51 protein-coding genes, 2 tRNA genes and 1 CRISPR repeat array (1 of these 54 running past the window's edge) are annotated in these 57,671 nt (G+C 43.2%); of the genes, 22 read left to right on the top strand and 31 right to left on the bottom strand.

The features are described from left to right. From LRM42_RS01805 to LRM42_RS01750, 12 genes are all read left to right on the top strand, one after another. Window positions 1-559, top strand: the end of a protein-coding gene (locus tag LRM42_RS01805) for a hypothetical protein (protein ID WP_243816527.1). It extends 1,127 nt beyond the left edge of the window; only the last 559 of its 1,686 coding nucleotides appear in the window; its start codon lies beyond the left edge, outside the window; the stop codon is at window positions 557-559. Between the two features lie 8 nt (window positions 560-567). After that, window positions 568-993: a ribonuclease H family protein gene (locus tag LRM42_RS01800; protein ID WP_129743803.1), complete on the top strand. Its 426-nt coding sequence runs from the start codon at window positions 568-570 to the stop codon at window positions 991-993. 39 nt (window positions 994-1,032) lie between these two features. Then, window positions 1,033-2,010 carry a Kiwa anti-phage protein KwaB-like domain-containing protein gene (locus LRM42_RS01795; RefSeq protein WP_243816526.1) on the top strand — a complete coding sequence of 326 codons (978 nt, stop codon included), beginning with the start codon at window positions 1,033-1,035 and terminating at the stop codon, window positions 2,008-2,010. A gap of 1 nt (window position 2,011) precedes the next feature. Then, window positions 2,012-3,286 (top strand): ATP-dependent DNA helicase, encoded by a 1,275-nt coding sequence (locus tag LRM42_RS01790; RefSeq protein ID WP_243816525.1) that lies wholly within the window; start codon window positions 2,012-2,014, stop codon window positions 3,284-3,286. A gap of 432 nt (window positions 3,287-3,718) precedes the next feature. Further along, on the top strand, window positions 3,719-4,087 hold the full coding sequence (locus LRM42_RS01785; protein WP_052198792.1) for a division/cell wall cluster transcriptional repressor MraZ: 369 nt from the start codon (window positions 3,719-3,721) through the stop codon (window positions 4,085-4,087). Between the two features lie 292 nt (window positions 4,088-4,379). After that, a complete protein-coding gene (gene rsmH / locus LRM42_RS01780; RefSeq protein WP_243816524.1) occupies window positions 4,380-5,300 on the top strand; it encodes a 16S rRNA (cytosine(1402)-N(4))-methyltransferase RsmH in 921 nt (306 codons plus the stop codon). A gap of 198 nt (window positions 5,301-5,498) precedes the next feature. Next, window positions 5,499-5,840 carry a hypothetical protein gene (locus tag LRM42_RS01775; RefSeq protein WP_146422573.1) on the top strand — a complete coding sequence of 114 codons (342 nt, stop codon included), beginning with the start codon at window positions 5,499-5,501 and terminating at the stop codon, window positions 5,838-5,840. 21 nt (window positions 5,841-5,861) lie between these two features. After that, window positions 5,862-7,607, top strand: coding sequence for a peptidoglycan D,D-transpeptidase FtsI family protein (locus LRM42_RS01770; RefSeq protein WP_243816523.1), 1,746 nt, complete (start codon window positions 5,862-5,864; stop codon window positions 7,605-7,607). A gap of 2 nt (window positions 7,608-7,609) precedes the next feature. Then, window positions 7,610-8,647 (top strand): phospho-N-acetylmuramoyl-pentapeptide-transferase, encoded by a 1,038-nt coding sequence (locus LRM42_RS01765; protein ID WP_243816522.1) that lies wholly within the window; start codon window positions 7,610-7,612, stop codon window positions 8,645-8,647. Next, a complete protein-coding gene (locus tag LRM42_RS01760; RefSeq protein ID WP_243816521.1) occupies window positions 8,640-9,932 on the top strand; it encodes an FtsW/RodA/SpoVE family cell cycle protein in 1,293 nt (430 codons plus the stop codon). Before LRM42_RS01765 ends, LRM42_RS01760 begins: the two co-directional genes overlap by 8 nt. Continuing rightward, on the top strand, window positions 9,865-11,028 hold the full coding sequence (locus LRM42_RS01755; RefSeq protein WP_243816520.1) for a UDP-N-acetylglucosamine--N-acetylmuramyl-(pentapeptide) pyrophosphoryl-undecaprenol N-acetylglucosamine transferase: 1,164 nt from the start codon (window positions 9,865-9,867) through the stop codon (window positions 11,026-11,028). Before LRM42_RS01760 ends, LRM42_RS01755 begins: the two co-directional genes overlap by 68 nt. Then, window positions 11,025-11,939 (top strand): cell division protein FtsQ/DivIB, encoded by a 915-nt coding sequence (locus LRM42_RS01750; protein ID WP_243816519.1) that lies wholly within the window; start codon window positions 11,025-11,027, stop codon window positions 11,937-11,939. The genes LRM42_RS01755 and LRM42_RS01750 overlap by 4 nt, the downstream gene beginning before the upstream one ends. 764 nt (window positions 11,940-12,703) lie before the next feature. On the opposite strand, the gene LRM42_RS01745 is transcribed toward LRM42_RS01750, so the two are convergent. Further along, window positions 12,704-13,213: a DUF2726 domain-containing protein gene (locus LRM42_RS01745; protein WP_243816518.1), complete on the bottom strand. Its 510-nt coding sequence runs from the start codon at window positions 13,211-13,213 to the stop codon at window positions 12,704-12,706. Window positions 13,214-13,311: 98 nt separating this feature from the next. Here LRM42_RS01745 and LRM42_RS01740 point away from each other — a divergent pair, with 98 nt between their 5' ends. After that, on the top strand, window positions 13,312-13,869 hold the full coding sequence (locus LRM42_RS01740) for a DUF6609 family protein (protein ID WP_243816517.1): 558 nt from the start codon (window positions 13,312-13,314) through the stop codon (window positions 13,867-13,869). A gap of 309 nt (window positions 13,870-14,178) precedes the next feature. After that, window positions 14,179-15,139: direct repeats of the CRISPR family, unit length 36 nt; unit sequence GTTTCAGTACTATTCAATATAACACTACTGTAAAAC. Between the two features lie 49 nt (window positions 15,140-15,188). Here LRM42_RS01740 and csn2 read toward each other — a convergent pair. From csn2 to LRM42_RS01715, 5 genes are all read right to left on the bottom strand, one after another. Then, complete coding sequence (gene csn2, locus LRM42_RS01735; RefSeq protein ID WP_243816516.1) at window positions 15,189-15,881, bottom strand: type II-A CRISPR-associated protein Csn2; 693 nt, start codon at window positions 15,879-15,881, stop codon at window positions 15,189-15,191. Further along, window positions 15,878-16,183 (bottom strand): CRISPR-associated endonuclease Cas2, encoded by a 306-nt coding sequence (gene cas2 / locus LRM42_RS01730; protein WP_243816515.1) that lies wholly within the window; start codon window positions 16,181-16,183, stop codon window positions 15,878-15,880. Before cas2 ends, csn2 begins: the two co-directional genes overlap by 4 nt. A gap of 17 nt (window positions 16,184-16,200) precedes the next feature. Next, entirely contained in the window at window positions 16,201-17,076 is an 876-nt protein-coding gene (gene cas1, locus LRM42_RS01725) for a type II CRISPR-associated endonuclease Cas1 (RefSeq protein WP_243816514.1), read from the bottom strand. A 3-nt stretch (window positions 17,077-17,079) separates the two neighbouring features. Continuing rightward, complete coding sequence (cas9, locus tag LRM42_RS01720; protein ID WP_243816513.1) at window positions 17,080-21,105, bottom strand: type II CRISPR RNA-guided endonuclease Cas9; 4,026 nt, start codon at window positions 21,103-21,105, stop codon at window positions 17,080-17,082. Between the two features lie 136 nt (window positions 21,106-21,241). After that, window positions 21,242-21,556 carry a hypothetical protein gene (locus tag LRM42_RS01715; RefSeq protein WP_243816512.1) on the bottom strand — a complete coding sequence of 105 codons (315 nt, stop codon included), beginning with the start codon at window positions 21,554-21,556 and terminating at the stop codon, window positions 21,242-21,244. 70 nt (window positions 21,557-21,626) lie between these two features. Between LRM42_RS01715 and LRM42_RS03960 the strand changes: the two genes are divergently transcribed. Continuing rightward, window positions 21,627-22,190: a CAP domain-containing protein gene (locus LRM42_RS03960; protein ID WP_243816511.1), complete on the top strand. Its 564-nt coding sequence runs from the start codon at window positions 21,627-21,629 to the stop codon at window positions 22,188-22,190. Here LRM42_RS03960 and LRM42_RS01705 read toward each other — a convergent pair. The 3 genes from LRM42_RS01705 to LRM42_RS01700 are packed head-to-tail and all read right to left on the bottom strand — an operon-like array spanning window position 22,187 to window position 23,206. Continuing rightward, window positions 22,187-22,678, bottom strand: coding sequence for a hypothetical protein (locus LRM42_RS01705; RefSeq protein WP_243816510.1), 492 nt, complete (start codon window positions 22,676-22,678; stop codon window positions 22,187-22,189). The genes LRM42_RS03960 and LRM42_RS01705 overlap by 4 nt on opposite strands. Further along, window positions 22,671-22,850 (bottom strand): DUF3761 domain-containing protein, encoded by a 180-nt coding sequence (locus tag LRM42_RS03995; RefSeq protein WP_488192302.1) that lies wholly within the window; start codon window positions 22,848-22,850, stop codon window positions 22,671-22,673. Before LRM42_RS03995 ends, LRM42_RS01705 begins: the two co-directional genes overlap by 8 nt. A gap of 47 nt (window positions 22,851-22,897) precedes the next feature. Then, window positions 22,898-23,206 (bottom strand): hypothetical protein, encoded by a 309-nt coding sequence (locus LRM42_RS01700; protein WP_243816509.1) that lies wholly within the window; start codon window positions 23,204-23,206, stop codon window positions 22,898-22,900. 502 nt (window positions 23,207-23,708) lie between these two features. Here LRM42_RS01700 and speD point away from each other — a divergent pair. From speD to LRM42_RS01685, 3 genes are read left to right on the top strand one after another with little or no spacing between them, the layout of a single operon-like run. Continuing rightward, window positions 23,709-24,053, top strand: a complete 345-nt coding sequence (gene speD, locus LRM42_RS01695; RefSeq protein WP_243816508.1) for an adenosylmethionine decarboxylase — start codon at window positions 23,709-23,711, stop codon at window positions 24,051-24,053. Window position 24,054: 1 nt separating this feature from the next. Further along, the gene (locus tag LRM42_RS01690) at window positions 24,055-24,741 is read left to right on the top strand and encodes a hypothetical protein (protein ID WP_243816507.1); all 687 of its coding nucleotides are present in this window, start codon (window positions 24,055-24,057) and stop codon (window positions 24,739-24,741) included. 11 nt (window positions 24,742-24,752) lie between these two features. Further along, entirely contained in the window at window positions 24,753-26,279 is a 1,527-nt protein-coding gene (locus LRM42_RS01685) for a polyamine aminopropyltransferase (protein ID WP_243816506.1), read from the top strand. Between the two features lie 3 nt (window positions 26,280-26,282). On the opposite strand, the gene LRM42_RS01680 is transcribed toward LRM42_RS01685, so the two are convergent. From LRM42_RS01680 to LRM42_RS01645, 8 genes are all read right to left on the bottom strand, one after another. Beyond that, window positions 26,283-28,931: a type IV secretory system conjugative DNA transfer family protein gene (locus tag LRM42_RS01680; RefSeq protein ID WP_243816505.1), complete on the bottom strand. Its 2,649-nt coding sequence runs from the start codon at window positions 28,929-28,931 to the stop codon at window positions 26,283-26,285. A gap of 44 nt (window positions 28,932-28,975) precedes the next feature. Further along, window positions 28,976-30,028 carry a sigma factor-like helix-turn-helix DNA-binding protein gene (locus tag LRM42_RS01675; protein ID WP_243816504.1) on the bottom strand — a complete coding sequence of 351 codons (1,053 nt, stop codon included), beginning with the start codon at window positions 30,026-30,028 and terminating at the stop codon, window positions 28,976-28,978. Between the two features lie 200 nt (window positions 30,029-30,228). After that, complete coding sequence (topA, locus tag LRM42_RS01670) at window positions 30,229-32,574, bottom strand: type I DNA topoisomerase (RefSeq protein ID WP_243816503.1); 2,346 nt, start codon at window positions 32,572-32,574, stop codon at window positions 30,229-30,231. A gap of 51 nt (window positions 32,575-32,625) precedes the next feature. After that, entirely contained in the window at window positions 32,626-33,309 is a 684-nt protein-coding gene (locus tag LRM42_RS01665) for a CDP-alcohol phosphatidyltransferase family protein (RefSeq protein ID WP_243816502.1), read from the bottom strand. Between the two features lie 38 nt (window positions 33,310-33,347). Next, a complete protein-coding gene (gene dprA / locus LRM42_RS01660; RefSeq protein ID WP_243816501.1) occupies window positions 33,348-34,217 on the bottom strand; it encodes a DNA-processing protein DprA in 870 nt (289 codons plus the stop codon). Window positions 34,218-34,593: 376 nt separating this feature from the next. Further along, window positions 34,594-35,007, bottom strand: coding sequence for a Fur family transcriptional regulator (locus LRM42_RS01655; protein ID WP_243816500.1), 414 nt, complete (start codon window positions 35,005-35,007; stop codon window positions 34,594-34,596). A gap of 47 nt (window positions 35,008-35,054) precedes the next feature. Next, entirely contained in the window at window positions 35,055-35,789 is a 735-nt protein-coding gene (locus LRM42_RS01650) for a TIGR03943 family putative permease subunit (RefSeq protein WP_243816499.1), read from the bottom strand. After that, the gene (locus LRM42_RS01645) at window positions 35,779-36,822 is read right to left on the bottom strand and encodes a permease (RefSeq protein WP_243816498.1); all 1,044 of its coding nucleotides are present in this window, start codon (window positions 36,820-36,822) and stop codon (window positions 35,779-35,781) included. The genes LRM42_RS01650 and LRM42_RS01645 overlap by 11 nt, the downstream gene beginning before the upstream one ends. Window positions 36,823-36,863: 41 nt before the next feature. On the opposite strand from LRM42_RS01645, the gene LRM42_RS01640 reads away from it, so the two are divergent. Next, a complete protein-coding gene (locus tag LRM42_RS01640; protein WP_243816497.1) occupies window positions 36,864-37,985 on the top strand; it encodes a DUF475 domain-containing protein in 1,122 nt (373 codons plus the stop codon). A gap of 8 nt (window positions 37,986-37,993) precedes the next feature. On the opposite strand, the gene pth is transcribed toward LRM42_RS01640, so the two are convergent. Beyond that, window positions 37,994-38,554, bottom strand: coding sequence for an aminoacyl-tRNA hydrolase (gene pth, locus LRM42_RS01635; RefSeq protein WP_243812473.1), 561 nt, complete (start codon window positions 38,552-38,554; stop codon window positions 37,994-37,996). 43 nt (window positions 38,555-38,597) lie between these two features. Between pth and LRM42_RS01630 the strand changes: the two genes are divergently transcribed. Beyond that, window positions 38,598-39,566: a GTP-binding protein gene (locus LRM42_RS01630; protein WP_243816496.1), complete on the top strand. Its 969-nt coding sequence runs from the start codon at window positions 38,598-38,600 to the stop codon at window positions 39,564-39,566. Between the two features lie 196 nt (window positions 39,567-39,762). On the opposite strand, the gene LRM42_RS01625 is transcribed toward LRM42_RS01630, so the two are convergent. From LRM42_RS01625 to LRM42_RS01600, 6 genes are all read right to left on the bottom strand, one after another. Next, entirely contained in the window at window positions 39,763-40,005 is a 243-nt protein-coding gene (locus tag LRM42_RS01625; RefSeq protein WP_243816495.1) for a hypothetical protein, read from the bottom strand. 151 nt (window positions 40,006-40,156) lie between these two features. After that, window positions 40,157-41,590, bottom strand: a complete 1,434-nt coding sequence (gene der, locus LRM42_RS01620) for a ribosome biogenesis GTPase Der (protein ID WP_243816494.1) — start codon at window positions 41,588-41,590, stop codon at window positions 40,157-40,159. A 2-nt stretch (window positions 41,591-41,592) separates the two neighbouring features. Next, window positions 41,593-42,117, bottom strand: a complete 525-nt coding sequence (locus LRM42_RS01615) for a hypothetical protein (RefSeq protein ID WP_243816493.1) — start codon at window positions 42,115-42,117, stop codon at window positions 41,593-41,595. 83 nt (window positions 42,118-42,200) lie between these two features. After that, window positions 42,201-42,908, bottom strand: coding sequence for a pseudouridine synthase (locus LRM42_RS01610; protein WP_243816492.1), 708 nt, complete (start codon window positions 42,906-42,908; stop codon window positions 42,201-42,203). After that, window positions 42,905-43,930, bottom strand: coding sequence for a response regulator transcription factor (locus LRM42_RS01605; protein WP_243816491.1), 1,026 nt, complete (start codon window positions 43,928-43,930; stop codon window positions 42,905-42,907). The genes LRM42_RS01610 and LRM42_RS01605 overlap by 4 nt, the downstream gene beginning before the upstream one ends. A 52-nt stretch (window positions 43,931-43,982) precedes the next feature. Next, entirely contained in the window at window positions 43,983-45,965 is a 1,983-nt protein-coding gene (locus LRM42_RS01600) for an ATP-binding protein (protein ID WP_243816490.1), read from the bottom strand. 117 nt (window positions 45,966-46,082) lie between these two features. Here LRM42_RS01600 and LRM42_RS01595 point away from each other — a divergent pair. Beyond that, window positions 46,083-46,157 (top strand) — tRNA-Glu (locus LRM42_RS01595). A gap of 114 nt (window positions 46,158-46,271) precedes the next feature. Here the strand turns inward: LRM42_RS01595 and LRM42_RS01590 are convergent. The 6 genes from LRM42_RS01590 to LRM42_RS01565 all read right to left on the bottom strand — a co-directional run bounded on the left by LRM42_RS01590 (window position 46,272) and on the right by LRM42_RS01565 (window position 54,083). Next, window positions 46,272-48,416 (bottom strand): AAA family ATPase, encoded by a 2,145-nt coding sequence (locus LRM42_RS01590; protein ID WP_243816489.1) that lies wholly within the window; start codon window positions 48,414-48,416, stop codon window positions 46,272-46,274. A 115-nt stretch (window positions 48,417-48,531) separates the two neighbouring features. Next, entirely contained in the window at window positions 48,532-48,915 is a 384-nt protein-coding gene (locus tag LRM42_RS01585; protein ID WP_243816488.1) for a response regulator transcription factor, read from the bottom strand. An 8-nt stretch (window positions 48,916-48,923) separates the two neighbouring features. Then, on the bottom strand, window positions 48,924-50,450 hold the full coding sequence (locus LRM42_RS01580; RefSeq protein ID WP_243816487.1) for a sensor histidine kinase: 1,527 nt from the start codon (window positions 50,448-50,450) through the stop codon (window positions 48,924-48,926). Beyond that, window positions 50,441-51,547 carry a DUF3048 domain-containing protein gene (locus LRM42_RS01575; protein ID WP_243816486.1) on the bottom strand — a complete coding sequence of 369 codons (1,107 nt, stop codon included), beginning with the start codon at window positions 51,545-51,547 and terminating at the stop codon, window positions 50,441-50,443. Before LRM42_RS01575 ends, LRM42_RS01580 begins: the two co-directional genes overlap by 10 nt. A 38-nt stretch (window positions 51,548-51,585) precedes the next feature. Next, window positions 51,586-53,031, bottom strand: a complete 1,446-nt coding sequence (gene gltX, locus LRM42_RS01570; protein ID WP_243816485.1) for a glutamate--tRNA ligase — start codon at window positions 53,029-53,031, stop codon at window positions 51,586-51,588. A gap of 29 nt (window positions 53,032-53,060) precedes the next feature. Further along, window positions 53,061-54,083 (bottom strand): DUF4367 domain-containing protein, encoded by a 1,023-nt coding sequence (locus LRM42_RS01565; RefSeq protein WP_243816484.1) that lies wholly within the window; start codon window positions 54,081-54,083, stop codon window positions 53,061-53,063. Window positions 54,084-54,172: 89 nt separating this feature from the next. Here LRM42_RS01565 and LRM42_RS01560 point away from each other — a divergent pair, with 89 nt between their 5' ends. Next, window positions 54,173-55,669: a PEGA domain-containing protein gene (locus LRM42_RS01560; protein WP_243816483.1), complete on the top strand. Its 1,497-nt coding sequence runs from the start codon at window positions 54,173-54,175 to the stop codon at window positions 55,667-55,669. 8 nt (window positions 55,670-55,677) lie between these two features. Here LRM42_RS01560 and LRM42_RS01555 read toward each other — a convergent pair whose 3' ends face one another. Then, window positions 55,678-57,096: a sortase gene (locus LRM42_RS01555; RefSeq protein WP_243816482.1), complete on the bottom strand. Its 1,419-nt coding sequence runs from the start codon at window positions 57,094-57,096 to the stop codon at window positions 55,678-55,680. Between the two features lie 91 nt (window positions 57,097-57,187). Here LRM42_RS01555 and LRM42_RS01550 point away from each other — a divergent pair. Then, window positions 57,188-57,274: transfer RNA gene (locus LRM42_RS01550), tRNA-Leu, on the top strand. Window positions 57,275-57,671: the final 397 nt, after the last annotated feature.

Below are 57,671 nucleotides of genomic sequence, written 5' to 3'. Positions count from 1 at the left end.
CTATGCTGATGCTGTGATTAAGGCTGTTAATGGCGGTAAGATTACTCCATATCCAGCCCCAGGGCGAAAAAGCGAATGTTTTGTCATTAAGGGTTCTTCGGATTTTCAGGAGAAGATTCGCCAGAAAATTATCGATAAAATACCAGACGTTGATATGGAAATGTTCAGTTTTAAGGATAGTAGTAGCGGATTTACAGATGCGAAGATTACGGGATTCTATGCAACTGACGATGGAAGAATCCCGTATGCGCCGTTTGAGATGCAGTTTTCTACGCCAGATGCTCGTCTGGTGGCTCGTACTGATAAAAAGGCGGCACACTTTTTCTTTAAGCTGCAGAAAATTTACGGCGATTTGGTCAATATGAGTGATGAAACAGCAGAGAAGGTAATTGATATTTGGCAGCGTAAGCAAGACTTCTTTACAAACTGTGCTGATGAAGAGAAGGAATCTCATTTAACAAAACAAAGTCGTGAGCGCGTGAGTGAATTTTATAAAGTCTATAATAAGATGAACAGTGTGTCTCGCAAGATAGCCAGGCGAGCTATAGTTAGTGTATAATTACATTAATGACAACTTACTATACTGACGGCTCTGCTTCGCCGAATCCCGGTCCAGGTGGGTTTGCGGTTATTCGTGATCTTCAGCCTTATATTTTGGGGTCAGAAGATGGTGATACCACTAATATTCGCATGGAAGGTAAAGCCTTAATTGCGGCATTGAAAGATGCTAATGGTGCGCCGTGTGTGATTTATTCTGATAGTGAATTTTGGATTAACGTGGTCACCAAGTGGGCGCCGGGCTGGGAAAAGCGCGGCTGGACGAAGAAGAGTGGCGAGATTAAAAATCTGGATATTGTGCGTGAACTGTACGAATTATATTCAAACTCTCAGGCGGATTTGCGTTGGGTGCGCGGTCATGAGGGCGACGAAGGGAATGAACTAGCGGACGAATGGGCTAATCGAGCGCGTGAAGGCGAGAGATTAGCTAAATAACTGCTAGCGACATCTGATAAAAATTGCTATACTAGAAAAATGGAAGAAGTGAGGGAAACGACTGATATTTTTTTGTGGGCAAATCAAAATGACGCAAAAAAGAATGATTTACAGATAGAGCTGTTCTTATTTAGCAAAAATTACACGCCGTATTTTATGCCAATAAAAGGCGATGTTGAGCAGCAACTCAGACCGTTGTTCTTGTTTGATTATATCAATCAAGTCAATTTGGGTGCGGGCACTGGATTGAGCGTTCGTGATTATGAATTGAGCGAATCGGAAGATAATGTTTTATTGAGGACTGACCTGGAGAAGGTTGGGCGAGCTGAAACGTTGATTCATCTAATCGAGCACGAGCGTCATGACATCGTGGAGTTTTCGGAAACTGAGCACGAATTCAAGCGCATGAAGGGAATTGTGGCGCGATTTACCGATCCGAACAACTCTGACGCGACATTCTACACGGTTAAGCTAATCCAGCAAGGTCAGACACTGAAGAGCGCGTTGGCTTGGGAATTTTCTGACGGCAAATTTGGTTCGTTTAATGCAGAGATTGGTTTTAAGGTTCCGGATGATAATCAAGTTTTGATTGTCGGTAAAGATATTTTTGCGTTTAATCCTGGAAAATTTGAGCGAATGTTTGGCTATGAATATAAAAAGCAGGTGATTGCCGATAAAAAAGTAGCGGAAATTGAGAAGGAATATAAGCTGAGTTTTCCTGAGGGAATGGATCTTAATACGTTGGTGAAGGAGCGCAAAAAGACGATTAATAAATTGCAGAAATTGGAAATCGGCGCGGTTAAACAGGAAGATGTTTTGGACTATGCTGATGAGATGCAATTGGAGTTGATGAGCGACGATAACGGCGCGATTATTATCATGGACGGCAATGATTTGGATATGTTCGTAAATCTCATCAATGAGGATTATATCGAAAGTAAAATCACGGGCAAGCGTTACGAAATTAAGTCGAAGAAGCTGCTCGGCGAGCCAGAAGGCGAACCGCCACGGGGCTAAAATGGATCAAGAATTAGCGCTGGCTATTCTGCTGAGCGGTCGGTCGGCGTTGCTGACTGGTGCGGCTGGAACGGGCAAAACTTACCTGTTGAATACTTTTATTGCGCAGGCGCGAAAACGGGGTAAAAAGGTGTCAGTAACAGCGACAACTGGTCTGGCGGCAACGCACCTTGGGGGCAATACGATTCACAGCTGGAGTGGTATTGGTGTGAGTGATCATTTGCCGAACAATTTTTTTGAACGATTGTCAAAAACGCGGCGTGATGTGATTTCTAAAACTGACGTGTTGATCATTGACGAGATTTCAATGCTTCACGATTTTCGGCTGGATATGATTGATAAAGTTTTACGAACCGTCAGGGAAAATGATCGGCCGTTTGGTGGCATTCAGTTGGTGATGAGTGGCGATTTTTTCCAATTGCCGCCAGTGAACCGTCCGAACGAGCAGGGCGGCGGTTTTGTGGTTTATTCTGATGCTTGGCAAGGACTTCGGCCGGCAGTTTTATATTTGGAGCGACAATATCGTCAGAATGATGAGCAGCTTTTGGAGATTCTGACCGCTCTAAGAACTGGCGATGTTAGGAGACGTCACGTCGAGGCGCTGTTGGCGCGTACGGAAATTGAGCCGCCAGATGGTGATATCACAGAGCTGCACACCGTAAATGTTGATGTTGATGATATCAATGTTCAAAAATTGGCGGAATTGCCGGGGGAAGAACGTTCGTATCAACAGACGACGACGGGCTCGAAGATTTATGTAGAGAATCTGCAAAGGTCGGTTCTGGCGCCAGAAAATTTGGTGATTAAGCTGGGCGCGTTGGTGATGGCGGTCAAAAATTCGCCGCAAAAATTATATGCCAATGGAAGTGTCGGCACGGTAGTTGATTTCGAGCCGTTGACGGAATATCCGGTTGTTGAGTTTCGAGATGGTCGTCGGGTGACGATGGTACCGGATATTTGGGAATTGCGAGACGGAGAGCGTAAACGAGCGAGCATTTCTCAGGTTCCACTGCGTTTGGCGTGGGCTATAACGGTTCACAAAAGTCAGGGAATGACGCTGGATGCGGCTAAGATTGATCTGAGAAAGGCGTTTGTCGAGGGTATGGGCTATGTCGCCTTGAGTCGTGTGCGAGATTTGGACAATTTGTATCTATATGGAATTAACTGTAGGGCGCTGGAAGTTTCTCCTGACGCGCTGGCAATTGACGAGGTCTTGAGGCAGGCGAGCAGGGAGTCTGTTGAGAGATATAGAGGTACAGCCTTTAGATCTCATTAGTAGTTTATTGAAGAGGGCGCCGGAGCTTATCGCTATTGATTTATTGAGTATTATTTACTATACTGACGCTAAGAACCACCGGAACTAAATCGCCTTACTTGAGCGGTTCGCCGGTGTTCTTTTTATTGTTAAAAGCGTATACTAGGCTGCCTTTCAACTGTAGGCTGGTCTGAAATAACCTTAAGTGCTAATCCATTGTCTAAAACCACTAATAGCGTAGGTTTACATCAACCCAACACTAGGCTTTTCCACAAAAATGTGGAAAAGTTTTTATTTGACGTAAAAATGGGTAAAAAGTTATAAAAAGGGCTTGCAAGTGGGTAGGTGTGGGTAGTATAGTGGAGTCAGTGGAACGAAAGTTGATGGAAAATCACCAACAAAAACAAACATCCACTGTAAAAAACAACTAATCTACCACGAAGGAAGGACGACGTGCAGACAGATTACTTTGAGCGTAAGTTGGACGACAAGCGACGCTTGACGATTCCGGCTGAACTCAGGGCAGAATTTGCATCAGGCGTCGTGCTAACTCGCGGGTTTGGTAAATATCTCCACTTGTATCCACAGCAGATCTGGGATCGGGAAGTGGAAAGCGCTCTAACGGGAAGTATTCTGGATGAGCGAGTTGCCGACCTGAACGTTAAATTCCGACGAGGTAAAACCGCATCGGCGCTCGACCAAAAACAAGGACGAGTGACGATTGAGCAGCATTTGCTCGACTACGCTGGAATTGACAGAGAAGTCGTTGCTGTGCGAGCGGGGGAATATTTTCGGCTAATAGCGGCCGAGAATGCGGAATAGTAGATTAGCTAAGCACCTTAACAATTAAAACCTCTCGAGATCAACTATCTGGGTATTTGAAAATGGCATGTGGCAATTTGCTCCACATTAAAAACGGCAACGTACCTTCCTCAAACACCTCCCAAAAAAACTCCACCTCACACATAAGTCTCTTTGGAAAACATGGTTGTTACTGACAATCAACAAATTTCCACTCTAAGACAACAAAAACAAACAAAACACAAATACAAAAAAAGCCAGAATTAAATATCCAGTTAGGTGATCTCGAGCATTATTTCTGTATAATGGAATAATGATGAGTATTAAAGAACATCCACCACAGTCGGAAGAACTCCAAGCGAGCGAACCGATTCATGTTCCCGTACTTTTGGAGATAACCCTTAGCAAGCTGCAGCCAGTCGAAGGCGAGTCATATCTCGACTTGACGGCTGGCTATGGCGGCCATGCCAGGGCATTCTTAAATAGGACGGATAACTACTTAAGCTCAGTGTTGGTCGATCGTGATGAAAACGCGATTAAAACATTGGGCGATTTGGCTGAGAAAGGCGTAACTTTAATTCACAAAGATTTTGTGAGTGCAGCGCAAGATTTGGTCAAGCAGGGGCGTAAATTTGACGTGATTTTGGCTGATTTGGGGGTGTCGTCACCGCAGCTTGACAGAGCAGAGAGAGGTTTTTCGTTCAGATTTGACGGTCCGCTGGATATGCGGATGGACAATCGGACGGAAATTACAGCGGCAGATATTGTCAATTCGTATTCGGTTGATGATTTGACGCAGCTGATTATTCGTTACGGCGAGGAAAATCCCGGACGAGCAAGGCGAATTGCGCAGGCAATTGTAAGAGCTCGACCAATTCAGGGAACGACTGAGCTGGCTGATCTGATCAAGCAAACCGTTGGTCGCGGTAGCATGAAGCATCATCCTGCGACTCGTACCTTTCAGGCGCTGCGCATTGAAGTCAATCGCGAACTTAAGCTGATTGAAGAACTATTGCCACTTTTGCCACGCTTACTTAATAGGGGCGGGCGAGTAGGAATAATTAGTTTTCATAGCTTGGAAGATAGATTGATCAAGCGTTACTTTTCGGAGCAAGCAACGGCTGGATATGAGGCCGAGCTGATTGTTCCAGAGAAAAAACCAGTGTCTGGAGCTGAAGATGTTCACAATCCGCGTAGTCGAAGTGCAAAATTTCGATACGCCGTGAAAAAATAAAACAAAAAGAAGGAGGCTATTATGCCAATCCACATCAAAGTAGAATTCCAGAATACGGACAAGGCAGAGGCTGTTTCAGTACGCCGCGGCTAAACTAAAGCGTATTCCGGAATATACCTTAGAGAAACCAGCCTGTCTTTAACGGGCGGGCTGGTTTGTTATGCTAAACACAAATATAAACATAAAAGATAGAGACAAATGACAACCACCACCACATTTACTTCACGACGTTCACACGGTCAATTGCGCCGAAATCAGAATTCTACACGTTTTCAGTCTCAGGTCAAACTTGGTCCTGTTGCTCATACAGTGCTAGTTGCATTGATGATTACAGTACTGGGCTTGATTTATCTTACTCAGGCAACCAGGCTTACAGCTTACGGCTATGAAGCTCAGAGTCTGGATACAAAAATCACCGAACTAAGCGCAAAAAAGTCAGAATTGGAAGTGCAGAATGCGCGTCTGACGGCGCTAGAGAAGGTGAAGAATAGCAATGTCGCTTCAGCTATGACGACAACTGAAACGCATTACGCACAATAGTGATATAATAGGATAAGCAATATGCAGCGGCTTATTCGTTCAAGAACTGGTTGGTTAGCCATCGCTTTACTAGTAGTGATGGCGGCTTTTGTGTTGCGATTATTCCAATTGCAGATTTTGCAATATGGCAAGTATACGGAGTTGGCGCGGGCGAGTCAGCAGCGTCAATTTATCATTCCTGCGGAGCGCGGGAAAATTTACATGATGGACGGAAAAACGCCAGTTCCTGTGGTGCTTAATCAGGCGGTCTATACGGTGATTGCGGACCCGCAGTCGATTGACGATAAAGAGCGGAGCCAGCTTGTTGATAGTCTAAGGGAGATTGCTGGCGGTGAAATGACGGAAAATGTATCTGAAAGGCTTAATAATAAAAAGTCGCGCTATGAAGTTTTGGCGAAAAATATCACCAGAACTCAAGCGGAAAAATTGAAAAAGAAAAACTTTGCGGGCGTGTTGTATCAGCAAAGTTCTATTCGAAATTATCCTGAGGGCGAACTGGGCGCGCACGTGCTTGGATTTGTGAATGCGGCTGGCGAAGGTCAATATGGCGTCGAAGGCTCCTTGAATAAGCAGCTTAAAGGTCGGGACGGATTGCTGCAATCTGTAACTGACGTGAGAAACATACCTTTGACGGTTGGAAAAAATAATATGCGAATCGAGGCGAAATCTGGTGACAATTTGGCACTAACGGTGGACAGGAATATTCAAAGCCAGACTGAATTGGCACTGAAAAAGGGAATTGAAGCAGCTGGCGCCACCGAAGGAAGCGTGATTGTTATGAATCCGAAAAACGGTCAGGTTTTGGCAATGGCGAATTATCCGACTTATAATCCGGCGGATTTTGCCAAGCAGAAAAACGGGTCGGTGTTTGTGGATAGCGCGTCGATGGTTCCGTTTGAACCAGGATCGATTATCAAGTCCTTTAGTTTCGCTACGGCAATTGACAAGGGTGTTATCACCCCGTCTAGTACATATAATAATACCGATTGTATTAAAGTCGCTGACCGCACGATGTGTAATGTTTTGAGAGGTTTGGGCGGCACGATGACGATTCAAGGCGCGTTTAACAATTCGCTCAACGTCGGTACGATTACCGCGATTCGAAAATTAGGAAATGGTTCGCAGATTAATTTGCCGGCTCGCCAGACTTTGTATGAATATTATCACGATAAATTTGGTTTTGGCGCTAAAACTGGAATTGAGCTGGGCGAGGCTTCGGGCTATATTTATCCGCCAGATAGCGCTGAAGGAAATGAGGTTCGTTATTCGGCTATGACTTATGGTCAGAGTATGAACTTGACTATGGTTCAAGTCGCGGCTGGATTTTCGTCGCTAGTTAACGGAGGCCAATATTACAGGCCAACCATTCTCGTCGGCACAATTGACGAATCTGGCAATCTGAAATCGTCGGAAAATAAAGCCATTCGCCAAACCGTAAGCGGCGGTACGTCATCACAGATGCGAACGATGCTAACGACAGCGCGCCGATCTTCATTCCTATCAAAGAGTGACAAATCTGGCTATGAAATTGGCGGAAAAACTGGTACTTCTGAAGCGGTGGTTAATGGCGCTTACACTCAGAAGGAGACGATTGCTACATATATTGGTTATGGCGGTGGAAAAAATGGCGCCGAATATGTCATAATGGTACGTGTAGCGGCTCCGGGAAGAGGGATTAACTTACAGGGAAATCTTCACGCTGGACCAATTTTTACAGATATATCCAACTGGATGATTGATTATATGAAAATAGCACCAAAGGAATAAATATGGGAATAGCTTTACAAACAATGACCAATGAATTGACGCACGTATTTTTACTGAGCGTCGGCGCGTTTTTACTAGCGATGTTTTTAACGCCAATTTATACGTTTTTTGCTTATCGATATCGCTTCTGGAAGCGCCAAAGGTCGGAAAGCACTGATGGGAAAAAGCTGAAGATTTTCGCCAAATTTCAAGCGGCAAAACTGCGGCGAAACATCCCGACGATGGCTGGAGTAATTGGTGTAATTTCAATCTTTGTGGTGACGATTTTCTTCAATCTAGACCGAGCGCAGACCTGGCTTCCTCTGGCGGCGTTGGTTGGCGGTGGAATTGTTGGGCTAATTGATGACATTATCAATCTACGCGGTTTGGGCGGCGGCGCGGCTGGGCTTCGTAGTCCAGTGAAGTTTGCGCTGATTACGTTGATTGGCGTGGTGCTTGGTTGGTTTTTCTTTGCCAAACTGGGCGTGGCGAGTTTCCACGTGCCGTTTGTGGGCGAGGTGAATATTGGTTGGTTGATAGTTCCGTTGTTTGCATTTGCGGTGGTGGCTACTGGCAACGCTGTTAATATTTCTGACGGAATGGACGGGCTGGCAGGCGGGCTGCTTGGTATTAGCTTTGGGGCGTTTGGTGTGATTGCCTTATTGCAACAACATGTTATATTGGCGGGATTCTGCTTTACGGTTGTCGGAGTGCTCTTGAGTTATTTGTGGTTCAATATTTATCCAGCTCGATTCTTTATGGGCGACGTTGGAAGTTTTGCTTACGGCGTGTGTTTGGGCGTTGTGGCAATGTTAACCGACTCTCTACTCCTACTTCCTGTGATTGGCTTGCTATTTGTAATTGAGGCGGGATCTAGCTTGACTCAAATCGTCAGCAAGAAGCTGTTTAAGAGAAAGATTTTCTTATCTGCGCCGATTCATCATCACTTGGAGGCGATTGGCTGGCCGGAAACTAAAGTGACGATGCGCTTCTGGGTTATTGGTTGCGTGATGGCGTTTATCGGCGTGATGCTGGCGCTCGCTGGAGGTCATATTGCGTAATTCGATCGCCAAAAATCGTCAATCTATCGCTCAGCCGGTTCGAAGTCATCGGCCGATGTACCAGATTGTGCTTTATATGGGGCTTTTGCTGCTACTTGGGCTGATTGTTATGTATGCGCTGGGGCCGCAACGCGCCAACGTGATGAATTATGCTTACGGCACGAATTATAGCGATACGTATTTCTTTGGTAAGCAGCTGACGAGTGTGTTTATTGCTATCGTGGCTTTTTCTGCGTTTTACTTTACGCCGTACAAATGGTTTATTGGCGAGAGATCAAAATACATTCTTTACGCTGGATTTGTGCTATGTATTTTACTATTTCTCTCGGGCGCGGTACTTCATTTGTCATTTGCACAGGAAACTAACGGTGCGTATCGATGGTTTCAATTGGGCGTGCTGGGAAGTTTTCAGCCGTCAGAATTGCTTAAATATGGCGTGCTGTTGTTTTTGGCAGGATTTTTAGGGCGGCGGTCGCAACAAGGAAAATTGAACGATATTCAGGAAACTATCATTCCACTGGGCATTATTTCCGGCTTGTCACTGCTGATGATTGTGTTTTTGCAAAAAGACTTGGGAACGGGAATTTCGTTGATAGCGATTATCTTATCAATGATTTTGGTGGCTGGAATTGATTGGAAGATTTTCAAGAAGATTCTGGCGATTGTTGCACTTTGTGGTTTGGTGATGATTTTTACATCGCCGCACCGAATCGAGCGCGTGATGACTTTCGTGCAGGGCGATAGTCACAAAGGGACGAGCAGTCAGGAGAACAAGAATTATCACATTCAACAGGCCAGGATTGCGATTGGTTCTGGCGGGCTTCTGGGGCTTGGAATTGGCAAGAGTGTTCAGGCGACAGGATATCTTCCAGAGGCGACTAACGACTCTATTTTTGCTGTCATGGGGGAAACGTTTGGTTTTGTTGGCTTAATGGCTATATTGGCGCTATTTACAGCTTTATTATTGTCGATTTTGCACGTAGCCGCGAGGCTTCCGAACGTGACATTGCGGCTAATTGTGGCGGGAATTTTTGGCTGGATTGCTTCTCACGTGATACTGAATATTGCCGCAATGACAGGGCTGGCGCCGCTTACTGGAATTCCATTGCCATTATTAAGTTATGGCGGTACAAGTATGCTGTTTATCGCGGCAGCGTTAGGTTTAGTTTTCCAAATTTCCAAATATACGTCACATAAAGCATTAGAGGAGGGTGAAAGTGGCCAAGATCTTAGCGGTCGGCGGCGGCTCAGGCGGACACGTTACGCCAGTGGTAGCCGTATTTAGAGAATTACAGAAAACTGGTGATCACGAGCTTCGTTTTTGGTGCGATAAAAAATTTGGCGCCAGCACACGCGGGATTTTTGCTAAGTTCGATGAAAATATTCCGGTCGATTTGATTATTGCTGGAAAATTACGCCGATATCACGGAAAAAGCATCTCGTTTCATCTACATCCATCAATTTTATTTCCAAATTTGCGCGACGGTTTTAAGGTGATGGTTGGATTTTTCCAAAGTTTATTTAAGCTTATGAAGTGGCGTCCAGACGTTATTTTCATTAAAGGCGGATATGTTTGTTTGCCGGTTGGCTATGCAGCTCGGCTATTAAGAATTCCGTTGGTTTTGCATGATTCTGACGCGCATCCAGGTTTGACAAATCGCTTACTGAGCCCCTTTGCAAAAGCTATCGGCACGGGCGCGCCGCTTGAATATTACAATTATCCACCAGAAAAAGCTTCATATGTTGGCATTCCAGTTGCGCCAGAATTCCATCCATATTCTGAGGCTGAGAGGAAAGAATTGAAGGAAAAATTGGGCTTTAACGTCAACAAGCCGCTGGTTGTTATCACTGGCGGTGGACTCGGAGCTGGCCGAATTAATTCCGCGATTGTAGCAATTAGGGAAAACCTGCTTTCTGAGGCTTCGGTATTTTTGATATCGGGAAATCAGCAATATGAAGAAATTCTCAAGCAAACTGACGAACGGGAGGGCTGGCGATTGCAGGCGTTTGTTCACAACGGAATGGCGGAAGTTTTGGCGGCGGCGGATATAGTCGTAACCAGGGCAGGGGCGACTACTCTTCTGGAATTGGCGGCGCTACATAAACCGACAATCATCATCCCCAACGGTCATTTGACAGGCGGGCATCAATTGAAAAACGCTAAAGTTTACCAGGACGCATTGGCGGCGTTGATAGTTTCCGAAGATGAGCTAGATAAGGACAACCAAATCTTGGCACGAAAAATAATTGGCGTATTAAAATCTCAGAAAATCCTTAAAGGTCTGGGCGATAACTTCGGTAAATTTGCCAAGCCAAACGCGGCTAAAGATATGGCGAAGATTATTCTTACTACAGTGCGAAGGCAGGGTAGGCGAAAGTGAAATTCCCCTTCTCTAAGAAAAAATCGGACGAGAATCTAAGTCGTCGAGAAATCGCGGCGCGTCGTCGGACTGAGAATTACGATGATTTGCCCGCCCAATCGTATCGTAGGAACAGGACACTTAATAGCCGCCAAACATCCTCCCCTTTGGAGACTTCTGAGAGACTCGAGACGCACGAATTGGTGAAAAAACGTCGCCGTGTAATGCGGAAAATGCTTGCGACTGCGGTAAGTCTGCTTATTGTGATATTCCTTTTGTTTCAATTGACAATCAATATTTCAGTCCAAACCCCCGACGCAAAGAGTTCCAGTGGCGCTAATAAATACGTGGGTGTTCTTAATGAATATTACAGCGCCCATCCAGCGGAGAGATTTCGGTTTTTCCTCAATAATAATGACCTAAAGCAGTTCTTTTTACAGAAAGCTCCTGAGGTAAAAAACATTCGCGTGGAGGGAGATTTTCTAGCGCGATCAGCCGTTAAATTGACGTTTAGGCAGCCGGTAGCTCAGTGGTCTTCCGGGGATAAGATTTATTTTGTTGATGATAGCGGTGTTACTTTTGAGCAGAACTATTTTGCCTCGCCTACGGTTGCTGTTCGTGATGAGAGTGGTCTGCCAACCAGGGGTGGTCAAGAGGTTATCAATCGTCAATTCTTGAGCTTCCTTGGTCAAGCCGTGTCTGAATTCTCGCAACATAAAATGAATGTTTCAGAGGTTATTCTGCCGGCTAATACTGTACGCCAAGTCTGGTTTAAGGTCGAGGGTAGGGAAACCCAGATCCGTATGACGGTAGATAGGTCTGCTCAAGCTCAGGTTAAACAAGCGATAGCTACTTTGAGCTATTTGGATAATAACGGTGCGAAGCCGGGGTATATAGACGTCAGGGTAGATCAGAGGTCATTCTATAAGTAGGGCGGCCAACTTCTCTTCTGGATAGAGTAAGTTCTCTTTTTGTTCTATTTCGTATGGCGTAGAAAATATATATAACAATATAAAAATATGCAAAAGTCAAATAATCGCAAAATGATAAACTAGGGGAGTAGGGCAATAAAAATATAAAAATGTCAAATAAATATAAAATGCGTTGTGGAAAACTTAACGAGCTTACGGCGCGCATACTCAGAGTTTATATTGATGTAAAAATATCAATGTAGCACTCCGGTATGTGTAGTGCTGGAATTAAAAAATATTTTTTAAGTTCGTATTTTGTTTGGTGTATATTTTTTATAAAAGACGGTATGTTTTATGAGGTTGTATATAATAGAGAATCCCCTAGCCGAATTATCAGAAAAGTTCGTTTTATAAGGTGTTGGCGAATACATGTAGACATATTATTATTCATCTTTGTGACGTATTTATTATTGCGTAAAAGGTACATTGTGCGACATTAAAACTATATCTAAAACACGACTATTCCATCGTCTTTCTTCGCGATAAATTTATCTCATTTTTACCAAATCAACCTACTTGTCATTTATTGTTTTATAAACCGCCCTATTTGTCGGCTTGGTGCGTTTTATGCTGTACGTTGGTTTATCTGCATTGGCTCGGATTTTATAATTTATGTTTGTATCGCGCAAAATTTATCAATATAAATACTCAGCCGGATTCGGCTTTATGTACGCTTAAAAATGACTAATAATTAGTTCGTATTTTGTTCTATTGTTCTTTAATTGCTAGTTTTGCGAAAGAGCTTGGGTGATTCTGTGCTTAATTATTTCACTGTTCCATTCGCCCGCCTTAAATCGCAGTAGGGGCATATTAGTATTGGCTATAATTGAATTGACAAAATCGTCGCGCGTTTTCCGATCAGGCTGATTGTGAGTATTATCATCAAGCTCAATAGCTATGAGAGGCTTCATATCATTGGTGCAAATTAGAAAATCTACAGATTTGCCGTTTATTCTCGCGAAAGCCGCCTTCCAGTTTTGCCCTTTTATCTCATGGTCTAAAAACATACTTAAATGAGCCTGAGGTATAATTACACATCCGTTTATTGCTTCGTGTAGTGTTTTGTAAAACGATAATTCGCTTGGCGTCATTGCACAAGATTTTTTGATATATACATACTCTTTCTTTATTGGGGTTTTAATTGGGCTTGTGTCGCTGTCAGTCCCCTGCCTTGCTTTGATTGCTAGAAAAATAATTGCGGCGGCTACTATAGCTATAAACATAAGCGTTTCCATGAGATTAGTTTATCATATGTTGATAATAAATGCTTACGATTTTTAGGTTTTATCGTTGCGGTGATATAATAAGAGTGATAATTTTATCGGAGATATTTATGGCTTTTTTAAATTATAATAAAGATGAAAAGTTGGAATTTAATTATAAGAGAGCGTGTGGATTGTGGCTAATTGTAATAGCGGCGATTATTTCAATAGCTACTCTAATAGGAGGAAAACAAATAATAAATATGCAAGTATTTAGCATTGGATATGTTATTAGTTTTTTCTCAATCAACATGAATAAAAAGGTGCTAAATAGGCTATCTGACGGCTCTTCAAGTGAATTTCAAAAGAAAGTATCTTTATATGCCGTTATTTTATTATTTATCTTGATGGTTTTGCTGGGTGGACCATTCTTTGCGACTGAAAATTGGAGATTGATTTGGCTGGGAGCGCTGATGGCAACCGCACTGCATTTTTTCCCGTATTATTTTGTACACGGAAAATCAATGATATATCTGGGTCTTATTTGCGCCATTAATGTTTTTGTAGGATATATTTTTATTGCTATACCTTTAGAAGTGATAGCATATATTGATTCAGCGATTAAGTTTGTATTTGGAGTGTATTTATTATTTTTTTCGAAGCCGTCAAAAAAGACACCCCTTTTTTGAGATGTCTTCATGCAACCGTCTTCAAGAGGCGGAGTAGGTCAACATATTATTATGATGTCAGTAGTTCTCTAATAATTTAGACATTTATACAGTTCTGGTGGTGTTTAAGGGTAATACATCAGTCGAAATAAAATAAGACAGCCCGCGTTGCTCTAACATAAGAGGGGCGCTACTGTCTTACACTGCCATATTACTACAACCATCATTGAAAAATCAATAATATCGCCTTTGGTTATAGTTCCCTAACAATTTAGATATAATATAACACTACTGTAAAACCGACTTTGATGTGGTCATCACCGTCAAAGAGTTTCAGTACTATTCAATATAACACTACTGTAAAACTAAAATGTATGTAAAACGCTTGCATTATGTGTTTCAGTACTATTCAATATAACACTACTGTAAAACTTATCTACATATGCGAACGGAATTCAACACGTTTCAGTACTATTCAATATAACACTACTGTAAAACTGACGACCGATATACACGCGCGAACCGACAGTTTCAGTACTATTCAATATAACACTACTGTAAAACAGTCAACCGCCACGCTACGGTCAACGCCATGTTTCAGTACTATTCAATATAACACTACTGTAAAACGCACGGTTAAATCACAGTGGGCGCCATCGCGTTTCAGTACTATTCAATATAACACTACTGTAAAACGACGGCCGAAAGCCTACTATAGTATTTTTAGTTTCAGTACTATTCAATATAACACTACTGTAAAACGACAGTAATAGTATCTTCACCGTAAGTAATGTTTCAGTACTATTCAATATAACACTACTGTAAAACGTTACTACTGTTTGTCGGTTCTTTTATTTCGTTTCAGTACTATTCAATATAACACTACTGTAAAACCTACTACAATCTCACCTTTTCCATCTTCTTGTTTCAGTACTATTCAATATAACACTACTGTAAAACTGCTAACTGGCAACATAGCCAAAAACAGGGGTTTCAGTACTATTCAATATAACACTACTGTAAAACTAATTGGCTCGATGTTCACGCCCTCGCTTGGTTTCAGTACTATTCAATATAACACTACTGTAAAACCTTCGTTCTCCTTGTTTAGATTGTAATTATTGTTTCAGTACTATTCAATATAACACTACTGTAAAACTCTTGGATTTCCATTTGGACGGGCGCGATAGTTTCAGTACTATTCAATATAACACTACTGTAAAACACGTTTTACGGGGAGGAAAGCGCGGCGAATGTTTCAGTACTATTCAATATAACACTACTGTAAAACCTCATATGTGCGGTTTTACAGAGGTAAACGCGGTAGCGCTTACTTGATATTATCGTGAATTAGTACTAAAATCATAAAAATCGTCATCTATGGACAAAAGTCCTTCGCTGTCTAATTTGTCTTTACAGATTTTTTCAATAAAAAGTACTGAAAAATGATTATCTTCTACGTATTGTAAAAGAGCCCGCAACTCACTATGCGATAATAATTGGCGCTGATTGACCAAAACTACTAGCTGTTTTGACAGTAATTGTTGCGCTGAATCTATGATACCATAAAGTCTATCAATATAGTTATTCCTTAAATTTACCTCCAGCCCCACGTGCGCCATCTTTAAGATATCATTCATGGAAATGGTCGATTGGTAACTCAAATTTTGTGAGAAATCGATATTTATGTTATCAAGGATGTCAAATATGCTCGATTCTATTTGCTCTATTTTTGTCTGATCTATATCGCTGTTATCCTGAATGTTTTTATATAACGCCGCAGTAATAGTTCGGCTGGATAAGTCGTATGAATATATGTCAGTAATTATTAGCGAGTCTTTTGTTATGTCTAGTGGATTACAGTTGTCATCGCAAATTACAATGCGATTATTCTCTTCTCTTTTTGTGTATGAATCAAGTATATTTTCTATAATTTTTCTAAAAAACAAATCATTGTGGATGGCTAGTGTCGCAATTCCCCCACTCTCTGGTATCGATACTGCATTGTCGAATCCTGAAATTTTAATCCTCATAAAATTACTGTCCTGTCTGTATTTTGAATTGATAATTCATCATATTTTCCAGCCAGATATTCCATTGATGCGAATTGATTTTCGGTTACGGTCAATAATTGAACTATACCGTTTTCTGGTATTATTTTTTTGATTCTGTCATGAGTTGATTTTTCATTTGTGGAATTGAGCACCAGTTTAGTGTAAACAGATTGCTGCATCATAACAAATCCTTCTTGGGTGAGTCTTTTGCGAAAAGTGGCGTATGTTTTGCGCTCGTTAGCATTGGTCATTGGTAAGTCGAAGAATATAATCATTCTCATATAGCGTACTCTCATAGTTATATTAATTCATATTCAGGTAGCTCGTCGTCCCCTGTTTCCATTGTCCTGAAAAATAGCTTCACGTAGATACTGATAGCGTTTGATAGGAACTGTTCTTTGCCGAGGATAACAACTTTATGGTTAAGAATTTCAATCAGCCTACTCTTAAAGAAGTCGTCAAATGTAAAATTGCGGCATTTGTAAACTTCGCTGTCGACTATAGGTCTGAATGACTCCATGAGGTCGCAAGTAAGATTGAACGGGTTGTATTCATTACAGTGATTGACGCCTATAGTTGTTGAATATCCAGCAGCCGTGATCTCTCGATTGAAGGCAGACAGAAGAATGGCGTAGCCATAATTTAATGCCGCATTTATATCATTAGAGCTGTCTCGTGAAAATTTTGGACCAAACAATTCTTTGAAGTAGAGCTTGGCTGCATGAGCTTCCCTATTGGTGAGATCTCCGGGAGATACGTTCGCGGCGAAGTTCATTAGTGCTTCGCAAGCGGAACTATTGCCAGTTTCTCTATAGATCGTTTGGGCTTGCTTAATTATCTTTTGAGTAACGATTGTTTTCCATAAGTTATTTTTGGTCGATTGCGACCACTGGCTTTGCTTTGACATCTGTTTGCTTACATTGTGAGATCCGTAATAAGGAATTATCTCTCCATACGGATTACGCTGATGATCGCAGAATATCACTTTGACTTTATAGCGAGATAATTCGCACAGTAGATAAGCCGTCAGATTAACAGCGGTATTTTCAATTATTAAAGTGCCAATTTCACTTATGTGGAGTGTTTTTTCATTGTCGTCGCTAGTAATAAGCATATAATCATTTTTATAGCTTAATTTACAGCGATTTTTGACGATTACAGTTCGCCAAGACATAGCTTAACGCTTATGCCCTAATGATTTTCCGTTTAGCTTTCGACAGTGCAAGCCAGTTATAGACTCGTAGACGAAGGTAACATTGAGGGGGTCTATAGCCTTTCCTGACATGCGACCAAATGAATTCGGTAGACCTAACTCTGGGAATTTAGGATTCTTCTCGCTACCTTTCATGTCTACGCGACCAGATCCAGCGCTCGTAGCCACCAGAACTAGTTTAATAACCTCTATTTTGTCGTCTATTGATAGTTTGTCATATTCTGGTGCTGCATTGCGAGCATTATCCCCTGCCTTTCCGAATTGTTGATATTGATTAGCGAGCTTATCAGAGTAAACTTTCCAAAAGCGATTTATTCCATCAATAACCTTAGCTCTTTTTTCGATTTGTCTATTGCGTTTGTCGCGTAATTTATCATCTTCGTCGGCTTGTTCTTCTGAAATCGTAACGCGTGGAATTCCGCGCTTTAGTGCTATTGCAATGGCATATTCGATATCGTAAGGAAGTTTTAATTGTTTGGCGTTGGTAACTTCGCTACTGCCAACTATAAATTGCTCGTTACCATCATACTCAATTTTTTGGTTGATTGGTACTTTTGGTAGAAGCACTACGGCATCTTTATAATTATCTTGGATATATTTATCTATCGATCCTGGGTGAGTCTTCTCTAAGGTGTATATTTGCGTCGGAATGCTGATTATCTCAGTTACGGGAGATTCTTTTTTGTTTGACTGCTTAAAATAATTGATCATCACAAAGTAAGCTGCTTTTTTGCCAGAGTATCCACCGTATCTATTGACTGGTAGGTGAGCTTTTCTTGCTGTCATCTTCTTGCCTGAGTTTTTACTGTAGACGGTTTGATCATAGAATTGATTATCACCAATCTCGGTTTTTCTCGTAATCAAGCAGTCATTGTATTTCATCGTTTTATCAATGACTTCGCAGGATGATTTACCCTGCCAGACAATTTCACCGGTATTTGTGTTGGTAAAGTCATATTTCATTGACGATAAGATGAAGCTGCCGTATTTCCTGTTATTTTTCTTTTTGTCGGATTTAAATTTCTTATATTCTCCGTAGATAAACTCTTTGTCAAGCTTCGGATAGCGGACTTTTACGTACTGGGCTAGAGTTGCTGCTAAGTAGGCATCTTTTGCGTGGTGGAGGTCATTTACTTCGCGGCATTTTGGTAAGTCGTGAATGCGGCGATATTCGGAACTCATGCCAGCGCGAATAGTAAACACCTCTGTTGATGAGTCTTTGTATTTTTCGGTTAGCATTCTAGCCAGGTGCTTGGAGATTTGTCGTGTCTCAACTAATTGGCGATTAATGAAACCATAGATTTGGTCGTCTGATAGTTGTTTCTGGCTAGTTAATCGCTGAAACTTAAGCTGCGACATAAACTTGGCGTTTTTTAAAGACATCCAGATTGGTAACATCTTTTTTTGAACATCGGGTGATATTGGGTAATCGTCAAGCTTTAGCTGGTTTTCTTCTCGCAATACCAAGACGGTGTTGTCTAGAGAGTCGTCCTTTGTCAATGAGCGTGGCAAAATATGATCGATTTCGCAATCTTTAAGTCCATTTTCAATGTCTAGTTTTTTACCCGAGTATGCAGATTTGCCATTTTGTAAGAAATACAGGTAATATTTTTTCTTATCAAGGCAATCTTTATAATTTTCTAGTTGAGGCTTTATATCAGATTTATTATATTCTTTTCCGTATAATTCTTTATACATCTTTTCTAGTTGAGAATATCGATTTTTTGTTCTGACTTTTTCCTCTTCGCCTCGCGCCATCTCAATGCTAATCAATTTTGGACTATAGCCGATCGTATCGACAATTTCATCTATAATCCGAATGCTTCGCCAGAGGGCGCGCTTAATTCCCGGCGAGGCTGCGAGATTTTTAATATCATCATAAGTGATTTCTGGGGTGGTATCTTTCAGAAGAGCGTCTTCTATGATTTTTTTGAATTCATATCGGTCGCTTTGGATAATTTGCATAAAATTATCAGAACATTGACGCATTACTTCAATAACTGTCATTTTTCCGTAACGAGTGTGCGCCGCAATTCCGTCAAGCAATTCACTGGATAGTCTTCCCCAGCCTGTATATTTTAGCTTCAAAATACTATCAATCTGGTCTTTACTAAAAATGTCACTATATTTTTGTAGTTTTTTTGACAGGATTTTCTTGTCTTCAAACAGGGTTATCCATTTTGTTATTTCCTCAATTGCCGCTTTGTTTTCTGGCGTGATTTCAATCCCAATTTTCTTAGTAAAATCTATGTACGATTTTCGTGACGACATGAAAGATTTATCGTCGGCTGTTCCGGAAATAACTAGCGAACTAGTGTCGTATATTTGATTATCGTAAAGGTATTTTGCAAGCTTTTTATAGTTAACGGAATATTCTTTCGTGAATAGCTCGTCAATTATGCGATTTTGGATATCTGGACTTAACCTTTTCCCGTTAACTGTTACATTTTTTAGTTCATTTCGACACTCATATTCTTGATAAAGTAATGAATTCTTAGGAAGCACATCTTTATCTGGTAAGTATGTACACTTGTTGCGCATTCTCTCGATAAATTTTTCAGCTGAAGCTTCGTCGTCTATGATTTCATTAAAATTCCACGGATAAATTACGCCATCTTTCTTTTTGATTGACCAGGCAAAATCGCCACCCGTTTTTAATGGTCCGATGTAATACGGCAATTTAAATGTGAAAATGCTAATAATCTTATCACGATTTTGCGCCAAGAATGGATAATGAGCTGATTGGTTGTCGATAATTTTCTCAAGCTCGTATTGATGAATTTGGTGTGGTATGGCGCCATTGTCGCGTATTCGCTGTCTGGATAGAAATTCACCCAATTCTGCCCGTTTTTCAAATCTTTGATATCGTGCATCATCTTTAGCCGATTCGCCTAAGTGCTTTTTAATTGATTTATATAAATCATCTGCGTCAATCTTGTGCCTGTTGTATAGATCAAATTTTGAAGCATCTCCGTGAAAAAATGATTTATATTCTTTTTTAGAGAGAAAATCTCGGAATAGCCCTTTGAGGTCTGATAAATCCTGACGATAAGCGTCATACTTTTCGACCATGATGTCAGACAGGCAGCTATCTTTCCTGATAAACTGACTGAAAATTGTCCATTGATAGACCGATTCTAAGGTTTCTATCAACTCATATCGATCGTCGCCGATTGCTGCGGCTATGTCGTCTCGTTGATCTTCGTAATTCTTATCAGAAAATTCTCCTTTTATTTCAAGGGATTTATCGTCAAACAATTTCTCCGCATTCCATTTTAGCCCAATTGCTGCGCCAACAGCTTCGCTTATAATGTTTTTACTGTCAGCAGAAGGCTGTAACAGCTGAATTATACTTGATTTTCGAGCGCTTCGCGTTTGAGATTGGTTTAGCAAGATGGACTTAATCTGCTTAGCTTCTTTATCGCCAGCTCCAATAAATTCCATGAATTTTTGCAAGTTTTGGCTATCGAATGACGAAATTACGCCATCTACTCCTCCTTCGATTAAGAAATTGCCGCGATATTTAATAATGTGATGTAATGCCAAATAAATTAAGCGAATATCTTGTTTTTCTGGGTTGTGAAATAGTTCGCTGCGCAAGTGGTAAATTGTCGGATATTTTTCCCTATACGTCTTATCTGTAAATGTGTGATCCGAGAATAATATGTTGGCGTCAAGATCTAAGGACGAGCTTTTGTCATCTATATAGAGCATGGATTCTGTCAGACGTAGATAGAAATTGGGATCGACGTTGCAGATTTCATTGTTGAATATTTGCTGCAATAGCGTGATACGTCTCTTTCTTCTGGCGAGCCTTCTACGTGATGAGCGGAATGAGCGTCTTAGTTCAGCCTTTTGAGCTTCATTAAATAAATTTGCTCCCCACATGTTCTGATGTTTATGTCTGCGCAGACTGAAATCTTCGTTGATGACTGCCCATCCTACGCTACCTGTGCCGATGTCTAGACCTATAGAATATGATTGTTTCATTGTGTGATATCCTTGTTTAATTATTCTCAGTATATCGTTTACTTTTGGGGTTTACAATATTGCTTTAGTCGTATATACTTCTACTGTACCGTTTCGGTACTTCAATATAACACTACAGGTTAAAATAAAGCATTAGCTAAAATGTTTCTGCAAAAGATTCAGGCGGTAGGCCTGTTTTTTTGTTGTACCTGTCTCGCCAACTAGCATATGAATTCATCCACCATGGATTGACTGAACGGTTAAGGGATGATGCAGTGTAACCGTTTGACTTTTGTTCTCCGACAGTTTGACCTTTATTGTTAGTGCCGTTACCCATCAGGAAGTAGCCGTTAAGTCCACCGTCATCTCCAGTAACATTAAGAAGGGCTTGAGCTTCTGCTCGTTTGGTTGCTGACGGGTGATTGTTTGCGTGATATTGAAGGTACTGACGATATGATTCATTTCCTTGCATAAGAATAACACTCCTTTTTGTAACTTGGAGTGTTATTGACAAATCTGATGATTTCAGTTATACTGTCGGCGTGAAAAAGACTAAATTTATTCTTGTCATTTTTGTTAGCATCGCAGTAGTCGTTGGCGCAGTTGCTGCCTATTTATTTGTTGCTCAACGTAATACAGAGATAACAAAGACAACTCCTGTCGTAGAATCGCCTTCGTTTCAAAATCCCAACAAATTATCTAATAGCAAAAAGATAGAACCGCCGACAGAGCTGTCAATACTGAACGCCGTCAATACTGAACGAGCCAAAGTCGGCGTTGCACCATTAAAACTGCACCCAAACTTATCTAAGACCGCTCAAATGAAAGCCGACGACATGATAGCTAGGAATTATCGCGGACACTACATGCCAGACACGAACCAACCGCTTACAGAAGAAATGAGGAGACTTCAAGTTGTCGCTTGCACGAACGCCAGCGAAAACTTGACTTGGAACGATAGCGGAACAGATACAAAGCAATCTATAGATTGGTGGCTTAGTTCACCGCCGCACAAAGCTGCCATGCTCGACCCCAAGTACACCTATACTGGTATTGGCGTCGGGGACGGCAAAGTCGTTGTACAGCATTTTTGTGTAGCACGCTAGAATAACGCTATATACAGAAGAAATATAGACGCTGCAATAATGCCGATAAGGGATAGGACCATCCCATAGGTATATTGCATAAAATGGCTAATGGTAAATTCTATCCATCCCCCATTACCAGTTGCATCCTCCGCTAAGTATCCATACTTTTTGAGCCTATAAAATGCTTTTTCTGGTGCCGAATAGCTACATACAAGTGTATATATTACTGTAGCAATAACTAAAGTAAATGGAACAGTAACAAACTCTATTGGAATACTACTTATACATTTTTGACCAAGCAAAATGAATGCCGGTATGGAAAAGGTACTAGCAGCCAACTGACGCAGAGCGCTCCATGAAAACATCTTTATAGCAACATCGTTATCATCAACTCCATATGGTGACGCCAGCGTATATAGCCACATTATTTGTTTCCAGGTTATGACTGAATATACAGAAATAAATGCAGCGGTGCCATAGAAAAACCACACGTGCCAATCACTCATACAGCCACTCGCTTACTCCACCATGATGTGAACATGCTCCTCTTCCAGTAGCATGTGATTGCCAACCGTCACGACAGATTGCGCCAACACGATAGTGTGATTGCTGTTGTACTGGTTGCGGTGCAGGTTTCGGCGTGTCTGGTCGTTGAATTGACTTTCTGCACGGTTCCATGAACTCTTTAATTCGTTCTTCTTGGTAGTGTACTGGTTCGCCTTTGTCTACTCCATGGAGTATGTAATGTGGCTGTTCTCGTCATTGACATCTTGAGGATTGTTTGGTATACTAGAGTTGTCAATCGACTGGTCAAGCGCATCTGCGCTAATAGCGGAACCATCGAGTCCGCGCCCAGTCGATTTTCTTATGTCTGAAATATCATAAGCTAACACATTGCCTAATTTATCTACCTCATTGACACTCTGAACTTCTCGTGCTATATTTTCATTAGAAAAGTCGCCCAGTCCCCGTTCGGCTTGTCCACGGGGCGCACCATTAAGGTCACCTGGGTGGCTTTTTTCTTGGCTTCGCACATTACCTTCATAAAGAGTATTGCGCCCTGTTATATTATTTGTTACACTATCCGCATGAGAATCCCCTAGATGGTGTAACTCAGCTGACGGGTTCATCCCTGCTGGCTCCATGGGGGATTTTCTTATTGTGGCGTGATCATTCTCATCGTTGATATTTTGGGCTTCTCGTGCTATATTACGACCGGAAGCCTCTGTGTTATAACCAGGTTCGATAAGTTCCCCTGGCGTCACAGGGGCTTTTCTTATGTTGCCCTCATAGAGAGTATTTCGCCGTATTGTCTGTCTTCTAAGAAATTTACAGGCTATTTGATCGTTGGCATTTTGAGGAGTGTTTGCTATAGTAGAATCAGAAGAATCCCCACTTAAATCCCGGTAATGGGATTCGGGGATTTTTTCTGTATTATTTGGTTATAATTCCTCAACAATCTAAATACCGATATTCCCTAAGACCCGCGTTTCACCTTTATTCCTGACACCCTAGTGGTGATATAATTACTATAATATGCATGCCGCGGTCCAATCTATAACCATAAAAGTGAGCGAAGTTGATTCTGCTTTGCTTAATGACGCGGATGAGCTGCAGAAAATGTTAAGAAATGTTACGGAGCTGGCGGGCTTGCATTCTTTGAAATCGGTGATGCATCAATTTTCTCCGCAAGGAATCAGCGCTGCCCTGCTTTTGTCGGAGTCGCACATTGCGATTCATACGTGGCCGGAAAGCGGCGTGGCGTATATAGCGATGACAACTTGTAAAATGCTGGATGACGACAAATTGCAACAAATAAAAGAGTTGGTTGCGCGGGTGTTGGACGCAGAAAAAATAATTATGAAAGAAATGGCATTGTAATATGAAACAAACCAAGGCACGACTTAAGATTAACCAGATTTTGACTGGTAAGAAGACGAATCTGCGGGTTGTTGGCTGTTTGCTTTTTCGCGAATGGGACAAGAAAGACAAGCGATTTTACTACTGGGAAGAGTGGGAGATTACCGGGCTGGCTGATTATGATAGCTGGGTGGAATATGATCACAGCGATCAAACCGTTTCTCTGTACGAGCCGATTCGTTTTACTCAGGCAATTGACCCAACGCAATTGGAAAAAGGTCAATCATTCACCGTTTCTGAGCAGGATGGCAAGGATCATGTTGTGGTGGTTGACGAGGTTGGAATTGGTGAAATTATGAACATCAAGGGCAAAAACACATATCAAGTTTTCCCGAAAGAACTGATGGCGTACGCTACTTTGAGGGATACTGGCGCGCCGAAAAACCGTCAGTTGATTACGATTGAGAAGTATAACAATCGCGAATACGATGCTTATCGCAAGGTTCAATTGAGCGATAAAGAACAAAAGGAGCTGTTCGGCAGAACCATTAAACCGATTGACTGGACGACGATTATATTTATTGTTATATTTATCGCCATTATTTTGTTTGCGTTCATCTTTGACAACAATTCCGACAATAGTAATGGCGGAGGTCACGGCGGATCGCGCAGTGTTTATGGCGGCAGTAGCGGCGGGCTTGGCAAATAAAAGGAGTTATAATGTCACGATCAAGTACGAAAAAACGGGAGCAAGTTGCTTTATTTGCAGCAGCAATTTTGGTAGCAATTGGCGGAATTATTTATGAGCTGATTTTAGGCGCGGCTGCATCATATCTGGTGGGCGATTCGATTTTGAGCTTCAGCTTGGCGACGGGCGTGACGCTGTTCGGTATGGGAATTGGCTCGCTGCTGGTCAATTACATCAAGCTTCATCCAGCGACCAGCTTCGCTGCGAATGAAATTATTCTGGGGCTAATTGGTGGAAATTCGGTGATGTTGATGTATTTGGGGTTTGTATTTACCCGCTCGCATTGGCTGATTTTTGCCTGCATAAGTCTGGCGATCGGTATTTGTATTGGGCTGGAAATTCCGCTTTTAATGAAGATGTTTCAGGAGTTTGGACGCAAGTCGTCAGTGAAATTGTTTAGTAAGATTTTGGCGCTTGATTATTTTGGGGCATTAATTGCGTCGCTATTATTCCCGCTCGTTATGCTTCCGTATCTTGGCTTAATGCGTAGCGCGTATCTGGTGGCGACGCTGAATATTGGAGTTGCGGTTCTGATTCTTAAGCAAATGAAAGCGTCGAAAATTATTATGACAATTAGCGTTATTGCAACAATGTTGCTTTTGGGATTCTTCATTTTTGCGACGGAAATTGAGCACGGAATTGACAAGCGAACGTATAAAGATCCCGTGATGTGGCAGCAGCAGACGCCGTATCAGAAAATTGTCCTGACGAGATATAAAAATGACACCAGGTTGTTTTTGAATCGCAATTTACAGTTTTCCAGCCTTGACGAAGCGCGTTATCACGAAACATTGTCTACTTCCGCTCTGTCTTCAGTCGCCAATCCAAAGCGCGTGCTGATTATGGGCGGCGGCGATGGTTTGCTGGCTCGGGATGTTTTGAAATATCCCAGTGTTGAGCATATTACGTTGGTCGATATCGATGAGGTGATGACTAATCTGGCGAAAACTAATCATCTTCTCACTGATATAAATCAGCGCTCTCTGCATGATCCGCGTGTTTCCATTGTCAATCAAGACGCTTTCCAATTCGCCTTTTCTACCAATGATAAATATGATGTTGTGTTGATTGATTTGGTGGACCCGTCGAATGAGAAATTAGCCAAGCTGTATTCCGAGCAATTATATCGTCAAATCAGTAATATTTTAACGGAGCGTGGGGTTATGGTGACGCAAGCGACGTCTTCATTTTTCTCTCCGCATGCTTTTTATATGGTGGCAAACACCGTCAAATCATCTCATCCAGAGCGATATGTGACGGCGTTTTCTGTCAATGTGCCGTCATTTGGCGAGTGGGGTTTTGTGATGTCTGCGCCGCAAGCTGAGGTCGTGGCTAGTCAGTCATTACCGAAAAACCTACGATATCAAAACCAAAAATTGCTCACCTTCCTGACTAAACAAAACGCCATATCGGTGCCATCTGGACCGACTTCTACGTTGGTTTCTCCGCGAATCACCGATGTTTACAATTCCGATATGCGTCAGTGGCGATACGAATAGTTTTTAGGCGGCGGTAGTGCTCTTTTTTCGTCGGCGACGTCGTCTTTTTGGCGTGGCTGAAGCTAGTGGCGTAACTGTGTTGATTGCAGTTTCTGTAGGCGTGTTATCATTGCCGCGAATTTGCAAAACAACTTCGCCATCGTTTGCTGCGGGTTGCTGCTTTTCCGGTTGGCTATTGGCCGCTGGAGTGTTGTTTGCGGGCTGCGGTTGAGGTTTGGCTGGTTGCTTTTTTTGGTTGCGAACAGGCTTTATTATAGCATCAATTTCCTTCTCAACATCTTCCCTGTTTCGCGAATACATGCGACGCGAATGTTCAATAATGTGCGGCGTGTTGTCGGCTTGGCTTGGCGGAAGTTCCAGCGTGCGGGCAGAAAACGCGGGAGTTTTTTCGCCGCCGATAACCATATTGACAACAAAATTACGATTGTGCATTTGAAGTAGATCGATTGCCTCGAAGTTTGGCTCGAATTGCTTGGCAAGAATTGGTGCATCGTCAGCAGAAACTCGGAAAGAAATCATAGTGCCGACGTTGCCGAAAACTGCATCGCGAACCGTGTCGCTCATCTGGGAAATGTATTGGTTGGCAACGGTCAAGTTAAGGCCATATTTTCGAGCCTCAGACAGAATAGTCGCAAACGAATCGGTGGCGAAGTTCTGGAACTCGTCGACGTAGAGATAGAATGGGCGGCGGTCGCGGACGTCAGGAATGTCACTTCGAGACATAGCGGCAAGCTGGATTTTTGTGACCAAAAACGAACCGAGGATGGCGGCATTGTCCTCGCCTATCAGACCCTTGGACAGATTGACAATTAGAATCTTTCCTTCGTCCATAATCTGGCGAATATTGAACGTGGATTTTGGCTGCCCGATGATATTACGGATGATTGGATTGGCGGTGAAAGCCCCGACTTTATTTAAGACTGGCGCAATTGCCTCGGCGACAAACTTGTCATTCCAGCTGGCAAATTCAACATTCCAGAATTGCAAAACCACAGTGTCTTGGCAATAAGCCAGCGTTTCTTTTCGGAATTCCTTATCTGTTAGCATACGAGTAATATCAAGCATCGTCGCTTCTGGTCGGTCCAGCAAAGCCAAAATAGTGTACCGCAAAATATACTCAAGCCGTGGTCCCCACGAATCGCCGAAAATACGCTTCAAAACGCCGATGATCTCTGACGAAATGTTGGTTTTCTGGTTAGGGTTCGTGACTTCTAGCGGGTTGAATCCCAGAGGATATGCGGTGTCGGCTGGATTGAAATAAATCACGTCGTTTAATCGGCTGCCAGGGATAAATTTCATGTTGTTGATTGCGAAGTCGCCGTGCGGGTCGATGATGGCATATCCTTGATTATGGAAAATGTCGCTTAAGGCGAAGAGCTCTAATAGTCCACTTTTTCCGGCACCCGTTTGCCCGATTATGTAAACGTGGCGTGAGCGGTCATAGCGCAACATACCGAATTGGTGGCTGATGCCGCGGAAGTTGGTGACGCCAAAGGCAGAAATTTGGTCATCGTTGACGTCTTCGCCGGTTAAGACTGGCAATTTGGATGGCGGTTCTGCGGTTTTGGAGCTCGCCCAGACTATATTTGGTGTTTCAACATTGGTGTGTGGCAAGTGAAAAACTGACGCCAATTCTTCTATATTTAAGATGAATCCGTCGCCGATGAACGAACGCTTGCGATATTTATCAATAAATTCTTTACCAAATGCACCCTTGACGGCGTGGAATCCGTTGAGATTGGTTGAATTGAACTGCTTAAATGTACCGACGAGCGCCTGCATGCGAAGTTTGGCGTTTGTCTGACTTTCGCCCATATAAACTAAGCGAATCTTCACTTCATACCCGAGCTTGGTGGCTTTTTTCTCTGCTTCAGAAATGCGAGTTTTATCGCGGTCTGATAACTCAACGGCTGTCGATTGATTTGCTCCCTGCTCTGGCGGTTGCCATAACGCGCCAAGTACGCCGATTAGCCACTGCATACTGCCGCCGAATCCTGGCAAGGAGAATATTCGTCCGTTTCTTATACTATTGATATATCGATCTGCGGCGTTTTGCCAGTCGTCAGGAATTGGTCTGACTAGCACCTGAATCCACAATTCCTCGCCGGTGGTTTCCAATTTTGCTAGCGTGCCTGTAATGCCCGCCAGTGGGTCGACTTCGAAGTTTTGGAAGGTGCGAATCGGGAGGAATTCATCTGTGGTTAATGTCAATTCTGTCGAGTAGGCAACTTCGTGGTCACGCTCGTGCTCAGTGTAATCTTCGTCGGCTTGGTGAATTTGAACAGTTGGGTATTGAGAATAAATCTGCCCCTCGACAAAGCTCTGCAGGGTTTTTGGTACCCAAACGTAAAAGCGAATTTGCCCATTAACTGAGGCGATTTCAAAGCTAATGTGCTCTTGGTGTCCGCCGGATAATCGCAATTCTTTATTGTCGCGAAGAATTCCGTGCAGTGAAGCGAATAACTGCTCGGCGGCAAGTTCTTGCTTGTCATTTGTGCGTGGGATTTCCAGGACCAAAAGTACGCTCTCAACTGGGGTGAAATCTTCTATCTTCCGATAATTCCGCCATGTCAAAAACATCAGGACTGCCACGATTGGCATCCAAACATACCATTGTAATAATGTGCTGATGATCCAAGAAATAATCTGCATTATGTGTAAATTATCTCACCTCTGAAAGAAGTTTGCAACTTAGCTTAAGCGGCTTCTTCAAAAACGTATGTGGCTTTAGCGACGCGTTTGAATTGTGGCTTTGATTGAAGGTTTAATAGAATGGTGGTTTCCTTGACTTGTCGTTTGTCGAGGACTTGACGAACAATTTCATCACGGTGAAGCGGAGTTTCGGAATTCTTCAAAATATCAGTAATGATATCTGCTACAGTTCCGCGGCTATAGCCCCAGCTGGCAAGCGCGTAAATTCCGCGACCGATTAGAACAAAGCGCTTGTCTTTAATAAGTTCATTGTGAATTGCCTGCGTTGTAACGCTTCGGCGGTTAAATTCGCTATCCCGAATTCCTTTGGCGATGTCGGAAAAATGCATCGGTGAGCCATTCGTGTCCAGAACGACGTAGATTTTATCGCGGATGTTCTTTGGGTTAACGGCTGGCCATTTGGCTAGTCCCCACTGATCGTTTAAGCTAGCCAATTTTTTACTAACGGTAGCCAAGGCTGCAATGTTTGAAGGGTGTTCATAGTCCAATTTTTTGTGCAATTCTTCCGCGGTAACAGGTTCGCCGTGCTTTTTGATTGTCTTTACAACTTCTTCGACTCGTGCTCTAATTTGCTTTTCATTGCCGAGAGTGTCAATTGCTGCCGCTTGGTAATAATCGTCATTCTCTGTAACAATCGTGATGTTTTCTGCCAGCTCAGAAATAAACGCCACACGAGCGCGGTCAATTGCAGTAGCTTCTTTACCGAGGAAGTGTGACGCCAAATCTTGCATGCGCGCAACTCGTCCCATCTCAGACAAGCTCGAAGTAATCTCTTTTTCCATAGCAATAACCGAAGGAAGTTCTCCCTCGGCGACAGCCGCACGTAGACGTGTTAAGATTGCTTTTTCTAGCTGACGAACGCGCTCGCGAGTAATGCCGAACATATCGCCAATTAACTCTAATGTTTCTTTTCGATCATACAAACCAAATCGTCGAGAAATAATCTCCTTCTCGCGCTCTTGCGGAATCTTAGAAATAATAGTATCGACGACAGAATTTAATTTGGCGCTTTGCTCGGTTTTTGTTGTCTCGCTCATGCTACTAGAAACATCCTCTCTGCCTCACCACAGGTTATATTGATTGAAAATATGTTTTTAATTATACAATTGCATTTGACAAAAGTCAATAGATAAATGCCATAATTGCTGATATAAATTATAGCATTTATTTTACGTTTTTTGCAATAGATTATATGAAGAGTTTTTATTATCCGGAATTATTGGATAGTATGAAAACGCTATTTCTTTTTAGCGGATGTTTTGGTGGCTTTTTTAACTACGCGTTTGCGAGTTGGTTTCGCTGTTGTGGCACTTAATAACTCCAGAGCTTTTTCGTGAGTAATAGTTTTTGGATCTGTGGCTTTAGGGATTTTGACATTTTTAGCGCCGTTGGTGATATACGGACCGAATCGACCATTAAGAACCTTAACTCCATCTGGGAATTCGGCGATATTTTTAGCAGCTTCGGCTTCTAATTTGGCGGCGTAAAGTTCACGTGCTTTTTCTAAAGTAATGCTGTGAGGATCTTCTGGCTTAATGGAGACGAACAGTTTGCCAACTTGAATATACGGACCGAACCGCCCAATATTCGCCTTAATATCTTGCCCGTCTTCTGTTTGTCCGACGATGCGTGGCAACTTGAACATTTCCAATGCTTGCTCTAAGGTTACCGTTTCAATTTTCGCGCCCTTTGGCAGCGGTGCAAAACGCGGCTTTTCGTCGCCGTCAGTTTCGCCAAGTTGCAACATTGGACCAAACCGCCCAAATCGCGCAATAATCGGTTTATTCGTCTTCGGGTCAATTCCCACTTCGCGATTAGCGCCGACTTTACTTCGGTCAATCCCGCCAGATTGCTCGATTAATTTATGGAAAGGCGTGTAAAATCCGTGCAGCATTGTGCTTTTTTCCAGATTGGCACCGGCAATTTTGTCAAATTCCGTCTCAACATTGGCGGTAAAATCGTAATCAACAATTTGCGTAAAATGGTCCGTCAGGAAATCGGCAATCAGTTCGCCGCTTGGCGTTGGAATAAGCTTGCCGCGTGTCGAGCCAGTTTTTTCCTGGACAATACTTCGACTAACTTCCTCGCCGTTATAGTTCAGGACAATCACGTCGCGTGGCTGACCTTCGCTGTCGCCCTTTTCAACGTAGCCGCGAGTTTGAATAGTGTCAATAATCGTAGCGTAGGTTGACGGACGTCCGATTCCAAGCTCCTCCAGTTTCTTAACTAGCGAACCTTCGGTGTAGCGAGCTGGCGGTCGTGTAAATGTTTGACGAGCCGTAATATCGTGAGAATTGACTTCATCGCCAGACTGTAACTTCGGTAGGAGTTCATCTTTATTGCCGCCGTAAACGCGCAAAAATCCGTCAAACGTAATGACTTCACCCTTCGCCTCAAACTGAGTAGGCTTTTTGCTTTTTGGTAATTTTTCACCCTTGATGTCGATTGTAATAGTCGTTTTTTCTAGCTTCGCTGGCGACATTTGCGACGCTAAGGTTCGGCGTCGAATCAGGTCGTACAATTTCTGGTCATAGCTGTTATTAGACGCGGTTTCCAGGGTAATGTCCGTCGGGCGAATGGCTTCGTGAGCTTCTTGGGCGGACGCGGATTTGGTCTTAAACTTGCGAACCGTTGAGTAATCTGGACCGTAAAGACGCTTGATGAAATCGGTAGCCGCCGCGATGGCTTGACCGCTCAAATTCACCGAGTCGGTACGCATATAGGTGATTTTTCCATCTTGGTATAATTTTTGCGCCGAGGCCATGGTCGCTTTGGAGCTGAAGCCGAGTTTAGAGTTGGCCTCCTGCTGCAAGGTTGACGTGGTAAATGGCGCCGCTGGATTGCGCGTTCCTGGAGTTTTTGAGATATCGCTAACAACAAATTCGGCGGATTTCAGACTATTTAAGAACTCGCTTGCCGCTTCTTCTGTATCGAATTTTTGATTAAGCTCGGCCTTGAATTCTTGATTGTCGTGAATAAAAATGGCAGTAACTTTGAATTGAGAATTGCCCTCAAACTTCATAATTTCTCGTTCGCGCTCGACTAGTAATCGCACTGCTGGACTCTGAACGCGGCCAGCCGACTTGCCGCCCGGAACTTTCTGCCAGACGACTGGGCTGAGCTCAAAACCAACCAGGCGGTCAAGTATTTGCCTGGCTTGTTGCGCCTGAACCAAATTCATATCCACGGTTCGCGGATTCTTAATTGCATTGGTTATGGCGTCTTTGGTGATCTCATGAAAGACGATTCGCTTAGTCGTCTCAATAGGAAGATCCAGCACCTTGCACAAATGCCAAGCAATAGCCTCTCCTTCGCGGTCTTCATCGGTTGCGAGCCAAACATTTTCCTTGCCGACTGCCTTGACATTTTTCTTTAGCTCGGTGATAACTTTCTTTTTTTCAGGATCAACTTCATAGATTGCGAAAAAATCGTTAGCCACGTCAATCGGCGGCGTTCCGTCCTTCGTCTTTTTAACAATCGAGCGAATATGTCCCACGCTGGACAGGACGTGAAAATCCTTGCCGAGATATTTCTCGATGGTTTTAGCTTTGGCTGGTGACTCGACAATAACGAGATTTTTCATAACTTTATATTATAACAAATCACTATCTGGCTACAACCGCAAAGTGAATTATTACGAGCGACCACTGAGGCGACGGAGCATTTCCATTGACCTGAAGCTGCGATTGGCGTCTATTATTTGGCGTGGTTTTTCTTTTTTCACGTCGCCGTTAATTGCTCGCTTTATATAGGTGTGTGTTGCGTGTACGGCAAACGGAAGCGAGGCGGCGAATGCTGCAGCTCCTAGTTTGCGTAGAAGTTTGGCGAGTTTTGGATTTTTATCCTGCTCGGCAACATGGGCGGCAATATAAGATATCAAAGTAACTGTTTCTCCTGCCATGGCTAGTTTTCCTGATTTGGTCGGTCGAGTTTCAGCTTTCTTGTCACTACGTAAATTGGTAATTCCTGTAACCCCAGCGTTTATCGAGTTTAGTAGCGCAACAATGCCAAGAACATGCTTTGGAGCCAACCCCTTTTTATACATTTCATAGAGAATTTTTGCCATAACTATTTTGTCTGTTGTGGCATCTAAGGCTGCTCCAAAATTGCTGGTCTGCCCTGTCATGCGTGCTACTTTGCCGTCCAAGACGTCAGCTAATCGCCCGACCGCGCATTTCGCCAGCCCTTCGGGTGTATCGATTTCCTCAGATCCGTGTATCGCTAAAGCGGCGCCAGTCACGCTTATAAAATTAGGGATGGTAAAAACGTCTTTGGCGACTTTACGGACGGTAGGAGATGTTTCTCGGGCTTTTTTCATAGTCCGCATAATAACATCAATTTGTCAAAATAGCAATATTATCGTAATGTCCAGTTGTTTGCTCCGAGTGGCTTAATCACACCGTTGATTTCCAGCATGGTTAACGCCGTGGCGAAATCTGACGCGGATAATCCTGATTTTTGTTGGATTTCGTCGCCGTCACGAAGTCCTTCTGAGATGAGTTTTATGATAATAGCTTCTTCAATTGTTGCGCTGGTCGCTAATTCCTGTCCGTTGTCTTTTTGCAATTTTTCTGGCGCGATGATTGATAAAACATCGTCGGCGTCCGTCACCAAATACGCCCCTTGCTTTAATAAAGTATTACAACCTGCCGACAACGGGCTGGTTATGTTTCCGGGAACTACAAACAAATCTCTTCCCTGATTTAGTGCGTGCGAGGCTGTGTTTAATGTGCCGCTTCGCTCGGCGGCTTCAGTGATAATAATTCCGTCAGCTAGCCCACTAACTAAACGATTGCGCTCCAGAAAACTCCAACGATTAACTATTTTATTATCGCCCTTCATCCATTCTGAAACGACCGCGCCACCCTGCTCTATGATGCTCATGGCTAATTGATAATTGGCCCGCGGTGAAATATCAGGAAGCTCGTTTGGAACGACCGCCACGACCGTTCCGCCAGCTTCAATCGCAGCTTTTTGGGCAATGCAGTCCACGCCTAACGCCAGCCCACTCACGATTACACATCCGGCTTTTGCTAGATCTGTTGCTAATCGCTCGGTCACTTCTTTTCCGTAGGCAGACGGCTTACGGGACCCGACGATTGATACAACTGGCGCCTCTGTTTCTGGCAACTTTCCCATATAACATAAGCTTTTTGGTGGATTAGCAATATGCGCTAATCTCTGGGAGAAAATATGCTTATCTGGTGTAATTCTATTGATTTCCATAAAAAATGTGGTAAAAAGTATTGACACTTTGTCAAATGTTTGCTATAATCAAGGACGATTGGTTAAGTAATCATTAACCAAACGCACCTTATACCCCCTATTCTAACTATATGTTAGGTTGCGCGCAATGGCATTAAGTATTCTTACCCTCCACTTTTTGCGGTTCAACGTTACGCGCATACTAACCCCTTTAACTGCCCTTTTTCAAAGGCGACCTCTGTTAATGTGAGTACGAAATTGTATTGATAGTCATCAGGCGCGGACTTTTGGAGTTTTAGTCGCGACGCTTCACTGATACGGTAGCTCGGGTGGGTTGAAGGGTAAAAAAGCGTCAGGTGATGCCCACCCTTACCTGGCGCTTTTTTGTTGGGAAAAATTATTTATTTTCTATAATATATCGGCACTTTTCGCAAATACCTTCCAGCTCAAAGTGGTGTTTTGTGACTATGAAATTATGTTTTTTACCGATGAGATCTATGAGTTTTTCGAGTTCTTGTGATTGTATAGGCTCGGCATTTTGGCAATTTATGCAGTAGAGGTGGTGATGATGTGGTATAAACGGTTCCGCTAACTCGTAATAATTCTTCCAGCCAATAGTTATGGTGTTTATAATGTTCAGATTATCGAACATTAGCAGCGTACGGTAAATGCTGGCACGGTTAATGTTTTTGCAGTTTTTCGCAATATCGCCAACTGTAAGAGGTACGTCTGAATTTCGCAGAATATCAAATACTTGCTGGCGAGGCTTTGTCAGGCGAAGATTGTGGTGTTCAAATATTTCATTTAGCATAGTGCTATCAATAGTTTATAACTTATTGCAACAAGTGTGCAATAGACTTACAGTCCGAGTAATTCATAAGGATATTTGGGTTGGCTGATTTTTGTGATATGCGCGTCGGTTATGACGTATTCGGCTTGGCTATTAACGATTTTTTGCGACAATTTACCCTTGACGATTAGCCATGTTCCATCTGGGTAGTCTGTCGAAAAGTTTTTCTCGACCAAGATTTTCATAGGCACGCTGTCAACAGTGCAGCAACTTATAACGTATCTGGCAATATTGAAGTAATTATAGCCGTAGTTTTTTAACAGATCATTTGAAACGAAGCCGGTTACGGTGATATCTTTGCCGTTAAAATAAGCAGCCTCTTTGCAAGAATTTATGGCGGTTTTCCAGCGATTTATTGAGATTGTAGAAGAGTTCTCTTTCGGCTGAGGTGTTTCACAGCGGCTTTCGGGATCAATAATTACAGGGCTTTCTTTTTGCGCGAGGCTGCTTGGAGAAAGTGGTTTTGGTGGCAATATATATCCGACTGATAATATAATTATTGCAAAATAAGATATCGGAGTAATTTTTTTCAAGCTAATTCTAGATTTGTCTTTTGCGGGTTTATTTTTCAATTGCAACATTATATCAATAAGCAAAAGTATAACGCCGATTACGCTAATTATAACCGCGAATGTGTGATAGCGTGGATGAATGTAAAAGCCGAGTTGGTCACGCCAAGCTAATAGCAAAATATATGCACAAATGATAATTCCGCCAATTGATTTTGCAAAGTTAGCGTACATATAAGTTAACTCCCAGCCCGACAATTAGAGATAAGACGAATACAATTAAGGTAATTGTTGCAATAAATTTCCAGCGAAAAGTTGTTTTTAATAGCGTAATCATTTTAATGTCTATCATCGGTCCGAATATCAAGAAAGATAAAATTGAGCCTGTTGTGAAATTTCGCACGTAAGCCAATGCGAAGAATGCGTCGATGCTGGAGCATATCGAAATGACGAAACTTAGCGTGATCATGGATATGACTGATAAGAAAATGTCGCCACCGACAGCGTTTATGATGAATCGTGGAACGAAGATTTGTGTGGCGGCTGCGATGCTAGCGCCTAAGACCAACATAGTAAATAATTGCCAGAATTCATTACGTGATGAGCTGAATAGGTTTGACAATTTTGAACCGTGATTATGAGAGTGGCAAAGTTTTTCAAACTCTGGATTGACAATGGAATCTTCCTTAAAAAAGCCGACGATAAAAGCGGTTATTTGTACGATAATTAGCGCAAAAATAATTCGCCACCAAACCATTCGGGTGTCAAAACTGAAGGCGGTCATGGTTGAAATTATGGTTATCGGATTTAGGATTGGCGCGGCGAAAAGAAAACTAATAACGTCAGCAGGTCTCAGTCCATTTGCTATTAAGCTGCGTGCAATTGGTACGTTACCGCATTCGCATACAGGTAAAATTAGCCCGATCATAGAGAGCGCAATTCGTCGGAGAAAGGTGTTTTTTGGCAATATTTTGAAAACGTCTTTTGATGATAAAAAGTACCTGATAAACGCGGATATGATAATTCCTAAAATTAAGAATGGAGCCGCCTCGACAATTACGCTTAGCGTCAGCGTGATGAAATCTTGTAATGACGGAAGTAATTTATTGCACCATTCTGCAAATTCTCCGTTTAATAACATAACGCCGAATCGTGAGCTGAATTGATAAATAGAAATTATAAGGACGCCAAAAACCACCCAACCGATCAATTCGCTGTTGGCTGATAAAAACTTTTTTATGCGACCATCTGGCGATTTTTGTGCCATATATAAAATTATACTCCATGCTTATGCTATACTAAATCAATATGAAACATCTTTTACATTCACATCATCCGTTTCGGATTTTCTGGTTTTCAGTCCTATTAACCTTAGGTTTGGGTAGTTTGATTTTTAGCCATATGGGCGTTAGCGGTCTTTGGCTATTTACTATTTTGGTGGTTTTGGAAGTTACGTTTAGCTTCGATAACGCGGTGATAAATAGCAAGGTTTTGGCGGGAATGAGTCAAGTTTGGCAGAAGGTCTTCCTGACGGCTGGCATATTTGTGGCGGTGTTTGTCGTTCGATTTATATTGCCAATTGCTATCGTGATGATTGCGAGCGGCCACGGGTTTATGGATGTTGTCAATCTGGCGCTTCATAAACCTGTTGAGTACGGCAAAATCCTGCACGAGGCGTCGCCGATGATTGACGCGTTTGGTGGTGCGTTTTTGATTATGATTGGGCTTAGCTATTTCATCGATTACAACAAGCGTGTTCACTGGATGCGGCATGTTGAGCCGATCTTGGCGAAGGCTGGGCGATTTGAGAATTTTAAGGTGTGCATAATGCTTAGCGTGGCGGCTGTTTTGTATTTTACGGTCGAGGCGCCGCATAAATCTTTGGTGTTGATTTCAGCGGTTCTTGGAATTGTATTGCATATCGGACTGGAGCTATTTGGGTCATTTTTCCATGAAGATGACGCGAAATCCGTTAAGGTTAAAACCGGTTGGGCGGCGTTCGCTAGCTTGTTATATTTGGAAATTTTGGACGCCAGCTTTAGTTTTGACGGTGTGATTGGTGCGTTCGCCATTACCAACAGCGTGCTACTAATCGTGGCTGGACTGGGCGCTGGAGCGATTTGGGTTCGATCACTAACCGTATATTTATTACGAACAGGCGCGCTTAGTAAATATAAATATTTGGAAAATGGCGCTCACTGGGCAATTATGGCGCTCGGCGTAATGATGATTGCCAAATTATTCCACTTGGAATTGCCGGAATGGGCGACGGGCGGCTTGGGCTTATTGTTCGTGAGTCTGGCGGTCGGCAGCAGTATATTGGAAGCCCGATCGATCAATTTGCAAGAAGCTGCGGCTACAAAATTGCATCAAGCCGAAGAGCAATTGAAGAACGGCGCTTCAAAAATTGTGCCGCGAAAACGACGCTAGAATCTGGTTTAATATTTTATACTGAACGGCTCAATAGTTTCGTTAATAAACTTCTCGACCAAGTTAATTGATTCGGGCAATATCCAGCTTTGGAGAATCTTTTGCTCATCTGAGTTGAACTTGCCTAGTACAAAATCTACGTCACCGACTTGACGTCTGAGCAGATTATCTGTGCCAATACGAATATGCCAAAAGTCTGATCCGACGTGAGCGTGAAGGGATTTTAATCCGTTGCTGCCCGCGTCTCGTCCGCCTTTGCGAGTTCGAATTTTACCAAAATCCAGTGCCGTGTCGTCGTGAATAATTAGTAAATCGTCCAATGTCAATTTGTAAAAATCTAAGATTGCTCGGGCGGAAATTCCGACCTCGTTGTAAAAAGTAGTTGGCTTAACCAGCAGGATTTTTTCTCCAGAAATATTCAGTTCGGCAATATCAGCGGAAAATTTTGGCTTATTGTAAAAAACTGCATTATTCTCTGAGGCAAATTTATCAATAGCCAAAAACCCAGCATTATGCCGCGTGTTTGTGTATTTTTCGCCTGGATTTCCCAATGCTAAGATGACTTTCATAGACTTAGTATATCACCTTGTGAAAATGACGTATAATAAGCATATGGCAAAACGCGACGATGATTTGGAATTTAGCATTAATGCGCCGTTTGATGATGGGCGAGCGATTATCGATAAAGTTCCGCTATATTTGGTGAATGGGTCGCTGGGCGCTGGGAAAACTAGTGTTCTTGAGTTCTTATTGCAACAAAGTGACTATAATGGCTCTCGGGTGATTGAGAATGAATATGCTAATGAAAATGTTGACGGTTATCGATTGGAAAAGCTGGCAGATATTGTGACGACTTTGGCTGGCGATTGTGTTTGTTGTTCGTCGAAGCATGCATTGACGCGGATGCTACTCGACTTTTGCCGCAATTCCCCCGCCCCAGTGTTTATCGAAGCTACTGGCGTGGCGCGAACGATGAATTTGGTTGAGAAATTGATTAATGCACAAATATTCAATAAGTACGAGTTGGCGCAGAGTTTTTATGTTATTGACGCACATGAGATTTTGCGCGGAATTGAGCCGGCGCATGAAATTGAGTTGCAAGCGGCGGATATGATTTTAGTGACCAAAGAAGATTTGCTAGGTGACGACGAGCGATTGCAATATGAGTCCAAGCTGAGTTCTCTGCCTTACGGAAAAATACTGAGTGCGCCACGAGGCAGATTTGATATCAATAAAATGACGACGCCGTCGGGGCTACTAACGTTTTTTGATACGTACGATGGTGAGCTAGTCGTGCCGGATAATCCGACGTATGCTGTGCTGGATGTTTCTGGTATGAAAATTGCTGCGGCGACTCTGGAAAAAATTTGGCCGGAACTTTTTGATGCTTATAAACTCAGGCGAATGAAGGGCTGTTTTATTGATGATAATGGCGCGCGGCATCATTTGGAGGCAACGGAAAATCAGATTCAAATAGCTAACTCTGCGGCGGAAGAGTCAGCAAAAATTGTGCTAATTGGTGAACGTGCAGACGAAATTACGCGTGAAGTTCTGTCGGCGCAATTGATGATGTTTGAATAAAGTTCGCTTTCGTCGTTTCCGACTCATCGGCATAGGTATGTATCTATGGAGCGGATACAGCTAAGATTCACTATAAAAGAAAATAGCCCGCTCGAAAACGTGCTCAAGCCGAAAACTGGATTCAATCCAGGAAATGCAAAACATGCGTTTTTGACCGAATTGAGTCTATTTTCGAGCGAGCTATTTTCGAGCGGGCTTACTGATCGTCAGCAGGGTTTTTGTCCCTCTTGCCTCCGTACCAGATGCGCCGGTACGCGGCGGTACCAGTCGCTGCAGCCCCGAGAGCTGCTCCGATTGGAGCAGTTATGACAACGGGAACTCCCGTTGCCTTACCTACGACCGCTCCTGCGAGGCCTCCTGCGAGACCTCCCGCGAGGCCAGCTCCAGCGACCATCCCAAGCGCGATGATCATCATTGCTTTGAGCATCTGCTCTCCCATGATAACTCCTCTTCTGGAGTCGGGCGGAGAAATAAACTCTCCGCAGAACTGTGCGTCGATTTGACGCAAGCTAACACACATTGTGAAAGCTAGTGTATATACTATCACTAATAGTTCAAAATGTCAAGAGAATTTGTCAAAAAATGTGGTTTTATAGCTGTTTTTCGGCGTTTTTGGCCTGCTTGTAGGCTTTGGTGACTGGTGCCAGACCGCGAGCAACGCGTTCACGATTGGCTTTTAATTGCTTTTCGTCACGGAAAGACATTTTAATCGGCGTTCCTGCAAAATTGAAAGCCTCGCGTAAAGTTCGCTCCAGATAACGTTTATAGCTCCAGTGGACAAATTTCAGATTGCTACCGTAAATAACAAACCACGGCGGAGCAACGTCAGTCTGGACAATGTAGCGCAGTTTCGGGTGCGAGTTTTTCAGACCAGCTGGTGGATGCGCGGCGATGGCTTTCTGTAAAATGTCGTTTAAGGCGCGAGTTTTACATTCTTGGCGACGGCGTTTATAAATATCAAGCGCTAGGTCGAATAACTTGGCGACATTCTGCCCAGTGACGGAAGAGGTGAATATTAACGGCGCGTACGGCGTGAACTTGAAATTATAGCTGATTTGTGGCGCAATTTCATCGTGTGTGTAAGCGTCTTTCCCCTCGACGGAGTCCCATTTGCTGACGACCAGAACAAGCCCCTTGCCCGCCTCGTCAATAATTCCAGCTAGGCGCTGATCCAATTGAACGTTAAGCTCATTGACGTCCATAAGAAGCAGACAAACGTCGGCTTCGTTGATGGCTTGCATTGTGCGAAGAACTGAGAACTTTTCAATTCCTGTTTCCTGCTTCCCTTGGCGGCGAACTCCAGCGGTGTCGAGTAGCTCAATCGTCTGACCGTGATAACGAACTTGAACGCGGTTTACGTCGCGAGTTGTGCCGGCGACGTTGGCGACGATGGCTTGCTGCTTGCCCGCCAAAGTATTGAACAAATTACTTTTGCCGACGTTTGGTCGACCAATTAGCGCGACGCGAATGATGTCGTCAGGCGCGGTTTCGGTGGCTGGCGGAATAAGTTCGGCAATGCTGTCAAGAAGCTCCGAAATACCAATGCTGTGTTCGGCGGAAGTTTTTATGATGTTTTTAATGCCGAGTCGTTTGAATTCGTCGATAGGAAGAGAGCCTTTTAAGTCTGCTTTATTGGCGATTAAAATGACTGGCTTGCCGCTTTTTAGGGCTTTTTTGGCTAATTGGCGATCAGCGTCGGAAGGATATGCAGTGGAGTCGACAGTTACGAGGATTACATCAGCGGCGGCAGATGCGTCAGCAATTTGGTCCTGAATGGTCGCCTCAAATTCGTCCTCGGCAGTTTTAAGTCCGGCTGTGTCGATGAGCCAAAATTGTGAATAGTCATCTGATGGCGTAGAGTCGACGTTGCGTCTTTTATATGAGACTTTACCAACAACGTTGTCGCGAGTTGTTCCAGCTTCCCTGGCGACTATGGCCGTGCGAGAGCGCGTCAAGCGATTAAATAGTGAGCTTTTGCCGACATTGGCTTGCCCGATGATAGCGACTGTTGGTAATTTAGACATGATTATATATTATAGCAGTTTTCGGGCATTTTGGCTATTACACTGTTTATGTAAGCCTCGCATGGGTGGACTATTTTCAGGAAATCCTCAAAACATCTCAGGCTGTTTTTTGCTACGAACTTCTTAGGTTCGGCTACGGCGAGTGTACATTCTCTGCTGTCGCTATTATATTCTCTGGCGTAATTATGGATGTAGGCTCTTGGAGATTCTTCATTGATTGGGTCTGAGTAAAGTGTTATGTAGCAATTTTCTTCGGGGTTATTTATGCAATAGTAAACGTTATTGTTGTCGTCTTTGAACGCTACAGATATAGGATATTCAAATTTCGTAGTGTGTTTCTCAATCTCTTTAATAAGTTCGATGTAAGCGTAGATTTGGTTTTCTAGGAGTTTTGGTAAAATGTTGGACTTATCCTTCTCATAGAACAGTTTTTCTATGGTATCCGATCTTTCTTCCTTAAGGTTGTGTATGACTGCTCTTAGTTTTTCTGAGGGCAAAGGCTCAGATTCGCGCCCTAGCGTTTCCATTTTACAATTACACTTTCTGTCAAATTTAGCATAAAAGCTATATTACAATATTTAACGTAAAATGTAAAGAGCCGCGGAGTAAATTATGAATTCGTGAATTTCTCTTCTCGCCATTCGCCTCTTTTGAGGTCGCCGAGCGAATAATTGCCAAAGTTTGTTCTGTGGAGTTTTTTAACAGTGTAGCCTAACGCATCGAAAGTTCGCCGAATTTGACGATTCCTCCCTTCGCTCATTTCCACTATCCAGCGACAATCATCACCTTCGTGCTGTCTTTCTAGTGTCAATTGACTGCGTCCGTCAGGAAGCTGCACGCCAAAATCGTTAATCATTTGGCGGTGTAGAGGTTGCAATGGCTGGTCGATTGTAACGAGATATCGCTTAATCTTATAAAACGAGGGGTGTGTCATGCTGTGCGCAAAATCGCCGTCGTTCGTCATGAGAATCAGCCCGGAGCTGTCTTTATCCAGGCGACCAACAGGTTTTAAGTGGTGAAGGTTTTTTGGTAGCAATTTGTAGATTGTCGGAACGCCGCCCTGAGAAGCGCGCGAACAAAGATATCCAGTCGGCTTATGTAGGATGATGAGCTGTTTGGATTGTAATTCTAGCAATTTGCCGTTATAGGAAATTTTATTTGCGTCAGAGATTTGCTGACCCAATCTGGCGGGCTGACCGTCAATAGTAATCTTTCCCTTATCTATCAATTCGTCGGCCTTCCGCCTGGAAACGCCCAAGCACAGCGCCACGAATTTGTTGAGGCGCCAAGATTCTTGCTTTGTGTCTGGGCTTATCATTGTTGCGGATTTATCGGTGGAAATTGTGTCGGCTGAGGAGTTTCTGATAGTTGATGTGGAATGTTTTGCTCCTGAGGCTGCGCTTGGACGGGAGGTATTGCGCTAGCTTGCTCAATAGGATTTGGCGTTGGCTGTTGTGGCTGCGGCGTTGGAATCGATTGTGGTGCTGGAGCTTGCGCTGGTTGAGGCTCTGGAGTTGGTTGAGAAATTCTCTGCGTGTTGTCTAATTCTTCTGCCATAAGTTTAGAGATGTCTACCGAATTCTGAGAATCGTCAGCTGGTAAAGGTTGAATAATGCGGTCACCAAGTCCTGATGGTCGTGGTGCGGGCGATGAAAATGGCGCCATAGGCTGCGGCAGGGTTGTCGGCTGCTGCTGCGGTGTTGGAATTGGTTGTGGTGCTGGAGTCTGTGCTGGCTGAGGTAGCGGTTGTGGCGCCGGCGCGAATGCCTGTTGCGGGTGTTGCTGCATAAGCGGATTTACTAAAGAAGCTGTTGGCGTTGCAGCGGGGGCGGCTGGTTGCGGTGACAATGAAGAAATATCAGGTCTAGTAACTGGCTGCGGCGCTGCTGGAGTTGGTTGAGGTGCTGTAGTGACTGGCTCATATGTATGAGCTGGTTGTGAAACTGGCACTGGATTTGTGCCGACTCCCGGAAGGTCTCCCAAGGTTTCGTGAACTGCTCTCACAACGTCCTCTATTCCCACCTGAGACTTCACCAAGTATTTATCAGCACCAAGCTGCTCGCCGCGCTTTCTCTGGTCCTCTGAGGACAGCGCGGTCATAATAATAACTTTAACGTCTTTTGTTTCTGTCGTTGAGCGTAAAATGTCCAGCATATCAAAGCCAGAGATTTTCGGCATCATCACGTCGCTTAAGATTAATCGCGGACGTTCTTTAATTGCCATAGCCAGAGCTTCTTCGCCGTCGCCCGCCGAAACGATATCGTAGCCCTCCGCCAAAAGTCGTACGCCGTAAATTTCGCGTAAACTTTTGTCGTCCTCAACCAATAAAATTTTTGTCATATGTTTATACTATACTGAAGTTTTGACAAAAAATCCATAGCCCTTATGGTTATTATTCACGGTCAGGTATGGACAATTGCTGGCGTTTTCTTCGCAATTCTTCCTCAATTTCAGCTAGCGTCGGCTCGGAAGAATTTCTGACTGGTTGTGGAATTTCTGGCTGGGTCGTCGGGACTGTAGACACGGCTGGAGCTGGGTTCTCTGGAGTTGCGATTGCGGCCGGATTTGAATCGACAATTTCGCTATTATTTTCAGTTGTGATATCTTCCGCCTTCTCTTCTGCGGCAATTTCAGTTTCTTCTGGAACGGTAGAATCTGGCGTTGAATCTTTAGGACTTTCAGCTTCTGCAGATTCTAATCGCTGCTTGGCTTCCGAGCTATTCATACGAGGAATCTCCAAATAGAACGTACTCCCCTCTTTATATTTGCTTTCAACTCGCAAGTTTCCAGACATCGCCTCGGCTAAGCGGCGGCTCAAATATAGCCCCAAGCCAGTTCCGCCAATTTCTCGCGTGTCAGAATTATCCACCCGATAAAATTTCTGGAATAAATGCGGAATATCTTCGGCTGGAATGCCAATGCCGCTATCCTTCACGCTTACAGAAATCTGCTTATCGTCGCCGGTAACATTGACGACAACTTCGCCCGACGGCGTGTATTTGATGGCATTCTCAATTAAATTACTAACAACTTCCCTAAAATGGTCGGGGTCAATATTGGCATAAAAAATCGGCTGCAATGATTTCTCTTTACCTTCATCAATTATGTCTGGCATAAAGATATAATTGAGCTGCTTTTCGCTAGCTTTTGTCGCTAAACCATCAAAAATATCCTTCAAAAATTCGTTTACGTTGATGATCTTCGGGTTATTTTTCATTCGCCCGTCTTCAACTTTGCTAATGTCGAGGAGATCTTGGAACAATCGTCCCAGATGTTGCGCTGATTCGTGGGCTTTGGTAATAAAATCGCGGGCTTTCTCATCGATGTGAGCGGTGGCTGGATTTAACGCCAGACCCAAATAGCCCTCAATTGATGCAACTGGCGTGCGCATCTCGTGGCTGGCGGTGGAAATAAACTCGGCTTGCTCGCGCTCCTCGGCTTTTTCTTTGGTGATGTCGCGGAAAACTACGATGATTCCTTCGCCGTCCGTGCCGACTGGAGAGCTGACGATTGACACTAAAATGCGTTTTTCAGAGCTGGTCAATAGGAATAATTTATCGTTGTGTGTTGGCTGGTTTTTTGATAAAGATTGGACTATTGGATTCTCGAGGTCCTCTACGTCTTTTCCGTCTGAGGTAACGAGTTTTAAGACGCTTTTCCAGTTGAGTCCGAGTGCGTCGCCTTGGTCCCAGCCGATGATTTGCTGGGCGGATGGGTTTATCAGTTCGATGTTGCCGTCTTTGGAAATAGCCAGAACGCCGTCGTCGATGGCATTGATCACTACGTCAGACTTGCTCTCAACTGCGGAAAGTTTATTCTCCAAGCTGGATGTGTTGTTGTCAGTTTTTTGGCGGCGAATCCATAGAACGAGGCTAAAAACCAAAGGCAAAAATCCAAAGAATAGGTAGCCGATGATGAATTGCACGTTTATTCCATGTTGAATGCTGGTGGCTATAATTTGCAAAATAACCAAAAGCCCCATTATTCCTAAGATTATTGCGCCGAAAAATCCTGCGAAAATTGCCACGATAATCCACATAACTAGGAATGGTGAAACGACTCCGCCGCTGGTGATTATGGTGGTTGCGGCGACGGCTACGGTTAATAAATATACAAAAATTCCGATTCCAGTTTCGTGTTTTCTGGGCAACCAAAAACATAAAATCAGCACAATTAAGCTGCCGATTCCTGCTACGCCAGCCGCCAAGTCTGAGACAGATAATCCGATTGGCAATTGATAACCGGTCGGTATAAATCGCGCCCATGCATATAAAAGAATGATCGTGAAACAACTCAGTAATGCCACTTCACACAATCGTCTTAACCAAAATCTGGAAATTGCGTGAGGCTTAAAGTAAATCCCGCCCTTTTTCATAGTTTTATTATGGCGAATTTTCAGGAAAATCTCAAGTGATAAATATGATGTAGAGGTTGTATGGATGCGGAAAAGTAGACAAGCATTCCCTTTTCATGGTATAATCCATGGAGTTACGGCCCTATCGTCTAGCGGTTAGGACACCAGGTTCTCATCCTGGCAACCCGGGTTCGATTCCCGGTGGGGTCACCAAGAATAGTTAATTTATTAAAAAACATCTACATGAAGGTGTTTTTTTAATTTGTGAAGTAATATGCTTCAATTCTCAATATTCTTCAACTTTTTGTATAAATACAGACTTTGCAGTCAGCGGATATTATTAGAGCTATCATCTTGCTCCCAATATTTAGTAAAGTGATCCTCTGCGTTATTAGACCGGAACAGTTCTTTTAGTATTTCTATTATTTCTTCTTTCGTCTTGCCGATCTGCTCGCTATCTAGGTCATCAATAGAATGAACGTTGACATCAAATAGTTTTTTTGCACTTTTATTACTGCCTTTGTAAAATTCTTCTATCCCGTTAAATTTTTCGAATGTTTCACATATACGCCTACAGCAGCTAATCATTAAGGCTGGCTTGTTCTCGACGTATAAGAATTTTAATTCTATCCATAGTAGCTCGTAGCTGGTATGGAGATCGCAGTCTCCTTTTCTAATTGGCTGTATGGATGTTTTGTTTCCGTCTGATAATAGATGAATATTGTCGTATTTTTTGTAAAATTTTTCTTGGCTTTTCCTGACATTTAAGTAGAAATGACAGTTGTGAGTAAGGACTATGAAATAGCCTTTCTTATTTATCATAGCTAAATAAATGCGTTGAAGTTCAGATATCATTAGATACTGTGTAACATCATCATTGCTTGTCATTGGGTCGTCGAAAATAATTATCCTTGGATTGCTGCTGTCTCCTTCTTCGTCAAGCTTAAAGATAAAATAGAGGAAGGCTACAATATTCATCTCTCCTCTACTAAGATTTTCGACATTTCTTAATTTACCGTTATATCCTAGAATTTGATACTGACCTTTTTGTTTATTGTCTGGATTCTGCACCAGCTCGAGAGAAAAAGAATTAATGCCGAATTGTTTTAGCAGCTGATTTATTTTTGTTGCTGCCAACTGCTCATTCTTTGTTTTTGAAATTAAGTCTTTTATATCTTCTTTCTTCCCTCGGATATCTTCTTTTATTTTTTCAATTTCTTCTTTTTTGCTATCCATTAAGGATTTTAATATAGATAGCTGCTCGTTATTTTTTGTGTAATCGAATTCCTTGAGGAGTTGTGCGACGTAGCTCAAGCGAATAGCCTTTTCTGCTTTTGTTTTCCTTTCCGAGATTTCGTTTGTGAAATTATTCGCGTCATCGACTAGCTGTTTTATTCTATTATTAATATCTTCAAAGCTCTTGGGAATATCTTCCTTTATTGGATCAAGCTTAACAAAGGGGGATTTTTGTTTTTCTAATAAAGCGCCTTTTATTATTGACAGAAAAATCTTTATCTCATTTACTCTAGATGTAATAAGGTTATTAACTTCCGACACCTCTTTTAATAAATGCTCGTAGAACATCTCCGGCTCAATGCGCTTAATTTCATCTATTTGCTTCTCGATTTTTGAAATGTAGTCAAGTTCGTGATTTATGCGTTCTTCGGTTTTTGCAAGCTCTTCATTGAAGAACCGGCTTAGTTCGCTCCAACGGTTTTCTTCAAAAATAGATCCGCAAAAAGAACACTTGTCTCCCGGCTCATGAAGTTTCATGCCCTGCCTTGCAAAATTTTGCTTATCAGGATTGTCTGATAGCTCTGGCAGATTGGTCGGTTGGGGTGTTTCTGTTCGAATAATTTCATTTGCAGAGGTAAGAATCTTTTTTAGCTCATAGTCTTCAATTGGTGACAGATTGACTATTTCTTTTTTATCCTCTTTGATAATACTATTATTATTTTTTAGCTCATCTTCCTTTAACTCTACTGGATTTAATTTTATATCATTTTTAAAATTATTCTTGTTATAATTCCGTCCAAGATTACACTTGTTGGTTATCTGTGCTGCACTATTGGTAAAGAACTTCTCTATTTTATTACTGCATTCGCTATAGGAGCTTTCCGACTTTTTAAATTCTGCACATAGGTTATTATTATAATTAATGTCGTCATCTATTATTGTTTCGTTTAATTCATCAATTTTTCTGTTTAGATCATTGATTTTACCTTGAATTTCAGAGTTTTCCTCTCCAAGGGCTATTGCGTTCAGCTGTTTATTCTCGGCAACATTTTCAAAATCTTTAAATACTCTCACGTCATAAGAATCTTTACACTGTTCTAGTATGGCGTTGGTTATAGTGGTTTTACCGGTGCCATTTCTGCCAAAAATAAAAGCGGGCTTACCTTCTGTGAAAGATATTTTCTCATCCTTAAATCTGTCTGGATATTGCGAAAGATTTATGTCGATTGTAGTCATATTACTCATTCTAGCATTCTTTCAGCTATCTTTGCGCTTTAGTTTTGTCTAATTTAAGGAAAGCGTTTGCCGACTTTGCGTTTTTTATTTATCCTATGGCTTTTTATGAATTGTGCTAAGAGTTGTCGCTACTCATCTGCTTGACGACATCTATCAAATTCCGCGGCGTAATGTCAGCCTTAATTAGATATCCGTCAACACGACTCATGACGGATTTTCGTGAAGCCTCATCCTGCTCAAAATTGGTCATAATCAGAATCTTACTATTCGGAACCAAATCGACATTATTATTTCTCAGTGCGTCTAAAATCTGGTCACCGCGTTGCTCTGGTAGCATCAAATCTAAGATTATCAAGTCAAAGTTCTGGTTGCGTGCCGCCACTAGCCCGTCATTCCCGTCAACCACCCACGTCACGTCATATCCCGCTTTTTGCAGACTTCTGACGTACATTTCGCCAATAAATCGGTCATCTTCCACGCATAAAATTGTCTTTATCATAATTCCTCCTAGCCCTTATACATAGCGTGATTTTTTATCCAGCCGCCACCCTTTCGTATCAATTGATTATTCAACTGCCCGTCTTCTAACAATTTATCTTTAACTGTAGCATAAATTGGCAAAGTGAACGAGAAAACCGAGCCTTCGTTTTCGCGGGATCGAGCGATTATCGAGCCGCCGTGAGATTCGACAAAGGCTTTGCAAATATAAAGCCCAATTCCCGTCCCAGCCACGGCTTCGCGTGATCTGTGCGATCGATAGAACTTATGGAACAAATTGTCCACGACATTCGCCGGCATACCAATCCCATTATCGGCGACGGACACTTCCACGAAGTCGCCTTTTTTCTCCGCGGAAACGGTTACGGACCCGCCCTCAAAACTGTATTTAATGGCATTGTCAATTAGATTGCCAATCACTTCCCCGATGCTTCCGTGGTCAGCGGCTACGGTTGGGAGGTCGTCTGGAATATTGACGCTGAGCATTCTGTGTTGAGTCGAGGCACGAAGTTGCATATCATCAGCAATCGAGGCGTAAATATTAGCGACAGTGTCTTCCAGCAGATAAACCTTCAAGTGGTGCCTATCGTATCTGGCAACATTAAGAATGTTGTCAATGTAGCTAGACAAGCGGTTGGACGAAACCACCAACCTATCAAGAAGTTGCCTTTCATCGCCCTGTAAGCGTCCAGCAAACTCTTCGTTGATAATGTCCAGATAGCCACGAATAACTGTAATCGGTCCGCGGAGCTCGTGAGCGGCAAATGAGATAAAATTGAGGTCCTCTTCTTCTGGCAAATATCCTTTAGACTTGTCGATGAGAAAAATGACAGTTTCGGCGGTGGCGCCTTTCTCAAATGAAGCCACGATATCAAAGATCCGCGTTTTTTGGATTATATCAGGGTTGGTGCTAATGCGTTGCCAGCGACGCTCGGCTTTAATTTTCTCATTGGAGATTTCGTGAAGCCAATCGGAAATGCTCGGCTCGTTTATAAAATCAAGCGCCAGAAAATCCTCGCCTTTTGCGTTCCTGGAAATCGGGGCGGCGGAATTGGCGAAGATAATTTTCTGATTGGAATTAAGAATCACGACGCCAGTACTGGCTTGATTCAGGGCTTGAGTGAGCGGGATTTTTGGCTTGTCGTTGTCGCTAGCTGGTTTTTGCTCTGGCTGATAATCGCCATAAATTGCCTGAAGCGCAGTCTTAAATCCGGTTTTTTCGTAGCGTTTGTCGTTAGGATTTGGCGGAGTGTCGGTCGTCGGTTCGCCAATTTTATGAGAGAGTGCTGCCAGAATTTTATTGAGCGGCGCGGCGATGATTTTAACGATAGAAATTGAAAATAGGATTTGTAAGATGGCGGTAATTAAAATAATGATCCAGAAATTTAGCTGGAATATGGAAATTGCCGTGAAGTGTAGTGCGATTCCCAGTCCTAATATGATGCAGGCGCTCGCTGACAGTAAGACTAATATGACTTTTCGACAATAATATTGTTTGTACTCGCGCAGGGTTTTAGATGCCGGATCTATTGCCATGAAACACTTCCCCTTCCTGGCGTGAAGGCTGCAATCCATGTTTGTCCGCGATTTAAGGCGACGTCTTTTCCAGATTCGTCTGTCAATTTAAGCGGCGAATTTATGTCCGCTTTTGACCAAGTGGCAGTGGCGACTGCGCCGTTTTGGAAAATGTAAGCTTTGCCGGATCCTGTCGTTTTGACGTCTTCGTAGCCATCGTAATTTTGAGCCCGAGCTTCAACGTCCACTTCCATAGCTACAACAGTGTTTGGAGCAATTTGCCCGCCCTCTCTATCATTATGTGGCGCGCCAGCCATGCTCCTGAGGTAAGAATTTGATGCCTTGTCGTAAGCGTATGAGGTGTTGTAGAGTGAGCCGCTGAGATTTATGTTTACAGATGTAGCATTTGGTGATTCTACGGGCTTGCCGTCTACTCGCGCGAAGCTGGTGAATTCGGAATTGTTATAGCCTTTTGCGCTGTTCAATTGGTCAAGTTTTTCTCCTGAAGTATAGACGTTGTGCGGCGCGTAGCGGTCGCGAGATCGCCAATATGATCCATCATTAAAGAACTGGTCGATGTCGCGATAATTGCCGTTTCTGACTTGAGATAAAGCGTTGGGGCTTCCGCCAACGTGTGCGATTGATGCTTGATATGGCGCCGCCCAGCTCAAATAGTATAATCTCAAGCTTCGTACTGGGCCGATCAACGCAGGCTTTTCTCCCTGATACAGAGCCAAAAACCTAGTAATTCCGCCCTCCGCCACGGCTTCATAAACCACGCCAGCTTTCTTCAGCCCTGACTGTGGTCTGGCGGCTGGACTATTCTCGATCATCACGCCAGTTACAGGTAGCTTCGCGGCGGCTTCGTTCGCGATTTCCACGCCAGTTAGCGGCGAATAAAACTTCTTCGGCGCAGGTTTTTTAGTTGGCAATTTCAGTTCCACGCTAGCAGTCTGCTCGTATTTTATGGAGTGAATTGCAATTATGAAAACTCCAGCAATAACCATCGCGCTCGCCACGAGTACGATTGCCAGAATATGCTTTTTTACCCATTCTTTGAACGACTCCCAGCGAGCGTTCTTTTTTTGTCCTGATTTATCTATTTTTTCAACATTCATGCTTATGCTTAGTATAGCATTTTCGGCGCACGAATAAACTATTTTTGTAGATAATTATCGATTCTTTGCAGAGTTTTTTCCTTGCCAATTAGCGCCAGTGTGTCGTTAAGTTGCGGACTAAACGGCGCCCACGTTGTCACAATTCTCACCAGACTAAACAAAATCCCCGGCTTCTGTCCCGTCGTTTCCAGTAATTCATTAAGGCAATTCTGAATTGTTTCTGGCGTCCAGTCTGTAATTTTCTCGAATTCTTGACGAGCAATTGACAATAACTCTCGTCGTTCGTCGTCGGTTAATTTGCGAAGTTGCTTATTTCCGTCAATTAATTCCGTGTCAATTTCAGGCTCGACGAAGAAATAACTTGTTAATTTTGGCAAATCCTGTAATGTCTTCAAGCGATCTTGCGCTAATTCTAGAACGCGTTTTTTATACGATTCATCGGCGTTTTTGGCTTCTTCGCCCCAGAATGATTGGCAGCGAGAATAAAGATCGTCCAAACTAAGCGAGCGGATCCATTGACCATTCAGCCAAATGAGTCGCTGTTCGTCAAAGCGTGCGCCAGATTTTTGAACGCGATCAAGCGAGAACTTTTCAATCAGTTCGGCTTTGCTGAAAATTTCCTGTTCCGTGCCATCATTCCAGCCAAGTTGCGCTAAGAAATTAAGCATCGCTTCTGGCAAAATTCCCTCTGATCGATACTCAGTTACGCTTTTAGCACCGTCACGCTTGCCAAGTTTTTTATTTCCCGATGGCGCCATAATGTGTGGCACGTGCGCCAGAATTGGTGGTGTAATTTTAAGCGCCTCGTAAAGCGACAGATATTTAGGTGTACTTGCAATATATTCCGAGCCGCGAATCACGTGTGTGACTTGCATCTCGAAATCGTCAATGATGTGTGCAAAATTGTAGGTTGGCAGACCGTCTGCTTTGATCAGAATGAAATCGTCCAAAGCTTCTGGGCCAGCCGACAACTCACCCATAACGGCGTCTTTCCAAGAATATCGCTTAATTTCCGGAACTTTGAAGCGCAGCGGCATCCCGAGCTGCCACTCTGGCGGATTTTCTGGACGATGGTCGCGATATAAAAATGCGCGCTTTTCAGCCCTGGCTTTGTCGCGGAAAACTTGCACTTCTTCAGGCGTGTACGGATCGGCGTAAGCTAGTCCTTCGCTGATCATTTTCTTTGCCCACTTTATGTAAATGTCGCGGCGATCTGTTTGGTGATATGGACCAAAATTGCCAGACTCTTCTTTTGGATTGTTAAGAGTTGGTCCTTCATCCCAATTTAGCCCTAGCCAATTTAAGGTTTCCAAAATCATTTCTTCCGCGCCTTCGACGAACCGAGCTTGGTCCGTGTCTTCAATGCGTAAGATGAAATTTCCCTGACGCGCTCTGGCAACAAGGTATGTGTATAGCGCGGTGCGAACGTTGCCTAAGTGAATATAGCCAGTCGGACTTGGCGCAAAACGAGTTCTAATAGTCATGAGTAAATTATAGCACGTTATCTGATGAGTTACAGACTAGTGGCGATTTTTTCAATTTGACTGCTTGAGAGGTTCGCGTCGCCGCTGATTTGATATAGGATTCCGCCGTTCACCCAAGCCGCTTCTTTCCCGCCGCTGTAAATTGTCAATCCGTCGATCATCGTGGTGTTTGGATTCTTGTGCTTTTCAGAGAAGAATTCTTTCACTGCTGATGAATTCCAACCGCTTTTTTGCTGAGTTATGGTGTACCCTGAACTTCCGTCGGCGTAGGCATATTTCATAGAGACCTCGCCCGATTTGAATTTGATAGGTCCGTTCAGCGCATAGCCGTCTGGCTTGTAGCCTGGATATTTGGCGTCAATTCCTGATTGAACGGCTGCCATTTTTATAGAGATATTTGGCATACTCAGATATGTTAAATAGCCACCGAGCAGCATCACTGCAAATCCCACAGAAAACGTATTCAACCAACGTAATGCGCCGCCCTTTTTCTGGCGTCGACGTGCTTTTTTATTGCTGATAATCTCATTCGACAAAGCTTTCTCAATCGCTTCGTTTTTCAATTGATGAGCGGTTTTTACGACTGGCTTTTCTATTTTTTGCGGAGCGACGGCGACAAGCGGATTGTTATTCATAGCCAGAGGCTGGCGTTCTTTTCGCAATTTAGTGTTGACGCTAAGAGGTCTTTGTTGAGCGCGACGAGTAACGGGGTGAGTCTCGGCTGGGCGGTTAATAGCAATTTTCTGAGGAGCTGGCTTGCTGACAATTGACGTAGAAAACTTCTTCACGGCGACATGTTGCTTCACGTCGACGCGAGCTTTCTGGGGTTTGGCAGCCAATGGCGTACGCTGTGGCATTTTAACGTGCCGACGATTCAATGTGCTGGATTTCTGAACGTGTGCGGCGTGAATATTTGATACAGATGTACCGCGCCTACCGATTGATTGTTCTTTTTCTATTTCAGATTTTTCAATATTAATATCATCCATTACCATTCCGGTAATAGTATTGTAAGCTCGTCCATTGATAACCACGTAGTTTTTACTTGCCATTAATCCCCCTAATGTTTATTACTATATATTATATTACAAATCGCCTAAGGTTTTTTCAAGTGTAAAAATATGTTATAATTTCCGTAATTATGTACCAGAAAAAGAATCGCACTAAAGAGCTCGCGCGGCGGACCTTTGTGTACACGCTGATGACATTATCACTTATAATTCTTCTTACGTTTTTGACGTTTAGAATGCTCGGCTATACGTTTGATCCAAATACGAAAGAATTGCAACAGACTGGACTTGTTCAATACGAATCACATCCTGGCGGGGCGCTGGTTTATGTTGACGATATGGAGCTGCGCCGCACTCCAACGAAAAGCACCGTTCTTCCTGGCAAGCACACTTTTTCGATGAAATTGGATAAATACGAACCGTGGCAAAAAACGCTAAATATTAAATCTGATACAGTGACAAATTTGAATTACGCCAGGCTGATTCCGACAAAACGCGAAACCACCGAGGTGAAAACGTTTGACTCATTGCAATCTGTTTCTTTGTCGCCAGCTGGTAATTTCTTGATGGGATTTGGCGTTAAGGATAAAACTCCGATTTTGACAATTGGCGACATTCGCGACACGAACAAAGATAAGGAAAAGTTCACGGAGCATGCGTTAAGTACGAGCGTTTTGACTGGCTATTCCCTGTCCTCTGATAATCATACGTTTACCGTGTCGGAGTGGGACCGCGATTCTCGTTACGCGCTAGTGAAGCATTCGTATCCAACGGAAAATAATGCTACGGGCGTGCAGTGGTTGGTTTTTGATAGAGAAAATCCAGAGAAAATTATTGACGTAACGGCGATGACCGGTTTTGGAATTAAGCAAATCGGCTTTGCGGGGACTGGCGCGCACACGGCTTACGCCTTGCAGGAAACTGGCGAATTGAGACGAGTTGATCTTGATAGCTCGACAATTTCCAGCCCAATCTTGACTGGCGTCGAATCTTTCAAGCTTTACGGCGACGATCGTTTGTCCTACCTGGCTGTTGTTGACGGTAAAAAAGTGGCAGGAATTTGGAAACGAGATTGGAAAGAGCTGTTTGTGATCGGCACTTTTGCTGCTGATTCTACCCCGGTAATTCGAATTTCTCGCTATTTCAATAAAGACACTGTAGTTTTGACTGATGGCAAAAATATGACAATTTACAGAGGCGACATTTCAGATTCTAAGGACCGCCAAAAAGAGTTCTTGAAAACGGCGAAGATCATTAAGACTGATAATGCGATTGCTAACGTAATGATGGATAATGCTGGGCGATTTATCGTGACACAAAACAGCGCGGTACTGCAGACTTACGATTTGGAGCGTAAAGAACTGTCGAGCGCGTTTAATATCGGCGTGGCGCAGGAAGTGAAGTGGCTTGACAATTTTTATATTCGTAGCGTTTCTGCGTCGGGAAAAATGGAGATTCGCGAGTTTGACGGCACGAACGCTCATACATTGATAAGCGTTAAGCCTGGTTTGGATTCTGTTTTGTCCTCGAATCAGCGATACGTTTACGGATTGACGACCAACGCTTCTGGAAAATTTGTCCTGAGTAAAATGAATATGGACAATGGATCTGTTGGGCTGTTCAATTAATAGATAATTTATCGACCGCCGAATAATTTCTCAAGCAAAGTCGGCTCGGGTTTTCCTGGGATATTTGATTTGTTGCTTTGCTGTTGATTTGAGCTGGATTCTGAAGAAGTCGTGGTAGCTTTGCTTGGGTCTGGGCTGATTTGTTCTGCAAAGATAAGAAGTCGCTTTTCTGCGGTTCCTAAAGGCACGCAGCTTACAAGTGTCAGCATTGGCTTATCTGTGTTAATCTGAACTTTTGAAACTTCGGTCGGCATAACAACTTCTGTTGAAGTTATCTTATAAGTGTAGCGTTTCCCGTTGTAATTCATGTAAATAATGTCGCCCTTGACCAACTTTTCATTTTGAGCAAAGACGAATTTATAATCGCCACCAGCAAAAGCATCGTTACTGGAGTGAGCGGCAAATACGGCATTTCCGACTTCGCCTGGCACGGCGCTGGCGCCAGGAATTGAAAAGTGAGCTACTCCCTTCTCCATGGCTTTTGATTGCGATTTTGTGTCGCTGGCGGCGCCGTAAATAACTGGCGCGTCAACGTTAATCTTTGGGATGATAATTCTAGGTTCAGGTCCGACAGTTACGTCAGTGGAGGCGTCAACGATGATGTTTTGCGGGTTAATTGCGCCAGGTGTTGTGTAAGCTGCGACCGCGCCGAAAATAACGCGGTTATATTGCAAAAACATGAAGACTAATAGCACCGATAATCCGGCAATCGCCGGAACGAAATGTCGGGATTTTTTCACCTTATTTGCGGAGTCGCGAACCTTTTGCTGAATTTGACTGCGGAGTTCTTTTATAGCTGCTTTTTGTGGGTCCAGAGGCTCGTCTTCGCTGATTACTGGCGTGATATTCTGACTTTCCTTCGTCAATCGAGAAATCTCACGGTTTTTTGCCGCAATGTCGCCAGCGTAGTAACGCTCGTAATACATCTGATAATATTTCTGCCAAGCGCTGTGGTATTGCTTCCATTGGTCGGCTGAAACTTGAGTGTGGATGGTTGAATTTTGAGTTTGAGCGGTTTGGTTTACGGGAGCGGAATTGTTAATTTGTGGCTTTGGCTGAATCTGGGTTTGGGTAATCGGTGCCGTCCGCATAGCGTGATTAGCAGAGTCTTTTTTTAGTTCTGGCTGTGGCATTGTTGAAATTTGCTGAGGTTTGGCTATTTGTATCTTAGGCTGTTCTGACCTGACTTCGGGCTTGGGCTGTAATTGATCGGAAAATGATTGCGGCTGAGCTTTTTCTGGCGCAGAATTTTGCTCTTCTGTTCTGGAATAAATAGCGTCAAGCTGCCCACGAATAACATCAGCAGCGGCATTTCGTGAGGCTGCTGAGTCGCGAGTTGGCGGCGTGAGAGATCGGCGCTGATCTGATACCGGCATGCCCACTCGACCGTTTGATTGATCATCCGTCGGATACATAACTTCTTTCATTATACGTCAAATTGATATCAAATAAAAGTCGTGCTTGTGAGAATTTGCTAGTTGTGTTACAATCATACGGTAGCTTGGAGCGTTCTCTTGTGCCGCGGTGGCGGAATTGGTAGACGCGCTAGACTCAAAATCTGGTGAGCAATAGCTCGTGCCGGTTCAAGTCCGGCCCGCGGTACCAGAGGCAGCTTCAGGTGATAATCGTCCATTTTGGGCGATTTTTTTATGCAAAGAAAACAGCCCGCAGAAAGGCATTATGCCGAGGCTTTACAGCCTTCTAGGCAAGCTGTTTCCTTCCCGCGGGCTTTACAGCCCTCCCTCTTTCCACCTAGTTTTGTCCCCCAAAAAGGAACAGCACAGCCAGGAACACGAAGAGGGCGCCCATGATAACAGTGAACATAAAATCACCTCCTTAGAGAGATGCTCTTCACTCGCGACCAAGGGCTACTTTCGCCCTTTGACAAGTCGCGAAAGCTTGTTAGTATAATACAACTAATTGTGCGTAATGTCAAGTGATAATCGCCCATTTTGGGCGATTTTTTTATGCAAAGAAAACAGCCCGCAGAAAGGCATTATGC

It is taken from the genome of Candidatus Nanosynbacter sp. TM7-075 (assembly GCF_022828255.1).
In the GTDB taxonomy this organism is placed as follows: Bacteria; Patescibacteriota; Saccharimonadia; order Saccharimonadales; family Saccharimonadaceae; genus Nanosynbacter.
This window is presented reverse-complemented; position numbering and strand designations above follow the sequence as displayed.

What these genes read in the sequence shown, in the direction of transcription:
- LRM42_RS01675 (WP_243816504.1), bottom strand. Translation starts at nt 30,028, where the DNA reads ATGAGCGAGACAACAAAAACCGAGCAAAGCGCCAAATTAAATTCTGTC.
- cas9 (WP_243816513.1), bottom strand. Translation starts at nt 21,105, where the DNA reads ATGAAACAATCATATTCTATAGGTCTAGACATCGGCACAGGTAGCGTA.
- LRM42_RS01610 (WP_243816492.1), bottom strand. Translation starts at nt 42,908, where the DNA reads ATGATAAGCCCAGACACAAAGCAAGAATCTTGGCGCCTCAACAAATTC.
- gltX (WP_243816485.1), bottom strand. Translation starts at nt 53,031, where the DNA reads ATGACTATTAGAACTCGTTTTGCGCCAAGTCCGACTGGCTATATTCAC.
- LRM42_RS01715 (WP_243816512.1), bottom strand. Translation starts at nt 21,556, where the DNA reads ATGCAAGGAAATGAATCATATCGTCAGTACCTTCAATATCACGCAAAC.
- LRM42_RS01630 (WP_243816496.1), top strand. Translation starts at nt 38,598, where the DNA reads ATGGCAAAACGCGACGATGATTTGGAATTTAGCATTAATGCGCCGTTT.
- LRM42_RS01690 (WP_243816507.1), top strand. Translation starts at nt 24,055, where the DNA reads ATGAAACAAACCAAGGCACGACTTAAGATTAACCAGATTTTGACTGGT.
- dprA (WP_243816501.1), bottom strand. Translation starts at nt 34,217, where the DNA reads ATGGAAATCAATAGAATTACACCAGATAAGCATATTTTCTCCCAGAGA.
- LRM42_RS03995 (WP_488192302.1), bottom strand. Translation starts at nt 22,850, where the DNA reads ATGGAACCGTGCAGAAAGTCAATTCAACGACCAGACACGCCGAAACCT.
- speD (WP_243816508.1), top strand. Translation starts at nt 23,709, where the DNA reads ATGCATGCCGCGGTCCAATCTATAACCATAAAAGTGAGCGAAGTTGAT.
- LRM42_RS01795 (WP_243816526.1), top strand. Translation starts at nt 1,033, where the DNA reads ATGGAAGAAGTGAGGGAAACGACTGATATTTTTTTGTGGGCAAATCAA.
- LRM42_RS01575 (WP_243816486.1), bottom strand. Translation starts at nt 51,547, where the DNA reads ATGAATGTTGAAAAAATAGATAAATCAGGACAAAAAAAGAACGCTCGC.
- LRM42_RS01600 (WP_243816490.1), bottom strand. Translation starts at nt 45,965, where the DNA reads ATGAAAAAGGGCGGGATTTACTTTAAGCCTCACGCAATTTCCAGATTT.
- cas1 (WP_243816514.1), bottom strand. Translation starts at nt 17,076, where the DNA reads ATGTCTTGGCGAACTGTAATCGTCAAAAATCGCTGTAAATTAAGCTAT.
- LRM42_RS01650 (WP_243816499.1), bottom strand. Translation starts at nt 35,789, where the DNA reads ATGTACGCTAACTTTGCAAAATCAATTGGCGGAATTATCATTTGTGCA.
- LRM42_RS01680 (WP_243816505.1), bottom strand. Translation starts at nt 28,931, where the DNA reads ATGCAGATTATTTCTTGGATCATCAGCACATTATTACAATGGTATGTT.
- LRM42_RS01765 (WP_243816522.1), top strand. Translation starts at nt 7,610, where the DNA reads ATGGGAATAGCTTTACAAACAATGACCAATGAATTGACGCACGTATTT.
- LRM42_RS01585 (WP_243816488.1), bottom strand. Translation starts at nt 48,915, where the DNA reads ATGATAAAGACAATTTTATGCGTGGAAGATGACCGATTTATTGGCGAA.
- LRM42_RS01580 (WP_243816487.1), bottom strand. Translation starts at nt 50,450, where the DNA reads ATGGCAATAGATCCGGCATCTAAAACCCTGCGCGAGTACAAACAATAT.
- LRM42_RS01590 (WP_243816489.1), bottom strand. Translation starts at nt 48,416, where the DNA reads ATGACTACAATCGACATAAATCTTTCGCAATATCCAGACAGATTTAAG.
- LRM42_RS01565 (WP_243816484.1), bottom strand. Translation starts at nt 54,083, where the DNA reads ATGGCAAGTAAAAACTACGTGGTTATCAATGGACGAGCTTACAATACT.
- LRM42_RS01625 (WP_243816495.1), bottom strand. Translation starts at nt 40,005, where the DNA reads ATGGGAGAGCAGATGCTCAAAGCAATGATGATCATCGCGCTTGGGATG.
- LRM42_RS01705 (WP_243816510.1), bottom strand. Translation starts at nt 22,678, where the DNA reads ATGAGTGATTGGCACGTGTGGTTTTTCTATGGCACCGCTGCATTTATT.
- LRM42_RS01615 (WP_243816493.1), bottom strand. Translation starts at nt 42,117, where the DNA reads ATGGAAACGCTAGGGCGCGAATCTGAGCCTTTGCCCTCAGAAAAACTA.
- pth (WP_243812473.1), bottom strand. Translation starts at nt 38,554, where the DNA reads ATGAAAGTCATCTTAGCATTGGGAAATCCAGGCGAAAAATACACAAAC.
- LRM42_RS01555 (WP_243816482.1), bottom strand. Translation starts at nt 57,096, where the DNA reads ATGAAAGAAGTTATGTATCCGACGGATGATCAATCAAACGGTCGAGTG.
- csn2 (WP_243816516.1), bottom strand. Translation starts at nt 15,881, where the DNA reads ATGAGGATTAAAATTTCAGGATTCGACAATGCAGTATCGATACCAGAG.
- LRM42_RS01740 (WP_243816517.1), top strand. Translation starts at nt 13,312, where the DNA reads ATGGCTTTTTTAAATTATAATAAAGATGAAAAGTTGGAATTTAATTAT.
- LRM42_RS01775 (WP_146422573.1), top strand. Translation starts at nt 5,499, where the DNA reads ATGACAACCACCACCACATTTACTTCACGACGTTCACACGGTCAATTG.
- LRM42_RS01645 (WP_243816498.1), bottom strand. Translation starts at nt 36,822, where the DNA reads ATGGCACAAAAATCGCCAGATGGTCGCATAAAAAAGTTTTTATCAGCC.
- LRM42_RS01655 (WP_243816500.1), bottom strand. Translation starts at nt 35,007, where the DNA reads ATGCTAAATGAAATATTTGAACACCACAATCTTCGCCTGACAAAGCCT.
- rsmH (WP_243816524.1), top strand. Translation starts at nt 4,380, where the DNA reads ATGATGAGTATTAAAGAACATCCACCACAGTCGGAAGAACTCCAAGCG.
- LRM42_RS01640 (WP_243816497.1), top strand. Translation starts at nt 36,864, where the DNA reads ATGAAACATCTTTTACATTCACATCATCCGTTTCGGATTTTCTGGTTT.
- LRM42_RS01605 (WP_243816491.1), bottom strand. Translation starts at nt 43,930, where the DNA reads ATGACAAAAATTTTATTGGTTGAGGACGACAAAAGTTTACGCGAAATT.
- LRM42_RS01745 (WP_243816518.1), bottom strand. Translation starts at nt 13,213, where the DNA reads ATGGAAACGCTTATGTTTATAGCTATAGTAGCCGCCGCAATTATTTTT.
- LRM42_RS01800 (WP_129743803.1), top strand. Translation starts at nt 568, where the DNA reads ATGACAACTTACTATACTGACGGCTCTGCTTCGCCGAATCCCGGTCCA.
- topA (WP_243816503.1), bottom strand. Translation starts at nt 32,574, where the DNA reads ATGAAAAATCTCGTTATTGTCGAGTCACCAGCCAAAGCTAAAACCATC.
- der (WP_243816494.1), bottom strand. Translation starts at nt 41,590, where the DNA reads ATGTCTAAATTACCAACAGTCGCTATCATCGGGCAAGCCAATGTCGGC.
- LRM42_RS01685 (WP_243816506.1), top strand. Translation starts at nt 24,753, where the DNA reads ATGTCACGATCAAGTACGAAAAAACGGGAGCAAGTTGCTTTATTTGCA.
- LRM42_RS01665 (WP_243816502.1), bottom strand. Translation starts at nt 33,309, where the DNA reads ATGAAAAAAGCCCGAGAAACATCTCCTACCGTCCGTAAAGTCGCCAAA.
- cas2 (WP_243816515.1), bottom strand. Translation starts at nt 16,183, where the DNA reads ATGAGAATGATTATATTCTTCGACTTACCAATGACCAATGCTAACGAG.
- LRM42_RS01560 (WP_243816483.1), top strand. Translation starts at nt 54,173, where the DNA reads ATGTACCAGAAAAAGAATCGCACTAAAGAGCTCGCGCGGCGGACCTTT.
- LRM42_RS01770 (WP_243816523.1), top strand. Translation starts at nt 5,862, where the DNA reads ATGCAGCGGCTTATTCGTTCAAGAACTGGTTGGTTAGCCATCGCTTTA.
- LRM42_RS01790 (WP_243816525.1), top strand. Translation starts at nt 2,012, where the DNA reads ATGGATCAAGAATTAGCGCTGGCTATTCTGCTGAGCGGTCGGTCGGCG.